Genomic DNA, 57,671 nt, shown 5'->3' on the forward strand with positions numbered 1-57,671 from the left:
TCTTAGCTGAAATTGGTACGGACGTTGGAAACCAATTCCCGACTGCCGCACATTTATGTTCATGGGCAGCCTTGGTCCCTGGACACAATGAGAGCACAGGTAAAAGGAAATCTAGTAGATCCAAAATGGAAATAAGTATTTAAGATCAGCATTAACTGAAGCAGCTCAATCAGTCAGGGGTTCAAAAAACTATCTTGGTGCATTGTATCGACGAACAGCTGGACGAAAAGGCAACAAAAGAGCAGCTATTATAGTTGCACATGCGATATTTCTCCACTGGTTGCCATCTGGCTCTATATGCCACTCGAAAAATTGCATGATCGTGTTGTTTCTTTTCATGTTCCTTTCCCCCCAGTTCATTAATCTAAAGATATATGCGTATTTACCCGGTTTGATAGAAAAAAAACCAGTGAAAACAAATATATTTAGGAGTTAGGAGGCAGTCCCCTGTTGCATTAAAGTGGAGGTGGACTGACCCACTGGCCTTTCAAAGTAAAAAACCTTATTGAACTATAAAAGTCAATTCCTTTGGGTGGTTTTGAATTAAATTAACACATAAGGAGACCTCCTGTAAGTTCACTTGAACCTATAGGAGGTCTTTTTGGTTGTTCTAAAAGCAAATGAAAAAAAGGATGTTTAATTCAATAGAGGGCGGGAATATAAAGAGTGTAATGGAATTCTAGTAAAATTAAGGAGGAATTTTTCTATGGCTAAGAATACCAAGAACAATCGCAGCGAAAACCGGTTTATCTGTTATACCTTTAAGATATGACCTACAGCATTCATTTATTAGAAGCGATGCTAATGAATAAGCACCGCTTTCCTTGTTTAAGCACTGAATTAAAGATCTAATAGTGTGAAGAAATGCTTGCTAACATTTTGCTAACGCAATCAAGTAAAAACCGTAAAACCCCGTTATAGATGTGACCTTACTGATCAAGTGAAAACCTTGATATACCACTCCTTTGGTACAGAGCGTTAAAGATATTACACACTCTCACCTATGGGCGGATTGATGTAATCTCCCCCTACAAAGAAATAAATATAAAAGCCGTAACCAATCCTCGACAAAAAATTTTCTTGAAATGATGACAGGGTTCGTTTTTCAAAAGGGTTTATGGCGGTTTTAATCAAATGTTTAATTAGTTCCGATTTGTGCTAATCAATCGTTTGATTAAAAACGTGTTTTTTCCTGTGATGTAGGGCTTAAATGGGTTTTGAGTGGTAAAAAGTTTGTCGAATTTAAGAATGTATTTGTGTGAAGAACTCGGAATAGCAGCATCGAAGAATCTTTCGATCTAGTGCCAGGCACCATTGTTTCTAAATTGGCTTCTCTGGCTGAAAGTTAAGCATGCAAAGAGACCACTTGGGTGGTATACCAAGTGGTCTCTTGTGCTTCTTTCTTTCAACTGAGGCGCTGGACGAACCAGAAGATGCCCATGGCCATGATAAGGGTGGAGCTGGTTGTGACGAAAGCGGGAAAACGTTTGTACTTTCTGGCCATGACAAGCAATGGAAAGACGAGTGCGATGATGGCGATCTGGCCGATTTCGACACCAAGGTTGAAAAAGAGCAGGGATGACGCGACGGTGCTGCTAGAGAGCTGCATTTCCTGTAAGATTCCGGCAAATCCGAAGCCATGGATGAGGCCGAACAGGAGGGTGATGATCCAGCGCTTTTTTAATTGCCACTTTGAAAGGTTTTCGATGGCGACAAAAACGATGCTGAGGGCAATCGCTGCCTCTACCAATTGGCTAGGAAGTGAAACGATGCCGAGTGTTGCAAGGCCAAGTGTGATGCTATGACCAAGCGTAAAAGCGGTGACAACCTCAACGACCCGGCCGAGTGAAATGGCCGCTGGGAGGATCAGACACAACACGAATAAAATATGGTCATAGCCTGTAAGGATATGCTCAATTCCAAGGATGACAAAGTTCGAAGCCTGACGAAGCCAGTTCCGATCGCCGATGACTAATTCGCGTTCGGCAATTGTAAACGTGAATTCTTGGGTTTCTTTTTCGCCTTCGATGGTGGCAAAGTTAATGTGTGAACGGTTGATATCGTCAACAAATAACTCATATGCGATGCGTGTTGATTCACCGCCGCATGGGTACTCCATTTGGAAGTGTGCGAGGGGATAGTTGTCGCTCGTCATGCTGACGTTTGTCCCGGTCACTCGCGGTTCGCAAATAAGTTCGTCACGGTAAACATTCATGCCTGCAGTTATGTAATTCGTAAGGGTTTCTTCATTTTGAGATAGTACTTCTTCCATTTTCTGTATCGAATCTGCGGATTCAAAGGCAGCAATAAACCCGAATGCCTCAGCAAGCTCAGAAAAATCAAGGGCAAGATCTATTTCAACTCCATCGGATCCGTCCTGAACGTCCATATAGCCATAGCTGTTGGCGTGGGCACTTGCCTTATTTGGAAGGAAGCTTGTCAATAAGAGTACGAATAAAAGGATGAAAGAATTCAGAGTAAGTAGTTGTTTCATATAATGTGGGGCTCCTTCCTTTTTTGAAAAAATATTCCTTTGGAAAACAGGGGAATGGAGATGGTATCGTGGTGATCCATCTCCATCCTTGTTTTCTATTACTTCGCTGTTTTAATCTCTTTTATCTGCTTCTCACCGCTTGGCGTTTTATTGATGTCGAAAGCATCATACAATTCGCCAGTGGCAGTACGGGCTTCATAGGAAAGCTTGTTTCCGTCAACCGTAACTAGCTGATAATGCTGTGTATCCTTGCTTGCTTTTTTCACTTCGGCACCATTATCATCCCAGTTTTTCGTTGTAGTGTCGTACATCTTAGGACCGGAAACAGAGACAACGAAGACGGTGTCGGCTTTTTCGCTCATTGCATTTGTTCCTTCAGAAACATTGGTGACCATGCCGCGAGCGTAGCTGTGGTCATGTCCTTGAAGAACGAGATCCACACTGTGCTTTTCGATGACAGGAAGCAGCTTGTCACGAACCTCTTGGTTATTGCGACCAGGAGAAGTTGAGAAAACTGGATGGTGGAATGTCAAAACGGTCCACTTGTTCGGGTTATCGGTCAGAACTTCTTCTAACCAAGCTACTTGCTTGTCTAGGTTTACACCACGAAGGTTCGTATCAAGGGTAATAATACGCATGCCTTGATAATCGGTGTAGTAGACATTTTCCTTGAATTCGGCAGGTCCGTTTTCAGGAAAAGCAAATTGTGGTTGCCAGTATTGGGAAAGTCCACTTGGTGCTCCTTTGACGATTTTGGAGTATTCGTGGTTGCCTGGAGAGGCAATGCTAGGAACCATACCATTGATCCAGCCGCCAGCTTCAAACCATTCACCCCATTGTTCGTCTGCATCCCCATGGTTGATCAAGTCGCCGGCGTGGATGATGAAGTCAGCATCAGGCATATCGGAATAGGCATTACGGATGACACGGGACCAGTGTTCTTTAATGTCATTTTGCGCGTCCCCAACGTAAAGGAAGGAGAAGGGCTCTGCCTGGTTGGAAGCTGTTTCGAATTCAAACCACTCGCTCCAGTTAACGCCATCTCCGACCCGGTACAAGTACTTTGTTTCCGGATTGAGATCTTCAAAGTTAACGGTGTGGTATTTTGAAGTGTATTCCTGATTTCCTTTTACTTCACTTGAGCTTTCGGCATTAACGGTGACCGCTTGCTGTTTGAAGGATGGGCCATCACCTGCAACAGCAATCTGGGCTTGAGGTGTGACTACGCTAGTATCGGTGCGCCAGGTAACAGCTTGTGTAGTGGCAGTGTCACCTTTCCAGTTCAGGATTACCCGGTCTGGTACAGGGGTAGGCTTGTACGTCTCCGAAGCCGGGTACTTTGTTGCAGTCAGGTCGGCAAGGACAACATTCATGGTCGGAACCGCGGCAACCAGCAAGGCTGATAGCAAAATCGTTCTGCTCTTCGTGGTGCTGAACATCTTCTTAACATTCATTCAATCCATCTCCCTTTGTACGAATATGTATTACAATTCAATCATAGGATAGCGTTATTTAGCGGATGTATGAATAGAGTAAAGAAAAGGTAAATCAGGATAAAATGGGAAAAAAGTCTAAAAATGGGCGAGGTAGGGAGGAGATTGACACTTCCTCTTATTATTTAGGAGTGTAGATTTTCACTATCGAGGATGAAATACTAGGCAACAGTACCCAAGTCAAGATTTGTGACCGTTTAATTTTTAACATATTTGTAAATTTTTTGTTAAATTTGTAAACATGAAAAGCCAATTCTAAAGGGTAGTATATCAGCAATGAACTCTAAACAAAGTTGATTAATTCCAAAATAGCATTTTCGAGTAACTTATTTTAAGGGATACCTGAAGAATAGGTAGCAATAAACTAACTCATAACATTTATATACTAGAGATTGCTAACATATTGCTAACGCAATCAAATGAAAAACGGTAAATTCTCTTTAAAGATGTTACACTTCAAATTTACCAAAATCTTGATATATCGCACTTTTTGCACACATCGTATAAGATAATACACACTCTCACCTTAGGGGCGGCATGATGTAGGCTTTAAGCCTACTACATGCACTCAAAATGAGAAATAGTTACGGCTATTTCTCACCCATTTTATGAAGTAGTCATGTAAATAATTTATATCAATAGCAAAAACCACTTCCTATAAATTTATAAACTGTTTCGTTTTGAGGTGCATAACGATAAATTGACATAAGAAATGGCATAAGAATCGACGTATGCCATTTCCCTTTAATATAAGGATTTTGAACACCTCTTATAGAAAAGTGGAACCAATAATGACATAATAAATTTAAAGGACAAAGATTGTTGTACACCCAAAATCAAGTGTCAAATGGTGTGTCACTTGGGATGTCAATTCTTACGATGTTTCCAATGATAAACCTATAAAAAATACATTTGCTTCTTTAACTTACGGAGCAGGTTTCTTGAATAGGGAATAGAAAAGAATATGAAATTATGAGAACGAATGGCAGGTAACATCAAGTGCCTCAAACTATATATTTTTAATTACTGGTACTTAGTGATACACATAATTCATTAAATTCGTTTTAAAATTAGGATTATGCTATTATTTACTTAGCTTGCTAAATATTTATTGAAAGTGAGGTTTTATTGTGATTGATAATGAAATACGTGAACACATTGATAAAATATCTTCTCAGATGCGAAGACAATACTCGGAAATGTTACGAGAACTAGATCTTCATGTCGGTCAAGATAATTTATTATGCAAATTATGGAGAGAAGATGGTATTACGCAGATGCAATTGACTGAACAATTGAATTGTGAGCCTCCTACCGTAACGAATATGGTCAAAACACTTGAGAAAAAGTGCTTTGTTTATCGCAAGAAAGATTCAGTCGATGGTCGAGTGAGTCGTGTTTATTTAACTGAGAAAGGGTCAGCTGTACGTGAGCCTATTGAGCAAATGTGGTGCAATCAACAAGAGAAAATATTAAAAGGAATAACAGCAGAGAATCGTGTACTCTTGAATGAAATCTTACAGCAAATGGAGAAAAATCTTCGATAATTCTTCATTTAATCATTTACTTAGCAACCTAAGTAAATACAGAATTAGTTTTCTGCACAATCATAGTTAAATACTTAGCAAGCTAACAAATTTTGAATTTTAATAGAAATTAAAGGAGAAATATGAAATATGTCGATTAACAATAAGGATATTAAACTTTCCATTTTGGATATTGGTACAAAGTTGCAAGGAAATGATGCAAGTCAAACATTGAAAGATTCCACAGAAAGAGTCCAACTTGCAGATGAATTGGGTTACTCACGCTATTGGTTTGCAGAACATCATAATGCAGCAAACCAAGTAAGCACATCTCCAGAATTAATGATAGCTCATGCGGCTGCACATACAAAGCGTATTCGAGTAGGTGCAGGTGGTATTATGATGCCGAATCACAGCCCGTTGAAAGTCGTAGAAAATTTTTCTCTATTAAAGGCACTGCATCCGGAGAGAATTGATTTGGGAATTGGCAGAGCTACTGGAACAGACCATTTAACTGCTTATGCGTTAAGACGCTCTAAAGAAGCCGTTACCTCTTATGATTTTCCAGAACAATTTTATGAGATGTTATCGTTTTTCCAAAGGAATTTCCCTGCTGATCATCCTTATAGAGGGATTATTCCCATTCCAAATGGTGGAAATCATTCGTTAATACCGGATATGTATATGTTAGGTTCGAGTACGGGAGGAGTAGAATTTGCGATAAATGAGGGGCTTGGATTCGTTTTTGCTTCTCACCTTGCACCACATTTAGCGATTCCAGTATTAAAGAGATATCATAATAAATTTAAACCTTCGGCACATAATTCAGAACCAAAAGGAATTTTCTCTACTATTTTGATAACGGCGGAAACAGATGAAGAGGCAGAGTATCTGGCAGGACCAGTTGAATTATATTGGGCTAAACTACATACCGGCGATATTCATTCACCATTTCCGACATTGGAAGAAGCGAGTAAGCACGTATACTCAGTAAATGAAAAAGCAGCAAGAGCACAAAATAAAGATCGATTTATTATTGGCGGTATTCAGACGGTTGCAGAGAAACTAAGACATATAGGAAAAGAAGCAATGGTAGATGAAGTAATGATTATGGAATTTTACTCTGATAAAAAGGCTAGTCACAATGCTTATCGTATGCTAGCGAAAGAATTTAATTTAAAAGGATAATAACAATATTAAGGGAGTTAGACAGGATGGATAACAAAGCAAAAATGCAATTAGTGATGCAAATGGGTTCAGGTTATGGTTTAGATCAAGGTGCTTGGCATATGCCTAATGCAGTTACAGATGCTTATACAAATATAGATGTGCAGGTTGAGTTAGCAAAAATAGCGGAGCGTGGAAAAATACAAATGATTTTCTTCGCTGATACACCAGCTTTAACGAGCGATATCAGTAATCAACCACCTCAGTCTCCGATGGATCCCATTGTTTTATTGACAGCACTGGCTAGAGAGACCGAACGAATTGGTTTGCTTACGACGATATCTACGACTTTCAACCATCCATATAATGTTGCTCGTCAGCTTAAAGCATTGGATGTTGTCAGTAATGGTCGGATCGGGGTAAACTTTGTTACGACTTCCAACCCTGTGGCAGCCATGAATTTTGGAGACAAAGTACCTAGTCGCCAAGAAAGATACGAACAAGCTCATGAATTTATTCAAATTGTTCAGGGGTTATGGGGAAGCTGGGAAGAAGATGCTCTGCTGCTTGATGTTGAAAATGGAAAGTTTGCTGATATGGACAAAATTCAACCGGTTAACTTGGCTGGAAATTATCTAAAGTCAAGAGGACCTTTACCAATTCCGCCTTCAAAGCAAGGTCAACCTGTTATTTTTACAGCTGGCGGATCCGAAGAAACACTTAAAATTCTTGGACGCTATGCCAATGGTCTGTATACAAATCCATATGATATGAAGACTGCAAGTGTTTACAGAGAAATTTTCCGGGAAGGTGCCAAAAAATTCGGACGTGACCCAAATGAAATAAAAGTGTTTCCGGGTATTATCCCTTCCATTGCACCTACTAAAGAAGAAGCGTTAGCACGCCGAAGACAACTTGACCGTAATGGTGATTTGAGAGGAAGGGTACAATATTTAGGGTCGATGATTGGTGTTCCTTTATCATACGAACAGATTGATCAACCGGTTCCTGAGCAAATGCTTAAACATGCTTTTGCGAACCCACATGATCCACGTTCCCCCCAAGCATTAGAACTTGTTAAGACAGGCATGACCATCCGGGATGTATTGGCACATGGCGTAATTAACTATCATCCTGTTATAGTTGGTACCGCTGAAGAAGTTGCTGATTTTATGGAAGAGTGGTTCGTTAATGGTGCGTGTGATGGTTTTGCCATTCAACCAGACGTAAGTTTTGATGGAATTCGTGATTTCGTTGACCAAGTTATTCCTATTTTACAAGAAAGAGGATTGTTCCATGAAGATTACGAAGGTACTACTTTACGAGAACATATGGGGATACCTTACCAATATGGAGCTATGGAATAAACTTGATTAACATACATGTGAATTTTTAAAAGTAAACAAGGTGCCAGGCACTTTTATTTTTAAGCTGCTCATCCTTAAATATAGCTTGTTTTAGTTGATATCCAGCGACTTCCATAAGGTTATTAAAGTGGGTTGCTGGGACAATTTTATCGTTAATTAATCGTGTGCTTGTTTCTCCACTCTTAAACTTTTTAATTCAAGGTTTAAGTAAGCAAAAGCTTCATTAAGCACTGTCCTTCATCACTGACGACAACTCATGTGAATAAGTAATAGGCATTCACCTTGCCTAAATGAATATCATATTGGTAAAGCTTTCAAGGGGGAATCGGAGTGGGGTACTATGTTAGTGTAGAATCAGGCGTAAAATTATATGTAGAAGATATAAATTCCGAGGGCAGTAAGACGATAGTGTTTTTGCATGGTTGGCCGCTAAGCCATAAACAGTTTGAATATCAATTTGATGTTCTTCCCTTTATGGGTTACCGCTGTATCGGAATTGACTGGAGAGGATTTGGAAAGTCGGATAAGCCAATAAGTGGATATAATTTTGACCGATTGGCGGATGATATACGTACAGTAGTTGATGTACTTCAATTAGACAATTTCACACTTGTAGGTCACTCTACAGGTGGAGCAATCGCGATTCGATATATGTCCCGGCATAATGGTTACGGAGTATCCAACCTTGTCCTAGTAGACGCTGCAGCTCCTATAGGCTTTACTACAGAAACTGCGACTAGATTTCTTACTCAAGCGTTAAATGACCGGCCTAAGATGATGCAAGAAGTGATAGACAACTTTTTCTTTCAATATATAACAAACTCATTCTCTGAGTGGTTTTTTCAATTGGGCTTGCAAGCAGCTGGTTGGTCAACGGCAGCGATCATCAATACACTAAGAGATGAGAAGCTTTATGGAGATTTGCCAAACATACATGTCCCTACCTTAATCATTCATGGTGTTCACGACAAAGTTATTCCATTTGCACAGGCTCATGAACTAAATCAAACAATAAAAAATTCACAGCTTGTTCCGTTTCATTACAGCGGTCATGGTCCTTTCTGGGAAGAACGTGACAAGTTTAACAAACTATTAAAGCAAATTATTGGTTGATAGTCCTCTTCATAAGGAAGCAAGTTTCGAAGACCAAGCTGCCATTTGGCGGCTTTTCTTTTTGAAGTGACGGGGTAGGAGAGTTTACTTAGTAGTGTTTAGTTGAGGTGGCAATGAGATACTGAAAAAATATTTAGAAAGGTTCTTTTTACGAACAAATTAGTTAAAATAGGCTTTTGCAGTACACAAAACGGATAAGCTCTTTTTTTTGAAATAATATACAGGATTAGATATACTTGAATAGTATGATGATTTTTAATAGATCTAGACTATTAAAATAAAAGTCTAAGATTCAACTAATCAGAAAGGTGGAAGTAAAAAGTGAATACACTAGTAGCTCAAGAAAGAAAAGATTTTAAAAGATCTACTTTGAAAACATTGAGAAATGATGGGGGAATCCCTGCAATTGTTTATGGAAGAGAGATTAATACTGAATCTATTTTTATTAAGTACAAAGAATTACGGAACGTGATAAGGAAAGTTGGTAGAAATGGTATAATATCACTAAACCTTGATGGAAAATCAAAAGATGTGATACTAAGAGATTACCAAAATAACCCTGTAACAAAGGATATACTTCATGTGGATTTTCTTCAAGTTGATAGTCACACTGAAATTGATACAAGTGTTAGTGTCATTTTAAAGGGAACGTCTAATGGAGAAAAAGTTGGAGGAGTTGCTAAACAGTTTCTTCACGAATTAAATATAACAGCAAAAGTTAATGATCTGCCTGATAGTATTGAAATTGATATCACAAACTTTGAAATCGGTCATACCGTTCAAATAGCAGATATTAAAAAAGAATATAGTAACTGTACGTTCAAGCATGAGGATGAAGAAGCTATCATGATGGTCGACTATGTGAAAGCTATAACAGAGGAAGAAGAGGATGCTAGTAAGGTGGAAGCATCGCAAGTTTAGTCTCTGAAATAGTAGAAATAGGAACCAACTTATGAAAATTAGCACTCCACGCTAAGCTTCATTAAACTGAGCATATTTCAGACTTTTAATACTGTTTGTCTTTTACCATTAAAAGTATAAATAAAACGAAAAACTATGTCAATACTTTTTTAAGCGAATTTTGATTTGTGTTATTAGAGGATTTTTAACGGAGGCTTCTTATGAGTTCAGCGAACTTTTGAGAGGCTTCTTTTTTCATTTCTTGCGTTAGATGAAGAACATATTTTTCGTTATTTGATCATCGGAATGGCCGAGTCGGTCCATAATTTGTTCGAGAACTACACCGGCCTCTGCAAGAAGCGATGTATGTGTATGTCGTAAAGAGTGTGGGGTTAATTCAAGATTTAAGTTTGCAAGAGCAATCAGTTCTTGCCATTCTCAGTTGTACCGTTTTGATTACGATAGGATATCCTGTTTATCGCTCTGTTTGCAAATTCAGTAGGGTCCTCTTGATTAGCTCCAATTCTAATGCTTTCCGAAAAATCATTCTTCCAGTTCGATGTATTCCCTCCCTTGTACTATCAGAATATCCTCTTTCCTTTATTGACCATTTGATAAGTACGTACTTTTATCATCCCTAGTTTCCAAAAAGAAACTTCTGAAATAAAAAAACGCTAGCAAAATTTCAGCTAGCGTGTATGAGTTGTTATATATTTTGTATCTTTGTTCTTTTTATGTTCTAAATGCAAGGTACTCCATTCATGCATCGCTTCTAAAACTGGTTCAATGGATTTTCCATATGCAGTAATGGAATATTCAACTTTGGGTGGTACTTGAGCATACACTTCCCGATTTACGATATCTTCTTCCTCTAACTCACGCAATTGTGTTGTCAGCATTTTCTGAGTAATGCCCGGTATGGCACGTTTAAGTTCGTTAAAACGCATAACTTTATTTTCGAATAGCAGAAGTAGAATAATTGGCTTCCATTTTCCCACAATGATCTCTAGTGCTTCATCTACTTGACAGTCTCTTGCTTGTTTTTCCAAATTGATACCTCCTTACAGTATCCTAAAAGATACTATAGCACTTTTAAGTGCGTACTTTTTAAAATGTATTGTTAGATTCATAATAACATCATAATAGATTTTTTGAAAGCGAGGTATTTTCTTGGAACAATATCGAATTAAAAAAGATTTAGGTATTGAATTTGGCTTATATTCACTCGGTGATCATCTACCGAATCCACATACAGGACAACGTATTTCTCAGCAACAACGTATTCAAGAATTAATAGAGGCAGCAAAACTTGCAGAAGAAGCAGGTATTGATCTCTTTGGTCTTGGCGAAAGTCATCAAGAACATTTCACAACACAAGCACACACGGTTGTATTAGGAGCTATTGCACAAGCAACGGACAAAGTTAAAATTTCCAGTGCATCTACCATTATTAGCACATGGGACCCTGTAAGGGCATATGAAGATTTTGCAACAATCGATTTAATTTCCAATGGACGTACTGAAATAATAGCTGGTCGTGCATCACGTGTTGGATTATTTAATTTACTTGGATTTAGCTTACGTGATTATGAAGAATTATTTGAAGAAAAGTTTGAGCTACTTAACAAAATAAATGAAGAAGAAATCATTAAATGGGAAGGGAAATTCCGTGCGCCACTTAAAGATGCTGAAATTTTACCACAGCCATTACACGGACGATTGCCAATTTGGCGAGCAGTAGGAGGACCACCTGCTAGTGCTATAAAAGCTGGTTATGCAGGGGTTCCGATGGTATTAGCAACACTTGGTGGACCTGCAGCAAACTTCAAACCATCTGTTGATGCATATCGAGAAGCAGCACAACGTAGTGGATTTGACGTAGATGAATTACCGATTGCGACAACAAGCTTATTCTATACAGCTGAAACAACACAACAAGCCATGAAAGAAGTCTATCCGCATATTAATAGTGGAATGGAAGCAATTAATGGGCGAGGCTATCCAAAGCAATTTTTTGCTCAAGTAGGCGATGTCCGTGATGCTATGATAATTGGTAGCCCGCAACAAATTATTGAAAAATTACTCTACCAACATGAATTGTATGGTCATCAACGCTTTTTAGCACAGCTTGATTTTGCTGGTGTGCCATTTGAAAATATTATGAAAAACATTGAACTAATTGGAACAGAAATTTTACCAGCGATTAAAAAATATACAAAGAAAGAGGCAAAGTAATATGAAAGTATTAGCAATTGCTAGCTCAATTGTGGGTTCAAAAACACGTACAGCGATGAATGCAGTGGTAGATGAATTTAAAAAGTCCTATGTAAACGTGGAAATCGAACTACTGGATTTAGCAGAGTTGAATATTCAATTTAGTGATGGGCGCAATTATTTAGAATACGAAGGCGATTCAGGACGTATTACAAAAGCAATGATGGAAGCAGATGCGATTGTAATCGGCACTCCGATTTTCCAAGCCTCGATTCCTGCTACACTAAAAAATTTATTTGATCTATTACCCGTAAATGCATTACGAGACAAGATTGTTAGCATGGTCATTACAGCAGGTTCACCGAAGCATTTTTTAATCGCTGAGCAACAATTAAAACCCATCCTTTCTTATATGAAGGCACAAATCGTACAAACGTATGTATTTATCGAAGAAAAAGATTTCCATCGTAGGGAGATTATCAATGACGATATTTTCTTCCGGATTGCACGATTAGTCGAAGATACAGTTGTGTTAACAGAGAGTTACGCAAAAATCCGTAAGGAAAAAGAAGAGAAATATGATTTCTAATTAATGATATGTTAAGAAACACAAACATTCAGCATAACAAGAATGGATTCAATTATTAGAACTGAAAGGAAGATAATTCATGAGCAAAAATAATCAAAGAAGTTTTGAATTTGGTGTCTATACTTTTGGAGAAATAATTCCAGATCCCATTACTGGAAAAATGATTTCTGCGGAAGAGCGTATTCAAAATATCATCGAGACAGCGAAGCTGGCTGATGAAGTAGGATTGGATATTTTTGGTTTGGGGGAACATCATCGTTTGGATTTTGCGGTTTCAGCTACACCTGTTGTATTAGCAGCGATTGCACAAGCAACGAAAAATATTCGACTAGCCAGTGCTACAACTGTATTAGGTACAGCAGATCCTGTAAGAGTATTTGAAGACTTTTCGACAGTAGATTTAATTTCAGGCGGGCGTGCCGAAATTATGGCTGGTAGAGGAGCATTTATCGAATCGTTCCCTCTTTTTGGCTATGACTTGGATGATTATCATGAACTTTTTGAAGAGAAATTACAATTGTTACAAGAACTAAATAATAATGAACGTGTTACATGGCAAGGGAAGTTTCGTTCACCATTAAATAATAGCGAGATTGCTCCTAGACCAAAACAAAGTAAGATTCCGATTTGGAGAGGAGTAGGAGGAACCCCTGCAAGTGCAGTTCGGGCTGGGCAGGCTGGGTTTGGAATGGCACTCGCTATTTTAGGAGGTAATCCACTTTATGTAAAACCTTTAGTAGAAGCCTATCGTCAAGCTGGGATTTCGGCAGGACACGCAGAAGAGAATCTAAAAATTGCAATCACAAGCCATGGCTATATTGGCAAGACTGCAGAACAGGCTGTGAATGAATTTCACCCATATTATTCTAATTATATTAGAACGATGATGGGAAGAAATATTCCTAAAGATCAAGTGGCAGCAGCTGTTTCTAAAAACAATGCACTTGCTGTTGGAGGTCCTGAAGAAATCGTTGAAAAAATACTTTATCAGCACGAATTATTTGGTCATGATCGCTTTATTATGCAGCTTGATATTTGTCAGCCGTTCTCCCAAGTTGCAAGTGCGATTGAATTATTAGCTACTAAAGTAATGCCTCTAGTAAAACGAGAAATAAATAACAAATAAATTAAAAAGTTACTATGCCAGAATAGGGCGCTTTAATGAAGTAATGAAAAAGCCCAATTTCTTATTAATTTACGGTGAAGTTGGGCTTTTTAGTATTGGTTTGAAATTTATAATAACAACCTAAGGGAGAGTATGAAATTTTTATGAAAAAAAAATATATTCTAATGATAATCGCTTTATTTATTGCATCATTGAACTTGCGTCCGGCAATTAACTCGATCGCACCATTGCTCGAAACGATTAGAACCAGCTTAGGAATGAACGCCTCCGTAGCGAGTTTGCTAACTTCGATTCCTGTTCTTTGCATGGGACTCTTCGCTCCTGCAGCCATAAAGTTCAGCGGGAAATGGGGTATTGAGCGGGTATTGGGTTGGTCGCTGCTTGTCATCGGAGTCGGTACCATTCTTAGGTTCTTCACGGATTCGGTCTCATTTTTGCTTATTACCGCTTTTATTGCTGGTATAGGGATTGCATTTGCAGGACCGCTTCTTCCCGGATTTATTAAGCGCCACTTTCCTAAGCATGTGCCCTCGATGATTGCGATATACACGGTTGCACTTACTCTGGGAGCAGCACTAAGCTCGAGCTTGATCGTGCCGATGCAGAATAGTATGAACTCTTGGCAGAGCGCGCTCGGGATATGGGCGGTCATCGCATTCGTCGCAGTGCTGTTATGGTGGTTGTTCGTTATGCGGCATATTAGACCGCAAGATCATCCCACTTCAACCGGCACGAAGACGAGAATGCCATGGACAAATAAGAAGGCGTGGCTACTTACACTGACGTTCGGCTTGATGGCCATGCTATTCTATTCATTCACAGCCTGGTTGCCAGATATTATTCAAGGGATGGGCTATAGTAAGTCCTACGCTGCAAGCGCGCTTACGATTTTCGTCGTTGTTCAGATTCCGGTAAGCCTTGTTCTGCCGATCTTGCTTCGTAAATTCCCTTCCCGTCGCCTTTGGCTAATGGTTGCAGCGATGTCGGAACTCGTCGGGCTTGTGATGCTTGCGTCCTCCATTGCACCGTTGATTGCCACGATCTTTATTGGTGTAGGCGCCGGCGCATTGTTTTCTCTCAATCTACTACTGCCTCTGGACGCTACCGACAATCCGCAGGAGGCGGCTGCTTGGTCGGCCATGACTCAATCTGCTGGCTATGTGATCGGGGCAACCGGCCCCCTCATTCTTGGCTGGATTCACGATGCGACGGATAGCTTCTCAACAGCTATAGCGGGGTTGATGGTAATTAACGTAGTGATGATGGTCGTGCAAATCGCCGCCACTACCATAAAAAGAAAACAACAATCGGGAGAAATCAATCACAATCAGAAAGTATCATAAGCCAACCTTATGGGACACAAATTTAGCAGTTTACGAAAAATCAGGTTTTTTCTACTACAAGAAATTAAAACAACATGTGTTTATAGATGGTCAGTTGATTAATAAACAACTATCAGAAAAGATTATGTAATAAAAGAACAGCCTATACGTATGGCAATCATAGATTTCTGGAATTATTCGTGTCTACTATCATGGGCTCAATACACAGGCACCATCCACTTTTTGGATGGTGCCTGGCACTTTTATTCGTTAAACCCTATGAGAAACCCTTCCATAACATGATAGTATCAACCATTCTTTCCGAACTTCGTTGTTTTTATAAGTAATAAAGTTTAGTTCAGACCGCGGGGACGGTTACTGTGCCTTAAACTTGCTTAATTAAATATCCATAGGCCATCCCAGTGGTTATGTTATCGCTGGTTTTTATGTAAAGTAGAATTGAAAAGCTAACATAGCGGATTTTTAAAGAAGCTTCTCATAAGTTGAGCATACTTATAGAAAGCTTCTTTTTCCATATCTTGTGTTACAATGATGATATATTTTGGTTCGATAACAATCATATTAAAGGATTAATGAGAGTGAGGAGTGGAAAAAAATGTACTCTTTTCTAGCATATTTTGTTTCCCTTTTTGTCATTTTGATATCAGTATTTACCACACTTTTTGTCAAGAATGAACTAGAACGATTATTTCGAGAAAAAGATGTGCTCCCTTTTCATATATGCAATGTCGTTATTATCTTAATGGTTTCTATGTTGGCACATACTGTAATGACGAAATATATCATTGGGAATGAATTCAATTGGATCTTACAATTCGTAATCCTTCTGTTCATTATCTTGCCAATTTATATTTTAGGGCACATTGCATTTGAAAAATATAAAACAATTTATCGCAAATACATACCCACGGAGAACAGAAAAGTTGTTGTCCTTAACGAAAAGTATTTAAAAAAGAAAAAGAAGTCTTCAAAATTCAAAGATTATAATTCCTTTTCCAAGGAATAGTTAACTGACCACGGGGACGGTTCTTGTGGTCTGCACTAGCACCATTAATAACCATAAGTACTGTCACCCTGAATTCTCGCCATTACCGAAACTTCCGAGTCCGTATGCAGCCAATCATAATACAAGACTTCGCCGTTTTCGAGCACATAGCACATTGGCTTACTCTCATGTCTGTTTTCAGGTAATTGATTGAGATAAAATTCCCTTAATTTGTTGGTCAAGATTCCATAAAAGAACGCAATGGGTTTTACAATTTGTTTGGTTGATTTTAGTTTACGAATCAACTGCTTAAATGACTGAATGGCTATGCTGAGAACATCCTCTATTTGTTGGTTGCATTCAAATCGAAAAGCAGCAATTTGTACCATATGCCAATATTCCTCAATGGTTTTCGCATCAGAGAAGAAGTATTTTACAAGCTGGACAAATGCTTGTGGAACTTTATCACTAACAAACGAGTGATCGAGTTCAATCGGCGCTTCGTTACGTTTACTACTCTTTTGATTATTTGTTTTTAAAAGATTATTAGTTTCTTTAGGGTGGTTCAATTTTTTCGCATTGGGTGGTTCACTTTTAGGAAAACGATTAAAACAATATAGGTTGCTAGACTGTGAGCCATTTTTTCGTTCTGTTTCATGGATCGTGAGGATTCCTAATTCTTTCGCTTTGATGATCATCCGTTTAAACGTAGAGCGGGAGATTCCGTTTCCTTTATAGTCTTCATTAATGGCCTTAAGGATTGTACCAATCTTTGCATTCGAAACTCCAGGGATTTTTGCAGAAAAACGAACCAGCCTCTTCAATGCGACTAATTCCCCTTTTGAGAAATCCCCCTTCTTCACTGTTAACCACATCTCCATATGTGTATTGAACTCCTTAAGACTCGTAAACTGAGAATATTGTTTAAACCCTTCAATCCTGCCCGATTTTAAATTCATAAAAATGCACCGCCCATTCTACCCTCTATATAGGTTTGAAGAGGGCAAAAGGACAGGGTGGTTTACGGTAAGTTGTTACAAATTTGTGAAAAAGAACTAGGTCTACTTTTATCAATAAAGGCGCCAGTAAATAATCCATATTTTAGATGGTGCCTGGTACTTTTATTGTGTAACCTTATTTGCCTGGTTTAAAAAGAGTTTTCTTCGACAATAAATTTTCCTAGAAAACAGGTAAATGTTTGGGTTAAATGGGTTTACTACACTTTTAACCAAACGATTAATTGAGATAACACCTTGTTTTTATTTGTAAAAATATGTATTTTGTTAGTTTCTATTGTCAGTTTTGAAGTTAATTCCTAGCGCTCACAACTTTTATACGACAATTAGTTCTCTTGAAAACAGCCCAAAGTTCGTTTGATAAAAGGGTTTCACCGCGATATAAACAAACGATTAATTGATTGATTTTGCGTTAACCAAACGATTGATCAAAGAAGCTATAAATGCTGTCAAACCTGGGTTTTACCCTCCTGAGAAGGAAGAATATTGTCGAGAAGAGGATATAGTAAAAAAGGTTAGCATCAAGTATGTAAACAATAAAAAAAGCGAAACTAAAAAAAGCAATTGATAAGAAAAATCAAGTGCTTTTTCTATTGCTAATTTATTGTCAAAACAAATGAGATTTGTTATTTGAATTGGTGTTTTGCGCCTCACAACCAAACCTATACTCACATATGACTAGTTTTTTTGGAAGCTGCACGGTCGTAAATTGTTACCGGGCTTTCTGTTTTATAATGTCTTGCCAATGTGGAGGCAGTTCATGTGTTTCAAGATGTTCAAATTTCTTTAATTTAATTTGATTAGGAATTATTGTTGGAGCAATTTCAAAAGTCAATCTGTCTTTTCCTTCAGAAATATGTGGTCCAACCACTGGTGTAGTTTCTAGTGTGAGTAAAAAATGAAAGGTACGGAACCCACCAATTCTTTCTACATTTACAATTTCAACCTGGTAAGGATAGACCAATGGTGAATAAGTTAGATATTTAGAGTAATAATCGCTTACGGCCTTATCTATTTCTGGACCTAATAAAAGCATTAATATATCATTGACCATCATTTCTTTCGTATCTTGAGGAGGTGTCGTACTTTCATGTTTCCACCCTGTCAGAAGCCAATCAAAAAGCTCAACTGATCTCTTGCCCCAGTATTATCAAAAGAGTTAAAGATTCCAGCATTTGTTGAGGAAAAAGTTCGAAGTGGAAAGCTAGGAACCAAAACAGGCAGTGGGTTATTTACATATGCAGACGAGGAAGAAGTTCAACAGAAAATCAAACGAAGAGATGAAAACTTTGTTAAATTAGCTAAAATAAAGAACAGTTAGAATGCCACAGGGACGGTTCTTGTGGCCTGAAATAGCTTCATTAAAAACCACAAGAACCGTCCCATTGGCTTCTAATCATCATAATCTTTTTTTAAGAGTAATTCTTTCGGGACCTCAGTACCTCGTGAACCTCGAATGTCTGTTTCTTTCATTTCTGTTGGAAAGAAAACGATGAGATTACCGTGATTTAAAGAAACTAGTTTTTTAGGTAAGCTTTCTATTTCAGGATGCCACGCAACGGTTCCTCTTCTTGCACTTAATAAAATCACTAGGTCGTTTGATTTAGCATCGTTTAATTCATTTTCATATAAAGATTGCCAACTGCCAATTGACTTAAACTCCACCTTGATACCAGGGCGAATTCGTTCAGATACTTTTTCATATTCATTAAGATCATCACGAATGACGAGACCTTTAATGGTTGTTTGGAGTTGAGATGCGATGTCTTTAATAATGGAAATGGAATCTTCAAAACCCGGTTTGAATACAACATTATTCGGAATGATAAGAATCACCCGTTCCATAGTATTCAACGGTTGTTTGATATTCGTTATGAGCAAGCGTTGGTACGTATGTTCAAGAATATTATCAATAATTTTTCCAAATACCTTATCGCTGCCTTCACTTCCACCATTCCACCCTGCGATGATTGTGGTAATTCGTTCTTCCGTAACAGCCCGTTCGATTCCCCAGCCAATGTTTAGATCCACTCGAGTCAACGGCTTAATAGGAACATCCGCTCCAGATGCATACATAATAGCGCGTCCGAGCATTTTTTCCGCATGTGCTACTTCATTGCTCGCCTGTTTTAAATCCTTTTGAACGACAGTCAATGGATACAAAGGCTGTTCTGTCTTTTTTGCCATTTTTATCACGAATCCTAAATCCAGCAGGGATTCCATCGTTTTTGGATTTGCAATTGGGATTAATATACGTTCAGGCGTTTTTTCGTCTACACCATTTTTATCCTGTGAAGTGGCTAGTTTTCTGCCATATTTTTCGCAGAAGTATGGTCCAATAATACAAGTAGCTAAAATGATAATAATTACGGCATTTATTATTTGCTGGTCTAATAATCCAAAGTTGTATCCAACAAGCGTTATTGCTAATGTTGCTGCAGCGTGTGTGGTGGAAAGTCCAAACATTACCTTGTTTTCTGTCTTGGAATAACCATATACTCTCGTCGTTATCCAACTGGCAAGCAGTTTACTGCCAATCGCTACAATGGAGATGAATATAATTACGAGTAATGCATCAGGACTGGATACAAGAACGCGAAGATCCATCAACATACCCACAGATAACAAGAAAAATGGAATAAACAATGCATTTGCCGTAAATAGGATTCTATTCATTAATGGACCATGATCATAAATGTATCGGTTTAATGCTAGACCCGCCAAGAATGCCCCAATAATTGGTTCTAAACCCACAAATAATGATATTGCCCCAGCGACGAATAAAATTGCCAGAACAAAGTTAAATTCTGTAGTTCCTTCATTGTTGGAGCGTTTAAAGAACCACTTTGTCAGATAAGGGGTGAAAATTAGAACGACTACAGCAAAGAGTGTTGTCGAAATAATCAAGTACATCCAAAATCCAAGTGTTAAATCACCTTCAGCTGCCCCTATTATTACAGCAAGAACAAGCAACGCCAAGCTATCTGTTATTAAAGTACCACCAACTGCTGTTGTAACGGCTTTGTTTTTCGCAATGCCAAGCCGGCTTATGGCAGGGTAGCCTAAAAGTGTGTGTGTAGAGAAAATGGTACCAAATAAAATAGCTGATAGTATACCGAGGTCAAGCCATAATCCTACTAATATTCCAAGAATTAATGGGATTGAAAACGAGAGTAAGCCAAATGTAACACTGCGATTTCGATACTTTTTGAAACCATCGAGGTCCAGCTCAAGTCCTGCTATAAACATGATAAACAATAACCCGACTGTTCCAAGCAATTCGATTGTTGAATCACGTGCTAATAGTTCCAGCCCATTTGGTCCGACAATAATTCCCGCTAAAATAGGACCTATAATAGCAGGTACTCTTAGTTTCCCCATTAATATAGGGAACAGCAAAAAAATTAACACAGCTAGACCAAATATGAGAACTGGTTCGTTCAGTGGTAAATGCATAATAATTCCTCACTTTCGTTAAGCGGTATAGATGATTCGCGGTTATCTAAGAAAGGATTTTATTATTTCAAAACAGACAAAGTTGAAAGGAATGTGGGGTTTCCACTGGGATAGATTATTATGGGTTATTTGACTTTAGAGGATTAGCTATAAGTTTTTATTGTGAGATAAATGGACAAATTTTAAATTCGATGAACAATATCATTTTTATTATGACGTAACTAATAATATGAGAAAATTAGTTAAGGTGTTAGAAAAATGTAACATTTTGCTTACGCAATCAAGTGAAAAGCGGTAAAATCAAGTTAAAGATGTTCCAACTAAAATCTGGAAAAACCATTATATACCACACTTTCCGCACTCCAGGATAAAGATATTACACACTCTCATCTTACGGGCGGCATGATGTAATCCGCCCTCCAACCCTTGATATTTTAGGGTTAGAATAACATGAAAGACTATTTAATTGAGGCTTCTCATAAGTTGAGCAAACTTTTGAAAAGTCTCTTTTTTCATGCCTTTCGTTACATGAAGAAATACATTTCTAATCGTATTATTTATATCAAAAATACAAGAGTTTTCTTCGACAATAAATTTTTCTAGAAAACAGGTAAAAGCTCGAGTTAGAAGGGTTTACTGCATTTTTAAACAAACGATTAATTGGGATAACAACTTGTCTGTATTTGTTAGAATATGTATTTTGCTAATTTTTATTGTCAGTTTTGAAGATAATTCCTAACACCCACAATTTTTTTACGACAATTAATTCTCTTGAAAACAGACAAAAGTTCATTTGATAAAAGGGTTTACTCGCTATTTAATCAAACGATTAGTTGGATGAATCGGTTTTAACTAAACGATTAATTAGAAATGCTTTAAATGTTGTCAAACCTGTGTTTAATCCTCCTTAGTATAAAGAATATTGTCGAGAAGAGGATCTAGTAAAAATGGTGGAAAGCTTTTGCTTCTTTATCCAAAAACAACAATACATCAATAAATTAATAACTTCTAGTGAATTTACAAAATATTTACAATTTTAGTAATTTTATACTAGGACATTTGTTGGTATTGCTATCATTTATTAATGAAAGGGTAGCAGGGGGTTAATGCAAATATTTAGTACACGATAAAAATATGTAATAACATTATTGACTAATAATCCAGATTTTGTTAGTATAATCTTACAAAACTTATCGGAATACATATAATACCTACCAGAAAACTGGAGGCTCTTAATCAATCATTAGGGAGTCTTTTTTTATCATTTAGAAAAAGCCGATCAGATCACTGAAGGCACTTCATTCATAATGGAGTGCCTTCTTTTTTTCTAAAGGAGGGAGGTTGGAAGATGGGTTGATGAAAAATATAACATATTGATAAATTGATAGATTGGGTGATTCCTAGATTATAACAAAAGAGATTATTTAGGTTTAGAACGGCTGAAAACCAATTCAAGGTAACAGAAAAGGTGTGAACGGATGAAATGAAAAAAAAATCTAACAAGCTGCTGCTATTAGTTGTTTCACAGATTATATTTCTCATACTTCTTATAGGATTAATGGAAGTACTTATTCGGGCTGGTATTCTAAACAGTTTTTATTTCCCTGCACCTTCAAATATATTGATGGATATTTTTCAACTATTCACAGATGAATCGATTTGGGTCCATGTTTATACTACTTTAATCGAGTTTATCGCAGGGTATGCACTTGCAATATTATTGGGAATTTCCATCGGAATGTTTTTAGTATTAGTGCCTTGGGCAGAAGAATCTTTCAACCCTTTATCTCAGCTTTGATGGCTATTCCCACAGTGACCATTGTTCCTCTTTTAGCCCTTTGGTTAGGGATTGGTTTGGAGCATAAAATTACAATTGTATTTTTATTTTGTTTCTTCACCATCTTAGTCAATACCATTACGGGTATTAAGCAAACAGAAGAGAAGCATTTGAAAGTCGCAAGAGTCTATCGTGCCACGGTATGGCAAACAATTTGGAAAGTAACACTTCCATCAGCGGCACCCACCATTTTTGCTAGTTTAAAGATCTCAGCTGCAACCGGTTTAGTAGGTGCGTTATTTGCTGAAATGTTAGCTTCTGAAGAAGGGTTAGGAAATCTTCTCTGAGAGCAACGACTCTTCTTAATACGTCACAAGTATTTGCGATTGTTGTCATTGTGACCGTCATTTCTGTCTTAATCATTGCTACGATCAATCTGATTGAAAGAAAAATCTTTCTGAAATGGAAAGGGAAAATGAAATTTAGAGGATAAACGGAGAAACATTTTTATGGTTCATCCATGTTTCATACTATTATTTTTAACCATCGTATTAGCCGAGTGTTCAGAGAAAGAAGGAACGACCAAAAAAAGGTTTATTCCAAAGAAATAGGGGGAATTAGAACGGCCCAATTTAAAGTGCAGCAAGTTTCTAAAGTCTATGAAGGCATTTCGCCGGTTGTCACCTTAAAAAATATCAATCTTCAATTTGAGGATTGCGAATTTATCTGCATTCTTGGACCTAGCGGATGCGGAAAAAGTACATTGCTTGAGTTATTAGCGGGCCTGCAAAAACCAACAAGCGGACATATTTTCATAGACAGTGAGGAAGTGATAGGACCAAATGAAAAACTCGGTGTTGTCTTTCAGGATGCCTCACTCTACCCTTGGCGTACTATTTTCCAGAATGTCGGCATCGGATTAGAATTTGCAGGGTACAAGAGGGCAGCTACTAAACTGAATGTTGAAAAATATTTAAAATTAGTTGGACTTGACCAGTTCGCCGAAAATTACCCTCACCAATTATCTGGAGGAATGCGGCAACGGGCCGGGATTGCACGTGCACTAGTAAGCTCACCGGAAGTACTTTTAATGGATGAACCTTTTGGGGCTGTTGATCATTCAACACGCCTAAAGTTACAAGATGATTTATTGGAAATTTGGGAAAAAGAAAAGAAAACCGTTATTTTCGTTACACATGACGTGAGTGAAGCCGTATATTTAGCCGACCGGGTTGTATTATTATCAGCACGGCCAGGTGAAGTACTGGAAATATTTAAAATAACTGTACCCCGCCCGCGTAGAAGGAATGATCTCCTCCTTTTAAATGCTCAAAATAAAATTTACTCGGCCATCTACCAAGTAAGTTCTGAGGAAAACCTGGAATATAACATTTAAGGAGGTGAAACGATGACTAATTTCGTAGAAACAGCATGGTTAGCGGACTAATAAGATAATCAGTTCTAAAATAAACTGAATATAACATAAATTTGAACTATATATTACCAATAAAGGAGTGGTTTACTATGAACTCAAAAGGACTATCAATTAAAACGGTTGTCGCAATCGGTATTGGAGCAGCAGTGTTTATCATTTTAAGCCGGTTTGGTTCGATTCCAACAGGCATACCTAACACAAATGTAGAAACCTCTTATGCATTCCTTGCTCTTATGTCATTACTTTACGGACCTGTCGCTGGATTGCTGATTGGATTAATTGGTCATACGATTAAGGACGCTGTTTTTTATGGAGCACCCTGGTTTAGCTGGATTATCTCTTCAGGAGTTGTTGGATTGCTAATAGGCTTAGCTGCATCACGGATCAACCTACAGGATGGGGAATTTGGTGGAAAAGCTATTATTTCTTTTAATATCATTCAAGTGATTGCAAACGCAGTTGCATGGTTTTTAATCGCTCCTACTTTAGATATCGTCATTTATGCAGAGCCAGCTAATAAAGTATTCATTCAAGGCCTTGTTGCGGGTGCTGCGAATATCGTAACAGTTGGGGTTTTAGGAACGCTGCTTGCAATAGCATATGCCAAAACGAGAACGAAAAAAGGCAGCTTGACTCGTGATTTGTAAGAAGATAAATGTCGGTGATTTCCCATCATCGGCATTTTTTAATAGCAAATAAACAGAAGGATGTTGATTATGAGCAAACCAGTGATTGAATTTACGAATTTTAGTTTCCATTACCAGGCTCAGTCCTCTCCAACCCTCCGTGAAATGAATTTGACGATTTATGAAGGAGAAAAGATTCTAATTATAGGACCATCGGGGTCTGGAAAAAGCACCATTGGACATTGTTTAAATGGATTGGTCCCCTTTTTTTATGCTGGTGAGATTTCAGGGAGTTTAAAGATATTTGGTAAAGAAACGAAAGAGGAAAGTATTTTTAACCTTTCTTCTCTGGTTGGAACGGTATTACAGGATCCTGATGCTCAATTCATCGGTTTAACCGCAGCAGAGGATATTGCCTTTAAACTTGAGAATCAGTTTGTTCCACAGGAAGAGCTATTAGATGCGGTTAATCGAGTTGCTGAATTGGTAGATTTGAAGGAACATTTGGATTCATCTCCGCAGGATCTTTCAGGAGGACAAAAGCAGCGGGTTGCCATTGCTGGAAGCATCATTGATGATGTAAGGATTCTTCTCTTTGATGAGCCTTTGGCAAATTTGGACCCAGCAACAGGAAAAACGGCAATGGAACTGATTGACCGTATTCATAAGGATGCCGGAAAGACAACAATTATTATTGAGCATCGATTAGAAGATGTGCTCCATCGCGAGGTAGATCGTATTGTGGTCATCGATGAGGGGCGGATAGTAGCGGATTTGACACCTGATGAATTAGTAAGCTCCAATCTGCTTATCGATACGGGCATACGTGAACCACTCTATCTGACAGCTTTGAGATATGCTGGATGCACGATCACTCCAGAGCTGAAGCCAAAAAGTATAGACACATTAAACATAGAAGTCAGTAAAATGAATCTTCATAGCTGGTATGACAACGTGACATACACCGAGGAAAAACAAAAAAATGATGTTCTTCTAGAGCTTAAGAATGTTCATTTCGGTTATTTAAAAGCACAAGAAATTATTAAGGATATTTCCTTCAAGGTTAACAAAGGGGAATTAATCTCTTTAATTGGTAAAAATGGAGCTGGAAAATCAACCCTGGCCAAGTTAATCTGCGGTTTTTGTCTTCCAACAAGAGGAGAAATCTTATTTAAAGGTGAAAATCTTAAAGATCAATCCATCAAAGAGCGAGCAGATCATTTTGGTTTCGTCCTGCAGAACCCCAATCAAATGATCTCTCAAACGTTAGTATTTGATGAAGTAGCATTAGGACTGAAATTCCGGGGAGTATCACCAAAAGAGATAGAAGATCAAGTGTTTCATGCTTTAAAAATTTGCGGCCTTTACGAATTAAGAAAATGGCCAATCTCTGCATTAAGTTTCGGGCAGAAAAAGAGGGTGACGATTGCATCCGTATTAGTGCTAGGGCCGAAATTAATATTACTGGACGAGCCAACAGCTGGTCAGGATTATAAACACTATAACGATATTATGGAGTTTCTGTGGAACATAAATCAGCAAGGAATCACAATTATCATGATAACCCACGATATGCATTTAATGCTCGAATATACGAACAGAGCCATTGTACTGTCTGACGGACAAAAGGTAGTAGAGGACGAACCTGCCAATATTCTTACAGATGAAGAGGTAATCCGTCTGGCTAATTTAAAGGAAACATCCCTTTATCAACTGGCATATAAGGCAGATTTTTCTGACCAAAGAGACTTTGTCAAACGCTTCATTCATTTTGATCGGAGGATGCGGCAACGATGAAATATAAAATTCTTTCTTACATAGATCTAGAATCTCCGATCCATCGACTGACAGGAGCTGCTAAACTAATTTGTCTAATTCTTTGGTCATTAACCACCATGATAACGTATGATACTAGGATTCTAGTGGTCATGTTTACTTTAGGAATAATAATCTTTCATTTTTCAAAGGTTGAATTTCGTTCGATTTCACTCGTAATCTATCTATTCTTATTATTTTTGTTTATCAACAATATCGCTATTTTTATTTTTGAACCGATGCAGGGGGTGAAAATCTATCATACCAAGCATCCGATTCATCACATCATTGGTCACTATACTCTAACCGCTGAGCAACTATTCTATCAAGCAAATTTAACGCTAAAATATTTCACCATTATTCCATTAGCTTTGTTATTTATCGTTTCAACTCATCCTAGTGAATTTGCTGCGTCTCTTAATAAAATCGGGGTCAGTTATCGAATTTCATATGCCGTATCTCTGGCGTTACGATATATTCCAGATATTCAGCGGGATTATCAGAACATCATACTCGCACAACAGGCGCGTGGGATTGATTTATCAAAAAAGCAGAAATTGACCAAAAAAATACGCTATGCATCATCCATCTTAATGCCGCTGATTTTTTCAAGTCTAAATCGAATTGAAACGATTAGTGCTGCCATGGAGCTTCGCGGCTTTGGCAGTCAAAAGAGACGATCATGGTTTCATGAGAGACCTTTTACAAAATCAGATTATTTGGCTATTATGCTCAGTGTCCTTTTGTTTGTTATTTCCATGCTGATTACTTTTTGGGATGGGAGTCGCTTTTATAATCCTTTTACTTATCCTGCAAAAGGAAATTTTTAAATCAAAGTTGACTTATCGGAAATATTGGTAAGGGGGGCTGATGTTTTACTCATAGCTCAACTATTCAGTTTAAGGTATTTTCTCCCTTTTTGTGGATAGATTCCCTCGGTTTGAAACCACTCCCAAAGCAAGGTTCCGCTCTTTCGGCCAATACAGCCACTCATAATAAGTTCAGGAACGATTAAATGGGTGGGCAAGCCTTTTACATAATAGGTTATATTGGTGTTAAATTCTTTTAATACAGTAATCTGGTCAATGATACTTGTAACCTCAAAAAGGCTATCCCATCTTTTCGTACATTGCTTGAAACTCTGGTTAGCTATTTCGATTTGTTGCTCGGGGCTAAAATCTTTCTGATGGAGTTGTGGAAAGTCTCTCAAAAAAATAGTATTCAACATCTGTTCACATACTTTCAGGTCGGAAATTGCCTCTTTAGAATACTTATCAACGACTGTAAACCATGTTGTACCAACACGCTTATCAAGCCACTGGGTAAACATCCTTAATTGGGAAAGGAAGGTTTCTACTTGTTTTTGATCAGGGGTAATTCTCATAACATGAGGAAAGTGGGTGAAAATCAGTTCTTCCCAGAATGGTCGCTTGCATTTTTTCCATGAGGGTGGACAGTCATCTTCCAAAACGTTGGTCATGAAGTTTGATAAGATACGGAGAAACTCATTTCGGTCTTTGTCATAGGGTCGTAAAAGTTTATAGTCAATAAAATCCTTTCCATAAAATAAAAAGTGTCCTCGGTGCCTCATGTCAAATTCAGCACTTATTCTCATATTTTTTAATAGATCTTCACGTTCTTTTGGATTTTCAAAATGCTTCATTAGTACTTTCATCTGAGGTTCTTTCCCGTCACAAATATCCTTCGTATTGTTGCTGTTTTTCATACAATCAACCTGCTTTCATAGTGAATTGTTTTTTTGAAAAGAAAAGAGAGGGTTAAAGGAAGATTTTACTGAGACTACTCATAGTATATCGTTTTCAGAAACGTTTAAATGGTTGATTTATGTTACTTTTGTGAATAGATGCTAACATTTTGCTAACTCAAGCCAATGAAAAACGATGATAAACCAATAATCCCTAATCATCTAACTTTTAATTTAGGAAAAAGAACCGTCCCCATGGTCAAAAATTATTGCACCCAGCTAACAACTCATTAGATAGTTTTATTCAATTGAGGGAATATTACTACCTGAAAGAATTAATTAGGAGTCCGAAATCACATTAAGGAATGATACAAATTCTACAAGGCTTTACCGAAGAGATTTTGCAGGTACATTTATAAAAATACTGACTGATAGGAGGAAGGGATTAAATGATTGAAGATAAAAAGGTGTCCGAACATGACGATATCCCTTTAACAGCTTCGGAAATCGGTTTTCTTTGGGTGCAATATTTAAACGATACATTAGCAACTTGTGTAATGAGATATTTTAAAAATATTTGTGAAGATAAAGAGATCCTTCCGCTTATCGAAAATTCCCTAAGCATAGCACAAAGTGACATTACGATTATTAAGGAGATTTTTTCAAAAGAAAATCATCCTATTCCAGTTGGTTTTACTGAAGAAGATGTAAATCTGAATGCACCTAGATTGTTTTCTGACGCATTTATCCTCATGTATATACAAAAATTAGAGGTAATCGCAATGGCAAGTATCAGTATGGCGATTGGTGTTTCGGCACGTTCAGATGTAAGTGACTTTTTTAGAAATTTACTTATTTCTGTTTCTGAATTACACGATAAGGCAAGGAAGGTTATGTTATCAAAGGGAGTATATATTAGACCACCGCAAATACCAATGCCAGATAAGGTTGATTTTGTAGAAAAACAAAGTTTCTTATTTGATTTTTTAGGTCATAAACGCCCCCTAACGGCAATTGAAATTACACATCTTTTTATGGGTATCCAATCGAATACACTTGGAAAAGCAATGATGATGGCTTTTGCGCAAGTGTGTAAAAATGAAGATGTAAAACAATTCTTTTTGGAAGGGAAAGGAATTGCGAATAAGCATATAAAAAAATTCAGTTCAATAATGAATAACGAGGACATTACTGCATCTATGGGCTGGGAGGCCCTTGTTATGGATAGTACAGCGGCACCCTTTTCAGATAAATTGATGATGTTTCATACTACAAGTTTGATTGCCCTTGGGATAGGAAATTATGGTGCTGCAGCTGGTACTAGCCAAAGAATGGATTTAAGTGCTACCTTTGTACGCCTTGCCGCTGAAATTGCTTTATATGCAGAAGATGGCGCAAACATAATGATTAAACATGCATGGCTGGAAGAACCCCCCAAACTAATTGACCGTCAAGCACTCGTTAAACAACAAAAATAAAAGAAATGATTTTTTTTATATTAGTGGCTCCTCTTTTTGGGGAAGCCTTTTTTATTTGCAAATGACAATACGTGAATACTTGAACAAATGTAAAGGTTGAACGGTTGAAACTAGTGTGTAGAGTATATGAAATACAAAAGATTTTCGACAATAAATTTTTCTAAAATCAAGTAAAAAACTCATTTTAACAGGGTTTACTGTATTTCTAATCAAACGATTAGGTGGTATAAATACGTGTCTGTATTTATAAGGATATTTATTTTTAGAAGGACCACAGTGACGGTTCTGGTGGTTTGAACTAGCTTCATTAAAAACCATAAGAACCGTCACTGTGGCTTGAACCACAAACACGTGTAGACTTATTAAAATCAGATAAAGTGGATATCGTATTAGCGAACTTTACCGTAACACCGGAGCGTCAAGAACAAGTAGATTTTGCAAATCCTTACATGAAAGTAGCCATTGGGGTTGTTTCACCAGATTCAGCACCAATCAAATCGGTCGATCAATTAAAAGGGAAGAAATTAATTGTCCTAAAAGGTACAACGGCAGAAAGCTTTTTTATGAAGAACCACCCAGAAATTGAACTTGTAAAATATGATGCCAACACTGAAGCTTTTGAAGCTTTAAAGGATGGACGGGGAGATGCATTGGCGCAAGATAATGCATTATTATTTGCTGGGCTAATGAGAACCCTGATTTCTCCGTTACATTATCATCTTTAGGTGATTTAATTTAGCTTACATTGCACCAGCTGTGAAAAAAGGCAATTCAGAACTATTAAAATGGTTAAATACCGAGCTTGAAACATTAGGAAAAGAACAATTCTTCCACAAAGCATATGACGAAACATTGAAATCTGCTTTCGGTGATAACATTAGTGCAGATAATGTAGTTGTAGAAGGAAAAGCAGAATAGTTTCAGGAATGGCTGGTGAATGGGAACCTCTCCAAGCGCACTATACAAAAGAACGAGCATGGGAGTCTTTGGAGTTAAAGACTACTTCCTAATAACAGGAGGTGGTCTTTTTTGTTGTTCCATCTTGGGATAATGAGGTTTTTGTTATTTTATATCGAAAAATGTCGTTGATATTATCTGAATATAATGTATAATAAAATAATCAAAAAATTATAAAAAAGGTGTGGACAACAAATGAATATACTAGCAAGAATTAGTACAGTAGCAGGTAACACTTTTATCTACTGGGTTTTACTATTTACGGCTTTAGCCATGATGTTTCCAGGAGGTTTTACCTGGATTGCCCCTTATATCTCCATCCTGCTTGGAATAATCATGTTTGGGATGGGATTAACCTTATCTGTCGAAGATTTCAAGGCCGTATTCAAACAGCCTCTTGCTGTATTCGTAGGAGTTGCTGCTCAATACATTATAATGCCGGGTGTAGCCTATCTTCTGGCCGTAGGATTGAATCTCCCTCCTGAAGTGGCGGTTGGTGTTATATTGGTCGGTTGTTGTCCTGGGGGAACTGCATCAAATGTAATGTCGTACCTGGCAAGAGCAAATGTCGCCCTGTCCGTTGCTGTTTCATCGGTTGCGACTTTGGTGTCACCGATCCTTACTCCGGCGCTTATTTACTTATTAGCTAGCCAGTGGCTTCCTGTATCAGGAAAAGATATGCTTCTCTCGACAGTTCAAATCGTTCTTCTTCCTATTATTCTTGGTATCATCTTCAAATGGATTTTGAAGGACAAAGCAGAAGAAGGGGCAAAAGTTCTGCCGCTTGTCTCAGTAATTGGAATTGTTGGTGTCATTTCAGCAGTGGTAGCAAACAATAAAGAAAATATCCTGGAATCAGGTTTAGCCATCCTGGGTATGGTCATTCTCCATAATTTTGTTGGATTGGTATTAGGTTTCTTTATTTCAAAATGGTTCAAATTCCCGTATGCTGATCAAAAAGCAATCTCAATCGAGGTTGGGATGCAAAACTCAGGTCTTGCTGCAGCATTGGCGACTGCCCACTTCTCTCCACTTACGGCTGTTCCGAGTGCGATATTCTCAGTGTGGCATAATATTTCTGGACCATTGATTGCCACCTACTGGGCGAAAAAGGCTGCAAAACAAGAACAGGAAATGAAACAGGCTAAAAAAGTATCTTAAAATGTTGACTAATAATTTTTATCAATAGCAAAAACCACTTCCTAAAAATGAGGGAGTGGTTTTTGTTGTTGAAAATTTGCTAACAAGATTATTGATAGATAGGAAATTCAAGAAGACATCTAAGACGAACATCAAGGATGTTGAACTTCGGCAGAAGGATATAGTGGTATAATTTGAGTATCTTTTATTAATATTGCAGCAAGGGATACCCCACTTCATGATAAATAAAACTTTTGGATATATTCGGTTAGCAGCAAAAATCAAAACATTAGGGGATCGAGAATGAACCTTAAGCCCTTAATGGAGAAGAGATAAAGGAGGGGACAATGGAAACCACGATTACAAAAATTGATAAGGAAAAGGCTTGGAAATTGAGGCATAAAGTCATGTGGCCAGATAAGGCCTTTGACTACATAAAATTAGAAGATGATCATTTAGGGATTCATTTTGGTCTTTTTAAAGAAAACATGCTGATTTCTGTCATCTCACTTTTTATAAATAAGGAAGAATGCCAATTTCGAAAATTCGCAACACTCCAACGTGAACAAGGTAAGGGATACGGAAGTATGTTGTTAGACTATGTAATAAAGGAAGCTATGGACTGTGGTGTGAAGAGAATTTGGTGTAATGCCAGAAAAAGTAAGGTGGATTTTTATAAAAAATTTGGGTTACAAGAAACTAACTACAGTTTTATGAAAGGAGGCAAAACCTACGTTATAATGGAAAAAGATTTGTAGTACAATATAAAGGAAAACCAGGCACCATCCACTTTTTGGATGGTGCACTTTTATTCTGTAGAGGTTTGTCCACACGTCATGAAATCATTTGATTTCCATAGTCCCTACTCTAGCTTCAATCAATAGTAAAGTGTAAGTATGCCGAAGTGAATGTGGAGTCATGTTCTTTTCACTTCCTGCTTTAATGGTGTTCTACATATAAAAATTGTTCATATAATAGAAGAAATTTACTGCATAATTTTATAAAATCAATTTTTCCATAAAACCTGAGTGAGGGGTTTTAAAATTTTGGACCCTTTAGTGGAGGGACAAATATGTTTTTTCATGAGGTTCAAGCTGGCGATTCCTTATTTACGATTAGCAGCAGGTATGGAATTTCTATTGATGAGATTCGCCATGTGAATGGTTTAGTGGAGTCCAATATTGTCCCCGGCCAGGCATTGCTCATTCCTTTATATACGTATATTGTTCAACCCGGGGATACATTTACAGGGATTGCCAGAAAATCTTACTTATCTTTAGAACAACTAACAGCTGCCAATCCTGCTGTTAATCCGGCTGCACTACAACCAGGAATGAGGCTCACGATACCTAATATATCAAATTATCATGCATCAGCACTGGGCTACTATGTTGTTCGAAGTCCGGAACTGGACCGTGCTTTAATCAGTGATTTTGCACCTTATAGCACATCCATATCCATTTTTGAATATCACTTTGCTAGTAATGGAGATATCGCAAACAACTTAAACGATTTGACTGCTATTCAAACAACTTGGAATTATCGGGTTAGACCTCTTGTGACTGTCACGAACTTAACACCTGAAGGTTTTAGTCCCGAACTTGTTCATCAAGTATTAAACAATCCATCTGCAAGAACGAACCTTGTTAATAATATTTCCTATTTAGTGACCAATAGGGGATATGGAGGAGTAAATATTGACTTTGAGCGTGTTATGGCTGAAGATAGAGATCTTTTTACAGGCTTTTTACGTGAATTACGAGATCGTTTGCAGCCATTAGGACGCACGCTAACAATTGCGCTTCCCGCAAAAACAAGTCAAGAAATACCTTGGCTTAAGGGGTACGATTACGGAGGAATAGGTTCAGTTGTGGACTATATGTTTATCATGGCTTATGACTGGCACCATGCAGGAAGTGCACCAGGACCTACAGCTCCCATTACTGAGGTAAGAAAAACCGTTGAATTTGCCATAAAATATGTTCCTCGTCGAAAAATTATTATAGGTATGCCTTTATACGGATATGATTGGACCATACCGTACAATCCAGGTAGAGTGGCCCCAGCAATTTCAAATCAGAATGCTGTTGAAACAGCCATGAGGTACCAATCACCGATACAGTATTCAACTGAATTTGAGTCACCTTTTTTTCGCTATACAGATCAAAAGGGATTAACACATGAAGTTTGGTTTGAAGATGTAAGAAGCATGGGTGCTAAAATGTTACTTATTCGTGAATATGGATTACAAGGCTTAGGTGCGTGGCAATTAACACTGGGATTCACACAAGGTCCTTGGCTTTTAACAAAGTTTTTTACAATACTAAAGGTGTAAAAATATTGAATCAGGAAAGCCTTGGATCATCTCAATCCAAGGCTTTTAAACTTGCAAGTAGGGGAAATTTACGGAAATTTCCTCGACAATAATTTTTTTTAGAAAACAGATAATAGCCTGATTTAAAAGGGTTTACAGCACTTTTAAACAAACGATTAGTTAGTATACAATTTGTTTCTATTTCCCGGAATATGTATTTTACTAGTTTCTATTGTCAGTTTTGAGGAAAATTCCTAACAACCGCAATTTTTATACGACAATTATTTCTCTTGAAAACAGCCCAAAGTTCATTTGTTTAAAGAAATTTACCTACTTTTTAACCAAACGTTTAATTAGTTGAATCGGCTTTAACTAAACGATTGATTAGAAAAGCTTTAAATGCTATCAAACCTAGGTCTAATCCTCCTGGGTGGGAAGAATATTGTCGAGAAGAGGTTCTAATAAAAAAGATGTTGTATCAAAAATAAGGTGCCAAGTACCTTCCACTTTTTGGAGGATGCTTGGCACCTTTATTCATACCTTTGATCAGTGTACGGTATTACAATCGTAATGGTAGTACCCATCCCAAGTGTACTCTCCGCTGAAATAGTTCCCTTGTATTTATTTAGGATATCCTTTGCGATAGAAAGCCCAAGACCTGTTCCGCCTTTTTCCCTGCTGCGAGCCTTGTCTACTCGATAAAAACGATCAAAAATAAAGGGTAGATCTTCTTGGCTGATGCCATATCCGTTGTCTTGAATTTCTATTTTGTATTTATTTTCATGATTACTGGACCTTATAGCGATTATTTTTTGATCTCCACTGTACTTTATGGCATTATCAAGTACGATGATTAGAACTTGTTTGAACTGTTCTTGCGGAATCGCAAGTAAACGATCAGCTTTCGTTATATCCTCTTTTGCTATTTTTAATTGCTCGTATATGAGTTCGTAGTCGTGAATAACCTCATTCAGGATTTCTGTAGCATCACAAGCGATGATACTTTCATGTTCATCTTGTTTGTCCATACGAGTGAGCATTAATAATCGATTCGTTAATTTAATCAATCGATTGGTTTCCTTAATGCTTGTTTGCAGGGAATTTTCTAATACCTTTTCATCTTTTTTACCCCATCTTTGCAATAAAGAAAGATGGCCATGAATAACAGCAAGTGGTGTTCTGAGCTCATGGGAAGCATCTTCTACAAAGCGTTTCTGTTGTTCCATCGAAGCCTCAATTCGATCCATCATTGAATTAAAGATAGAACTTAGTTGGGAGAATTCATCATTGGTTTCCATAACGGGTATTCGCTCTTGGAAATGCTGGTCTTCAATTTTTCTCATCGTGCGGGTCATGACAGCAAGAGGTGCTAAAAACTTTCTTGCCAAAAGCTGTCCACCCATAATACTTAATACTAGTGATAGAATGGTTCCTGCTAACAAGACCCAAAAAACTCGTTCCATAAATTCTTCAAAGGATTCAACACTCTGGCCAATCTCAAGTGTACCCTTAAAAGTCCCTACGATTAATCGCTCTTTTAACATAAGAAAGTCTTCATCATTTTCCTTGACTCGGTGGAAACCATATTTCAAATCTCTACTTTGAAGGTCAGGAAAGTCTTCAGAAATACTAAAGAGCTCTTGTCCTTGTTGATCCAAAATACGTATCATTTCATTCTGTCCAATAATATTTTCAAAGAAATCTTCAGATAGGGCAGTTTTTATACCGCTGTGTTTGGATTGCTCCTCGATTAATGTACTAATCTCTTTCGAACGTTGATTTAATTGCTCTTCTTCCTGATTAGAGGTAAGAGCATGGATGAGAATAAGTTGCATAACGTTACACAACATAAAAATGATAAAAATGGAAATGGTGGAATAAATGGTCATTCTCCATTTAATCGAAATCCTCTTCATTCTTTTTTTCATCCGCTTTAACCCCTAATCCCGTATGATATATCCCGTACCTCTGACCGTTTGAATATAGGATTCCTCTTCTTTTCGATCTACTTTCGCTCGTAAATAACTAATATAAACATCTACAATATTGGTTTCGATTATATTATCAAACCCCCATATTTTTTCTAATAGGAAGTCCCGTGTTAACACGATATTTTTGTTTTTTAGCAAAAGATACAATAAATCAAATTCCTTTTTGGTTAGTTCTATTTCTTCATTTCCTCGTTTTACGGTTCTTGATTCCATATTGACCTCTAAGTCTTTACAGACGATTGTGTGGTGATTCATGGGAATTTCCGATCTTCTAAAAAGAGCCCTCATCCTGGCTAATAATTCTTCAATCTGAAAGGGTTTTGTAATATAATCATCTGCCCCGCTATCCAGGCCAGATATTTTATCTAAGACACTGTCTCTAGCCGTAATCATGATAATGGGAGTACTACCCACCAAACGAATTCTTCTGCAGACTTCGATTCCATTTAAACCAGGCAGCATTAAGTCTAACAAAATGAGGTCAACCTGTTCATGTAACGCCTGGTCTAAACCATCTCTTCCATTAAAAGCAGTTCGTACTTCATAGCCTTCATGCTCTAATTCTAATTGGATAAATTGAGATAAATCCTTTTCATCTTCAATAATCAATACTTTTTTCATACTAGACCGCTCTCCAATAAAAAAGGTGTCACTTCCGGACTTTCCTTCTTTTTTTAATATAAAATACCGAAAATAGAACAATCAGTACAGCCAATATGAGATATACTACCGTTGAGTAAATGTCCATATACCCGACAATGTCACTCCATGAGGCTCCCACTACAGCACCTACACTTACCAATAGCGTGTTCCAAATTAAAGTACCAATTGTTGTAAACAATAAAAAAATTCCCATATGCATACGGGACATGCCTGCGGGTATTGAAATTAAACTTCTAATCAAAGGAACAAGTCTGCCGAAGAAAATAGCCCAGACTCCGAATCTTTGAAACCAAGCATTTGCCTTATGGATATCCTTTGAGGTAATTCGTAAAATATGCCCCCATTTATCAACAATTTTCTCCAATCGATCCACGTTTAATAATAAGCCAATACCATAAAGAATAATTGCCCCGGCTACTGAACCAATTGTTGAGACGATAATGACCCCGACAACACTTAAATTTGTTGTCGTAGTCATAAATCCTCCAAAGGTTAAAATAACCTCTGAGGGTATAGGAGGGAAAATATTTTCTAATGCGATCAAAAGAAAAATCCCTATATATCCATACGTATTCATAATTTCTGTTATCCAATTTTCCATTGATAGACTCCTTTGTCACAGTATTACCTTCATAATCGAATGAACATTCCTGTAACGTTCAATCCGATAAAGACATTCTTTTAGACCGTCTCTCTTTATATCTTTGGAAAAACCCAATAGCCATTGTGAGCCAAAAGCCACTAGCAAAATATCCTCCGATAATGTCGCTCGGATAGTGAACACCAAGATAAATTCGACTTGTACCAATCATAAAAATAAATCCGCTGCTAATCAAAATCAGAATCGTACGACCTAAATGGGAAGGTATATGACGCCATAACAAGAAAGCAATGATTCCGTAGACGGCAAAGGCATTCATTGCATGCCCACTTGGAAAGCTGTATCCACCAGCCTCAATCAATCGATGTAGATCTGGACGAGTTCGATGGAAAAAGTGTTTTAAAATCTGATTAATAATGGGTGTTCCGATCATAACAGAACCAAATAAGATAAGCTCCGTCCGATGCTTTAAGACAAAATAAAGAAATAAAGCAGCGCATAGAGATATAACAAACACAGATGGAAATGACCCTATAAATGTAAAAAATTTCATGACGAGGGTTAAAGTCGGTGACTCCAGACCTTGTATAGATGAAATCAATACTTGATCAAATTGACTTAGTTTCTGTCCGTTCACTAATATTGCGATGCTGCTAAAACCAATTAGTGACAGCAAACATATCATGAAGCCACTAAATAAATGCGTTAATAATTTCATCCTACTAACTCCTAACCAAGTGTCATGACCCTGAGACACTAATCGTTTTGAATAACCTTATTTATAGTAATGTGAAGCTTTTACTATAAGTACTCATACAAACTCTTTCATTCAATCCCAATTTATCATCATTTTAACCAGCATTCTTTCAAAATTAATGAATGTTCCCACAAAAAAAGTGTCGCGAAATGCTGACACTTTTTCTGACACTTTTTTATGGAAAACTTATCTTCTTTCGTTAAATTGCTTATTTAGCTTTTTCTACTTGGTTTTCAGGGGTGTCACTCTCTTCATCATCATCGGCTTCAACCTTTACAATCTTACCTGTTTTGGCATCCACTTTCACATCTTGTTGAGTACCATCTGTTGAAACCACTTCAATTCCATAAACGATTGTTCCGTCTTCATCTTCTAATTCTACTTGTTTTACAGTTCCAGGTACTTTTTCTAATGCTGCTTTAGTAGCTTCTTCTTCTGATATTTTTGCTTGTTTAGCTAATTCAGCTTGGTTTTCTCCTTCGTCTTTCTCTTCACCATCTTCTTCGTCATCGGCTTCAACTTTTACAACCTTACCTGTTTGGGCATCCACTTTCACATCTTGTTGAGAACCATCTGTTGAAACCACTTCAATCCCATAAACAATGGTTCCGTCTTCATCCTCTAATTCAACTTCCTTTACAGTCCCAGCCACTTTTTCTAGTGCTGCTTTGGTAGCTTCTTCTTCTGTTATTTTCACCTGTTTAACTAATTCAGCTTGACTTTGATCATCGTTTTCTTCTGCTGCCTCAGTAGTAGGCTTGTCTTGTGGAACGGCAGCCTGTGCAATACTAAAGCCTCCTCCTGCTAAAATTGCTGCTGCTATTGCTGGAATAAGTATTTTATTCTTCTTAATTTTCATGATTTTGTTCCTCCTTGTGATTTTTACTACAAGGATTATCTTACGCCTGAAAGATAAAAAGGAGGTGAAGGGCTATTAAAAAAACGATTAGACTTTCATTAAAATTTTTTAATCTTCATCTTTTATTTAATTTAATTAAGAAATATTTTTCATAGAAAAAATGGAAAGGGAGCACCATAAAAATCTAAGGAAAAGCGAAATTAGGAATCTTTTTGTAGATAAAAACCTATCGGTCATTTAATTGGAGGCATTTTTATGTCACATTTGATTACATTATTTGAACAGCACAGTTATCTGATCTTATTCATAGGGATATTTCTGGAACTCCTCGCTCTACCAATTTCTGGTGAATTTTTAATGAGTTATGCAGGATACTTTGTATATCAGGGTAAAATGAATTACATTTTTGCACTTTTGACGGTCTTTGCTTCCGGAAGTGCAGGAATTACTGTAACGTATTGGATTGGAAAAGCAGGGGGGTATAAACTTATTGAAAAATACGGGAAATATATCCACCTTGGACCTGAAAGGTATAATAAAACATCAGCTTGGTTTGAACGTTCGGGCAGTAAATTGTTGGTCATTGCTTATTTCATTCCAGGGGTAAGACATTTTACTGGTTATATTTCAGGAATTTCAAAAATGCCTTTTCGAAAATTTTTTATACCTGCTTATTTAGGTGCTTTTTTTTGGGGAGTTTGTTTTATTACACTAGGAAAAGTGTTGGGGCCTAAATGGGAGATTTTGCATCAAGCTACTAGTAAATATTTTATTATTTTTATTATTGTCCTGGCAGTTTTGTTGGTTGGCTTTTTTGCCTATCGGTTTTATAAAATTCAAATTAAGAACTTTTTCATTCATTTGTTAAATAGATTAAATAAACGTTTAAAAATAATAAGAGTTACCGAAGTATCTCTTATTATCCTTACATTGGTTTTTATTGGTTTATTTATCTTAATGTTGGGACTAGCTCAAGAATATTTATATAATGAATTTACTCAGTTCAATGAAGTCGTTGAATATATGGTTCATTCAGTAATATTTATGAGCTGGATGAAAGGATTTCTAGTAATTACACCTCCATTTGCACTTGGAAGCATTGTTGTGCTAACCATAATTGTTATTTGGATTAAGGGACGGAATAGGGGGCTGGAATTTCTTCTGCTTGCAGTTTCAATATTGGGAGCTAAGCCCTTTCATACTACGGTTATGAAGACATTTTATTACCTTCAATCAATAGGGTTCGTCGGAAAATTTCATTCCTCAAATTTTCCGGATATAAATGCCACTATTTTAACCATCACTTATGGAACCTGTTTATTTTTACTTGTCCGTCATTCAAAATGGAATTTTGTTTCCATAATTGTACCTTTAATTGGAATAGTTTTATTAGTTGGTGTAGCAATTGTTAATATTGCAACGGCTAGTATACTTCCAAGCGATATTGTAGGTGGGTATGTATTTGGAAGTGTCTGGATGTTTTTTAACTTCTTATTATTTGAAATGTTACGCCTTATCGTGGAAAAGATTGATTGTTATCAAAAATAAGGTGCCAGATACCATCCACTTTTTGGAGGGTGCCTGGCACCTTATTTGGTCTACAGAAGGTATAATTATTTTCGTTTTTTTCCTATCAAAAGCGCCACTTGGGCCATCGTAAAAGGAAGAGAAGATTTTCTTCTGTAAGCTAAATATTTAGACTCCCATGAATCTGCATATTTTTCTTTAAATTTCCGTAATCCTTGAAAATGATAAAAAAAATGACCGTGCAAATATATGTGGGAAGCAATCTTTTCACCCAAAAATGAAAACTTGGAGATCCCTACATTAGAAAGGGGCGCCATTCCTAAATTAAAGTTCTTATATCCTTCTTCTTTTGCCCATTCAAATAACGAGAGAAAGATAAAATCCATTGTTCCCGATGGCGAACTCCGTTTAAATCGCATCAAATCTACTGAAATCTTTTCGTTATTATCATAAACCGGCATCAGACTTGTAAAGGCGATGATCTGTGTACCGTTATCTTTCAAAATTGCCATTTCAGACTTATTCAAGTAATCTTCATCAAAAAAGCCTAAGGAAAATCCTTTTTCTTTTCTACCCTGAAGCCAATCAACTGATACTGCTATTAGTTCATTAAACAACTCAGGAGAAAAAGGCGGCTTTATTATTTCAAAATGATAATTCTCTCGTTCAAACTTATTTTTAACAGCTCTTGCCCCTTTCATTTTTTTTCCTGAAAGAGAGAAGTGCACTAAATCAACAAATGCCTCTTCGCCAAGCTTAAAAAAGTCAAAACCGCTCTCATGGAGATAAGGAAGCATGTGATGACTAACTTCATAAAAAGCAGGCGTATATCCATGAAGATCTGAAGTATGCTGAAACTCTTCTATTGCAAGTGGAAAATCAGCTTTCTCTCCGATAGGGTCCCCAAGAATCACGAGCTTGTCAGCATATTTTTGAAAGGAAAATAGAACACTGTTCTTGTTATTCCAGAAAATAAATTTATCATGCAGGAAAATTAAATGGGTTAGAACATTTCCATTATATTTTTTTATGTGTTCCAGTATTTTTTCTTCCTGGCTATTGGATGTTTCCATAAACCTGTTCTGTGGCTTTCTAATGACATTTCCAATTTTTAGTACGAATAAGGCGATGATTAGTCCAATAAAAGCACTGTAAAACAAATCATGATAATCAGTAATAACATAAGGGATTAGCTTTGTCGGTATATTGACTTTTGCGGCAGGTAAATTTAAGTAACCGATGATCACATACATAGAAGTAATAAGTATGACCATTAGAACATCAAAAATGGTTTTGCTCCAAGTTAAAACATAACTCTCCCGATAAAATCGGGACTTGGACCCCCGAAGGAGTATGGCGACAATCAGCACTACAATTGCTTCCTCATAGTCAAACCCTTTGAAAAGGGAAAATATCGCAGCAAAGGATAATACGGCTATGGTTAGATGATAGGCTCGCTTTACTTTATATTCAATTCCTCTTGATAAACCAAGGAGGATAAACCCAGCAGCAACGGAAAGTTGGTGGGATATGCTTATAATAGGGAAGGTTACAATATCTTCGACAAATTTCAACCTTCCCACGATTCCTGGCACAGCTGCCGACAGTAGTAAGATCAACCCAGAAACAAAAACTAATATGGTTAAAAGCACATGGCTTGCATTCTGCACGAGTGCATTTGGGAGATTGTCCCATGAATCATTCCATTTTTCCCAAAAATCTTTTACAAAAAGTACAAATCCAAATATAAATGGAATAATTAAATAGCCAATCCGATATACAATCAGAAGTACCAGTATCTTTTCATTTTCGATCCCTAAATATTGTGTTCCCCAGATGAAAACCAGGTCAAATGATCCAAGACCACCAGGGATTAAACTGACAATTCCAGCACATGAAGCAATAATAAAAATAGGGAAGATTTCATTAAAGTGAAAAGGTATGTTTAACACGTTAGCTAATAGCCAAATAGCCAGAAAGATAGCTGACCATTCCATGAAAGAAGTAAACAAAAGTTGGAGCCTTGTTCGTGAGTCAATGGTGGGTTCCGAACTTTTTTTGTTTTTTATGAAAGATAGGATCATTAGGACTGGAAGATATAGCCCTACTCCGATCACGGCCAAATATAACCATTTTGTTTTTAATAAAAGTGGAATATCCCTGTAACCGGCAAGAATGAACCAGGCAAGCAATGAAATACCTGTAAGATAAAATAATGATACTGTAGCAATTGTTTTCAACAGTCTGCCCTTGTCCATTTCATGTGTTTGATAGAAGTAAGTTCTTAGCAACACTCCGATTAAACCGGCAAAACCAATTAAATTTGAAAAAGAGTTTACAATAAGCGACTGTTTGATTACCCTTTTTGTCGGTACAGTGATACCTAATATTTTTACAATTGCTGAATCATAAAAGAACATTGGAGTAATTGCTGCAATCATAATCAATAGAACGACGGTCAATTTTGGAAAATGAATTTGACTTACTACATCTTGGAGCAATGCTGTATCAATGTTCCCTGTGAATTTTTTGATTTCGATTACGGCGAGAATTAATAAAATAAGTGGAAAAGTAATTTTTAGGAATTGAAATACTTTTGATTTTATGAATTTTTGCATATTCATCCCCTTAATCGTCTTCACTTTTTTTATGGATTGTGTTAAATGCTAAAGATCGAATAATAGATATGGATTAAATTAATGAATTAATCATTAACAGCATTAGCTTGTTCATTTTATTTTAATGTATTCTTAACTAACTACGGAAGAAAATAATATATTACTTCATCCTTTTTTAAAACCAGCCTTCAAAAAGGATGGAACGGTTACTGCTGCAAATGCTTCTGATATTTACAGAATTATAGTGGAAATCTAGGAACCAAAACAGGCAGCGGGTAATTTACATAGCTGTATTGAATATGGACCGTGCCATCATTGTTACAAGTGGCCTTCTAAAAAAAATTGAATGTAAGTGTTGGGTACGTTCATCACGGATCAAAAACAGCTTTCAGAAATTGGTCATAATTTTGCCCAAGATGGTCTTTATTCAATCTTTGTTAAATCGACTGATAAGGCAGGCAATGGACCTGTCACGGTAAACCGGACATTCACAATTGACAAAACCAAACCGGAGATTGAAATTACGGGTGTCGATCAAGACGCTCATTACAATGAGGATAAGCGGATTAATGTCGCTATTCGTGATGTAAACTTAAGTCTTAATAAAATAACGGTAACAAGAGATGGTGCCCGCTACAATGCCGGCGGTTTCACAGTCAGCCATAACAGTGCAGCCTTGAGTCATAATTTTAGCGGCGAAGGCGACTATCATGTCCTTGTAGAAGCGACCGATAAAGCTGGAAATAGCTTCTCGCAGCAAGTGAGCTTCAAAATTGATAAGACGAAGCCAGTCATCACACCTAAATTTAAAGGGCAAACGAGAGTCATTAAAGAGGGTGAATATATAAATGAAATTTTCACACCGGAATTTGCCTTAGATCAGAAGGATGATTCAATCGTCTCCGTTACATTAAACGGTTCGAATGTCGGCAGAACGGCTCCAACTGCTTCGAAGGAAATGGCATATCACTTTAATGTTCTGGCTCGGGATAAAGCAGGAAATGAAACAACGTTGGAAATCAAGTTTACCTTAGATACGACAAAGCCAACTTTATCGATTTCCGGCGTACTTGATGGTTTCTTTAATAAAAACCTGGCACCAGTTGTTACCTATTCAGATATTCATCTGGATACAAGCAGAACATCTGTAACGTTAAATGGCGCTCCGTACAAAAGCGGGACACAACTTGAGTTTGAAAAAGATTATGTTCTAAAAGCAACAGTAACAGATTTAGCGAACAATATAAGCGCGAGAACAATCGTCTTTACGATTGATAAAACATCACCAGCCATCAAGTTTAAAGACCCTATTTCGAATAAGTATTTTAATAAAGATTTAATACCTGAACTGATGATTGAAGATTTTAGCGAATATGACATCATTGCTCTAACCTTGGACGGCTAGGAATATAATCACGGCGATCCGATTACTTCCGAAGGTAAACATGTTTTATTCTTCGAGGTAAAGGATAAAGCAGGTAATATAAAGCAATTAAGTGTCGAGTTTATTATTGATAAAACGGCTCCAAAGGTAATTTACGATGGAATTAAGCGCAATGAGAAATACTTCGAGGCTGTTAAAGCAGCGATTCGTCTTGATAATCCAAGCGATACGATCAAATCAATAATGGTGAATGGCAAGCTGTTTAACTTTGATAAAACAGCAGATGAAAATGGAGCTGCCGTCTTTACATCTACTTTCTCGGAAATCAATTCATATAAAGTTGAAGTTACAGCGGTTGATGAAGCAGGAAATGAAATGACTACAGTTATTCCGTTTGAGATTGTGGAGAAGACAGCTTTAGTAAAGTTTTATGAAAATAAACCATTATTTGCAGGCTCGTTAATTGGGTTATTCGGACTAATGGGAATTGGGATTGCCGTTTTGGTTAGGAGAAAGAAACCAGGAGCAGTTGAAAAATAAAATCGGCGGAGGGCTGTGAATGATTAGAATATCATTCACAGCCTTTTTTTGCTTGTAGGGAAGTTGAGTTGGTCATTTTTTGTTGTTCAAATTCTAATCGAGATTTTGTTTTAAGGGCGTTTCAAGAACACCATTATAACGAATACTAATTTATTAAAATACACTTGTACATATCCGTTTTTTTATTCTTTTCTAAAAATTAGTCAAAACGTATTCTTTGTTATGTTTGGTTAGGGTTTCCTTGGTGTTTTTGGTCATTTCACGAACATTAAACGTCAAACTAAAAATAATATTCGTTTTTAGGGTTGCGAAATATACGTTTATTCTTTATAATCTTAAAAGTGTAAGAGATAGATTAAACCGGAACCTTGTATGGTATTAATCAACATTCAATAATTCTTTTGATTTGGAAAGTGAGGCCAGATATGACGCAGCGAAGAACCCCTTATCTCATCTTGGCTCCAGGATTGATTCTCTTGATTTTATTCTTGGTGTTACCCCTAATTTCCGCTATTTTTCCAACGTTCTTTAATGGAGGGTTCACCTTGTCAAATTATACTTCGTTCTTCTTGGATGAGTATAATTTTGGTATTTTTTGGCGGACGATTAAGGTTTCATTGATTGCAACGTTGATTTGTGTAGTGCTGGGAGTTCCAACTGCCTACTACATTTCCCAAAGTCCGAAAAAATGGCGCGGTTTGTTGATGTCGATTACATTGTTTCCGTTGTTAACAAATTCAGTTGTGCGGAGTTTTGCGTGGATTACGATATTGGGACAAGACGGGATACTAAACAATGCTTTAATGAATATTGGTTTACTTTCTAAACCACTTACTTTACTTTATACAGAATTCGCGATCATCATTGGCTCTGTGTATCTCTTCTTACCTTTAATGGTTATTACTTTAGTGGGTATTTTAGAGAACATTGATTCTGAAATTATGGAAGCAGCAGAAACATTAGGAGCCAATCGCTTGCTTGCTTTTGTGAAGGTTATCTTGCCACTAAGTGTACCGGGGATTATTGTTGGCAGTATTTTAGTTTTCACAGGAAGCATGACAGCCTATACAACTCCGCAATTATTAGGCGGGAACCGAAACATCATGTTAGCTACCTTCTTATATCAAAGTGCAACTGCACTAGGGAACTGGCAAGGTGCAAGTGTCATTGCCTTGATTATGATTGTGGCCACTTTAATCGTGATGAAGTTATTCAACTGGGTTGCCGGACGCATGGATAAAAGAGGTGAGGCAAATGCGTAAAAATGTCAGTTTAAAAATTTTTGCAGGTCTAGTTTTTGCATTTCTAATCGTTCCTTTGCTCATTATTATAGTGACCTCTTTTGGAACCAATTCAACCATTCAATTCCCCATTCAGGGTTTTACCCTTGAATGGTACACTAAGGTATTTAACAATGAATCCTTTATGGACAGCTTCTTTCTTAGTCTACAAGTTGCATTTCTTGCGACGCTCTTGGCGTTGATTATTGGTGTTCCAGCTGCTTATTCTTTGGCACGTCATACGGTGTTCGGACGAAATTGGATTAAGAGCTTTTTCCTTTCTCCAACGATTGTTCCTGGTTTAGTAGTTGGATATTCTATGTACCAATTTATTGTCATCAAGTTTCAATTTCCTATCATCCAAGGGTTGTTATTAGGTCATTTCTTGATTTGCCTGCCTTACGTCATTAGAGTTGTTGGCTCAACGATTGAACAGTTAGATTTTTCAATAGAAGAAGTTTCGTGGACGTTAGGCTGTACAAAAATACAAACTTTCATCAAAGTGGTATTACCGAACATTACTTCGGGAATTTTTGCTTCCTTCATGTTGGCTTTTATTAATTCCTTCAACAATATACCTGTATCTCAGTTTTTATCAGGACCAGGTGTAACCATGCTGCCAACAAGCTTAATGAATTATATTGAATACAACTATGATCCATCCGTTTCTGCTTTATCGGTTGTTTTAATGCTTGGTACAGTTGTTCTGATGTTTGTTATTGAGAAGACACTAGGATTAGCAAGTATTTCATAGGAACATCCAAGAAGTTAACAGCGAAGGGGGTAACACAGCATTATGTCTTATGTTGAATTAAAAGATATTCGAGTGAGTTATGATAACAAAAACAATATCTTAAAAGATTTAAATTTATCCATTGAAAAGGGAGAATTGGTTTCCTTATTAGGGCCATCAGGCTGTGGGAAAACAACCACTTTACGTGTCATTGCCGGCTTAATTGAGCCGAATGATGGTGAGTTTCTTGTTGACAATCAAAACTTAACAAAGGTGCCTGTTCATAAACGCGAATTTGGCATGGTGTTCCAAAGCTATGCTTTGTTTCCCCATCTTACGATTAAGGAAAACGTCGCTTTCGGCTTAAAATTACGCAAGGAAAAAAAGAATAACATAGACAAAAAGGTAAAAGATATTCTTGAGATTACAGGTTTAGAAGCACTCAGTGACCGCTATCCCAAACAGCTTTCAGGCGGACAAAGACAACGTGTAGCTTTAGCACGCGCTTTAGTGATCGAACCGAAATTATTATTATTAGATGAACCTTTAAGTAATTTAGATGCGAAATTGCGCTTATCCATGCGTATAGAAATTAAACGAATTCAAAGCAAATTAGGCATTACATCGGTGTTCGTAACACATGATCAAGAGGAATGTTTCTCGATTTCAGACAAGGTGGCTGTTATGAATAAAGGTGTAATCGAACAGTTTGATACACCTGAAGAAATTTATAAAAACCCAAAAACGGAGTTCGTTGCCCGTTTTATCGGGTTTGAGAACTTCTTTACTTTAACACCAACAGAGGACTGGAAGTATAAGGCTGTTGATGGAACAGTTTTTCAAAGTAATCGCGATTGGGAACCAGGAAAACAAACAGGAACCATTCGACCAGATGATATCGAAATGGCAGCAAGTACAACGCAACATACAGATAATACGGTATCAGGGGTTATAAAAGTTCGTACCTTCCTAGGTAAATCCTATCAATATGAAGTGGAAACTTCTATTGGCACCTTAATCGCAAATAAAGCCGATGATGTGGTTTATCAAGTTGGTGACGCTGTAACATTATCGATTCCAGCGCACAAGCTAATCATCGTTTAACATCTAAGAAAAGGGGAGTACAAAATGAAGAAGACATTAGGTTTAGTAAGTTTAACTTTCGTAACAGCAAGTATCCTTGCTGCATGCGGCGGCGGTAATGGCGGAGGTGACAAATCTGCAAATAAAGAACCACAAACATTGGTCATCTCAACGTTTGGTTTGGAAGAAGATAAAATGCAAGCAGATGTCTTCAAACCATTTGAAGAAAAATACAATGTCGACATTGTGTTAGAAACGGGAACAAGCTCTGAGCGTTTAACAAAATTGAAAAGCAATCCTAACTCAACAGTTGATGTGATTGAATTGTCCCAATCAAATGCGGCTGACGGTGTAACAGCTGGTCTATTTGAAAAAATCGACAGCAAAAATGTTCCGAACATGGACAACTTAATCGATAGTGCAAAAGATTTAGCTGCAGATGGTTCTGGCCCAGCGTACACGCTGAACAGTATTGGTATTGTCTATAATAAAAAGGCAGCAGGTAAAGAAATTAAGGAATGGGATGATCTATGGGATTCCTCTTTAAAAGGGAAAATCTCCATTCCGGACATTACTACCACATTTGGTCCAGCAATGGTATATGTAGCAAGCGGCCATAAAAAGGTAGACATTACAACTGATAATGGAAAGGCAGCGTTTGAAGGAATCACTGATTTAGCTCCGAACGTTGTAAAAACGTATAGCAAATCTTCTGATCTAGCCAACATGTTCCAATCGGGAGAAATTGCAGCAGCTGTTGTCGGCGACTTTGCTGTTCCAATTATTACAGAATCTAATCCAGATGTAGCCTATGTTGTTCCAGAGTCTGGAACATACGCAAACTTTAATACGATTAACGTCAACAAAAACTCGAAAAATAAAGACCTGGCATATAAATATATCGATTGGAGACTAAGTCAGGAAGTTCAAGAAAAAACGGCAGTGTCTCTAAATGAAGCACCAACCAATAAAAATGTAGTCCTTGACGAGGAAACATCTAAAAATAAAACGTACGGTGATGTGGCAGAGCGGACAAATAAAGTGGATTCATTATTCGTAAATAAAAACCTTGAGTCTTGGATTAATCAATGGAATCGAATTTTGAACAAATAAGTTAGGGTATTGAAAAAGGGCTAAGATTATTCTTGGCCTTTTTCTTATAATTAGCGCTTTTCTAAAAGTTTGTTGGTTTAAGTAGATGACTTTAGGGTTTATTAGAATAAGATGGCCCCTCTGGTTACCGTGAACCTAAAAAAACATGCTAGGGGGAATCAGAAGAACCTTTTGGTTACCGTTGAATCTGAAAAAACACGCTAGAGGGAATTAGAAGAACCTTTTGGTTACCGTTGAACCTGAAAAAACATGCTAGAGGGAATCAAAAGAACCTTTTGGTTACCGTTGAACCTGAAAAAACATGCTAGAGGGAATCAAAAGAACCTTTTGGTTACCGTTGAACCTGAAAAATCACGCTAGAGGGAATCAAAAGATCCCTCTGATTACCGTTGAACGGAAAAACATGGGAGTGGGAATCAAAATAGTACATAATCCGCATTTTGAGCCCGAATTTCCAAAACCGCAAAGTTTACGAAAACAGCCTTTAATTAATATTATGAGAAGGGGGAAAATCAAATGAAAGTCGATTTGGCGATTATAAATGCACAGGTTTTTAACACTTTTACCAAAAAGTTTGAAAAGAAAAATGTGTTTATTGTTGAAGATAAATTTTATTATCTAAGTGCTGATGAAATGAAAGAATTTCAGGCTGTCAAAGTGGTTGACGCAAAAAATCAATATATGATTCCCGGATTAATCGATATTCACATGCATATAGAAAGTTCAATGACATCTCCTTCTATTTTTTCAGAAGCGGTGCTGACCCATGGAGTCACAACAGTTGTCGCTGATGCCCACGAAATTGCAAATGTGTTTGGTATGGAAGGGCTAGAAGCGTTCTTTTCCCAGCCATCTGTGATGGATATTTTCTATGCCATCCCTTCCTCTGTTCCTTCGACAACTCCTGAACTAGAAACAACGGGCGGATATATCGGTGTAGAAGAAGTGAAGCAGCTCTTGAAGCATCCGAAAGTAATTGCGCTGGGAGAAGCGATGAACTTTAACGGCATTGTCAATGAACCAGACTCTTTGATTAGACAGATTTTACGCGCTGTTCAAACGGAAAGGCCATTTATGCCTTTAGAAGGTCATGTTCCGCGTGTTTCTGGATTGGAATTATCCAAATTTTTATATGCGGGTATAACAGCTGATCATACCCATCAATCGCCCGAATCGATTTATGAGAAAATCACCAATGGTATGTTTTTAGAGTTTCAAAAGAAATCCATTACGCCTGAGAACATACGCGTTGTTGTTGAAAATCAATTTTATGACTATATGGCTTTTATTACCGATGATGTGATGGCAGATGACTTGTTAGAAGGACATTTGGATGCAAATGTACGCCTAGCGATTTTCTGTGGGATGCCAGCAGAACAGGCCATTTATTGTGCTTCCTATACGCCTGCAAGAAGAATGGGATTCCAGGACCGCGGTGCGATTGTCCCTGGATTTAAAGCTGATTTTATTTTGCTGAATGATGTGGGGAGCTTTGAAATTGGGTCTGTATTTAAAGATGGAAAGTTGGTATATAACCATGGGGATGGAATTAATTATCCAGCCGTGAAACCAGATTTTCCAGAACATTTCTATAAATCTTTACATTGCCGGGCATTAACAACAGAGGATTTACGATTCAAAGTAAAGGCACCTGAAAAGGCCGTAGTCAATGTGATTCAAATTTCAGAAGTGGGTACATTTACAGAACATGTCCAACGTGAGGTTAAGGTCATAGATGGATATTTAGATTGGGAGAATAGCGGGTTAGCCTTAATGGTTGTGATGGAGCGATATGGAAAAACAGGAAGTATCGCCTACGGATTTGTTGATAAAGCTTTAAATGAAAAAGGTGCTGTCGCGACTACTTGGGCGCATGATCATCATAATTTGATGGTAATGGGAACGAGCTCAGAGGATATCGTAATCGCGCAAAAACAATTATTGGACATGCAAGGCGGCTATGTCGTGGTCCAAGAAGGGAAGGTACAGGGTGTTTGCCCGCTTCCAGTTGGCGGTATTATCAGTGATGCGCCGATACAAGAACTAGGAGCACAATTGAAGGAAGTTCGACAAGCCATGATTAGGTTAGGCTACAAAAACAGCAATGAAATTATGTCCTTTTCAACTTTATCCTTGCCGGTTTCACCTGTTATCAAAATTACAGACAAAGGGATGATGAATGTGCGTTCTCAGATGATGATTCCGCTCGTTGAAGGTGAACAATTTTGAAAATAGTGATTAAAAATGCCTGGATATTAACCATGAATGAGCGGATGGAGCAGTTCCCAAAGGGATATATGATAACAGATGGGGAGAAAATTTTAGAAACTGGTGCGATGGATTCATTGCCAGATGACATCACCTTTGACGAATGCATCGATGCCAAGGGGGCTATTTTGCTGCCTGGTATGGTGAATACACATACTCATATTGGCATGATTCCGTTTCGTTCATTAGGGGATGACTATCCCGACCGTTTACGCCGCTTCTTATTTCCGTTAGAAAATGAATGTATGAATGAAAGGCTGGCGTATACGAGCGCAAAATACGCCATTGCTGAAATGCAGCTTGCGGGTGTGACGACATTCTTTGATATGTATTATTTTGAACAACAATTAGCAGAAGCGGCAGAAGAAATGCAAAGCCGCGGTATATTAGCTGAAACCGTTATCGATTCTGTAACGGTTGATGTACCCAAGCCAATGGGGGGCTTACAGTATGCTCAAACTTTTATGCCGAAATGGCAGGGAAAAAGAAGAATTCAAGCATCTGTAGCACCACATGCCCCATACTCAAACACCATTGAAGTACTCCAGCAAGCAGATGCCTTGTCTCAAACGTACGATGTTCCATGGATGATGCATGTTAGTGAGATGGACTTTGAAATGAAAAAATTTCGTGATGAATACAATCAAACTCCGATTGAATTTTTAGAGGAGATTGGTGTATTAAGTCCAAGACTAGTCGCTGCACACTGTATTCATTTATCCGACCATGATATTGAGTTATTGAAGAAGTATGATGTAAAAGTGGCCCATTGTATCGGGGCTAATACGAAATCTGCTAAAGGTGTAGCCCGTGTCCGGGATTTATTATCTGCTGGTATAGCGGTGGGGCTGGGAACAGATGGGCCAAGCAGCGGCAATACCTTGGATTTATTTAGCCAAATGCGTTTGTTTGCCAATTTTCATAAAACGTATTTACAGGACCGCAGTGCCTTTCCAGCAGAAGAAATTGTCAAGTTAGCCACATGCGGTGGAGCGGCCGTTTTAGGGTTGGAGAAACAAATTGGCTCTATTGAGGCTGGAAAACAAGCTGATTTCATCCTAGTTGAAACGGATTCAGTCAATATGTATCCTATCTTTGATCCGTATTCTGCTTTGGTGTACTCCGCTAATGCTAGCAATGTTAGGGACGTATTTATCGCTGGAAAGCAAGTGGTGGCAGGGAAAAAGCTAGTGGATTTTGATGAAGTGCAACTACGTTCAGAGCTTGCTGAAGCTATGGAGCAATGTCAATTTAAAACAAAGGCGTTAAATGCAATGAAGGAATAACATTTTTTTACATTAAGGCTGCTTCCAATTAACAAAAGGTGGTCATTTCAGTTGTAAGGAATTGGTATCCAAAAATATTTATTTTTTAATCTAATTAGTTTTATAGGTAGATTAATTATGGTAGAATACTCATTATTCATAGTAAATCCATAGGAATTAAATAATCTGGAAGAAAATTTAAATAATTATTACTTCGAAGGGGTGGCAAACAAATGGGTTCTCATGTTTTGGATTTAAGAATGTTGCAAAACAATTTTAGTACTGCTGAAATGCGTTCTATATGGAATGATGAAAATCGATTGCAAAAGATTCTTGATGTTGAAGCAGCATTAGCATTAGCAGAAAGTGAACTTGGAGTGATTCCAGAAAAGGCTGGAAAAGTTATTAAAAGCGCTGCTAAAATAGAAAACTTTGATATCGAGACAATCGCGAATGAGGCTGCAAAGTTAAAACATTCTTTAATGGCGACGGTCAACCATTTACAATCGCTTTCAGGGGAGTATGGTGAATATGTTCATTATGGAGTAACCACACAGGATGTGACCGATACCGGAACCATTCTGCAGCTTAAAGAAGCGAATGAAATTATCAGGCGGGATGCGAAGAAAGTTGCTGAACTCTTAATTGGACTTGCTTCAAAATATAAGGACACACCGATGCCTGGTAGAACACATGGGATGCAAGGATTGCCGACAACCTTTGGCTTTAAGCTTGCTGTAGTTTTAAGTGAGTTTGAACGCCATTTGGAAAGATTAAAGGCTGCTGAAACGCGTGTCTTAACTGGAGTCCTTGCAGGCGGCGTTGGCACCTATGCTGCATTAGGGAGTGTTGGTCCAAAAGTTGAAGCAAGAGCTTTGGATATTTTAGAACTCAGTGCTCCAACAATCAGCTGGCATTCTTCTCGGGATCGTATTTCCGAATATGGTTCTGTGCTGGGATTAATTAGCGGTTCGCTCGGTAAATTAGGAAATGAATTCTATAATTTAATGCGCACAGAGATCAATGAAGTCGAAGAACCATTTGCACCGGGGAATGTTGGTTCGACAACGATGCCGCATAAACGAAATCCTGCTATTTTTGAAGGGATTGCAAGTTTAACCAAACCAATTCTGCATAGCGTTGCTTTGCTGCACGAGTCATTAGTGATGGAGCATGAAAGAGACGCAATGAGCTGGCGAAGTGAATGGATTGCTTTACCTGAAATTTGTTTATATTTATCCTCCCAGCTAAAAAGCATGATTACGGTTTTACAGGGTCTTGTGGTTAAGCCCGAAAATATGATGAAAAACTTGGAACTGCAGGGAGGACTTATTCTTTCCGAACGTGTTATGTTCGCGTTATCTGAAAAGGTAGGAAAACAAACAGCACATCATCTCGTTTATGAAATAGCAATGAAGGCTACTGAACAAAATATTCCTTTTAAAACGCTTCTTATTCAGAATGAGAAGGTGAGTGCAGTCCTTTCTGAAGAGCAAATTAATCAACTTTTGGACCCTAGCCAGTATACGGGACTAGCGAGCCAAAAGGTAGATGAGGTCATCGCTTCTATTAAAAATGGAGGAAATTTAAGTGAGTAATTTGACCTTTCATCAAGCGACGAATGAGGATATCCCAGCACTGCTCGATTTATCCTTACGAGGCTATGCTTCTATTCGTGAATTAGGAATTCATTTTGCTGCCGCAACTGCTGATGAAGAACTCGTAAAGAAAAATATCAATGAAAATATTTGCTTTTATATGAAGGATGGGGATGAGATGGTGGCCACTGCTTCGATTCGTATGCCGTGGAGCAGCCATCATGGTCCGTATGAAATCCCGCATATTTGGTGGGTAGCCGTGGCTCCTGAGTATAAAAGAAGAGGGTACGCAACCAAAATATTAGATTTTATCGAATATGATTTTTTACGGGACCAGCTTCATAGTCCATCCGTATCTCTTGGAACGGCGAAGGAACATCCCTGGCTTGCAGAAATGTATCTAAAAAGGGGATACAAAGAGGTTGGCGAGACTGATTTAGGAAAAGGTCATATCACCGTTTATTTAGAAAAATTGCTATTAACTAAAACATATAAGAAAAGGTAGGGAATATCATGAAGAGAAAATTTGCATTAATCATTAGTATGGCACTGTTATTATTTCTAGCTGCATGTGGAGGAACAAACGAATCAAAAGAAAAAGGTGGAGAAACTCCAGAGAAAAAGGTAATTCGTGCAGGTTCAACGGCTCAAAGCTATCCAAATGGATATGAAGAAAATGGTAAATTGGTTGGCTTTGATGTGGAAGTATTAGAAAAGGTTGCAGCAAACTTAGGCTATGAAGTGGAATGGGTTAAATCTGACTTTGCAGGCTTAATGGGTCAATTGGAAACTGGCAAAATTGATACAGTTGCGAACTTTGTAGCAGTAACCCCAGAAAGAAAAGAAAAATACAATTTCTCAGAAACGTATGCCTATGCAGGGGCTACGATTGTTACACATAAAGATAATGATTACGACAGCTTAGAAGATTTAAAGGGCAAAACAGTTTCTGGTGTACTTGGCTCTAACAATGTTAAAAACTTAGAAAATTATGATCCTGAAATTATCCCAAAAACGTATGAAACACGCGATGGAGCAATGAACGATGCCATCAACAAACGTGTTGATGGATATGTTAACTCAAAATCTTCTTTAATTGCTGAAATTGAAAAAGGTGATCTGCCATTGAAATTTGTAGGTGATCCATTTGTATATGAAGATATTGCTCTCCCATTCATGAAAAATGAACAAGGTGAGAAATTAAGTAAAGAGTTTAACGCTGAAATTAAAAAATTACGTGAAGATGGAACTTTAACAGAATTATCTAAGAAGTATTTTGCTAACGAAGACATCAGCGTAAAGAAATAATCCTGGAGGTAAAAAATGGAATTAAGTCTAGACTTCGGCTATTTGGTCGAAATTACCCCAGAGCTTTTGACATTCATACCTCTGACCTTATTTCTTGCAGTAATATCGATGATTTTTTCCATTATCGGCGGGTTGATTTTAGCCTTAATTGTTAGATCTAATATTCCTGTATTAAAACAGTTAGCGACGATATATATATCATTTTTCCGTGCCATTCCAACATTGGTACAGTTATTTTTAATCTATTACGGTTTACCGCAGATTTTTCCAGCCTTCACGGCGATGACTGCCATTACAGCGGCCATTTTAGGCCTCAGCTTAAAACAGTCGGCGTTTTTGGCGGAGATTTTCCGTGCAGCTCTGAATTCAGTCGATAAAGGACAAGTGGAAGCATGTCTTTCCGTTGGGATGACAAAAGCCCAAGCCTATCGCAGAATTGTTTTTCCGCAAGCAATGCGTAATGCGATTCCTGCTTCAAGCAACGTTTTTATCGGATTAATTAAAGAGACTTCCCTAGCGTTTACATTAGGGGTAGTTGAATTATTCGCACAAGGAAAAATATTAGCCGCATCGTCTCTTAAATTCTTTGAAACGTATTTAGCATTGGCCTTACTATATTGGATCATGATTATTGTCTTTACATTCATCCAACAGGCGCTTGAAAAACGAATGGAAAAACCGTATATATCGTAAAGGAGTTTTACCATGATAACTGTTACAAATCTGAAAAAGAGGTTCGGTGAAAATATCGTTTTAAATGGCATCGACTTACATGTTAATCGAGGCGATGTATTAGCGATTATCGGCCCATCTGGATCGGGGAAATCGACATTACTGCGCTGCCTTAATCTATTAGAAATGCCCGATGAAGGCATCATTGAAATCGGCGAAACAAAAGTTGATGTAACGAAAATGAGCAGAAAGGAAACCCATTTGCTCAGGCAGGAAACGGCAATGGTTTTCCAGAACTATAATCTTTTTAAAAATAAAACAGCTTTGCAAAATGTCACGGAGTCATTGATTGTTGCAAAGAAAATGGACAAGCAGGAAGCCGAACGAATAGGAAAAGAGCTTTTAGTCAAGGTTGGTCTTAAGGATAAGATTCATCAATATCCTGCTACTTTATCAGGCGGACAACAGCAGCGTGTCGGAATTGCTCGGGCGCTTGCTGTCAACCCGCATGCGATATTATTTGATGAACCAACATCTGCGCTGGACCCTGAGTGGGTCTCGGAAGTGCTTCAAGTAATAAAGAATATTGCCGAACAAAATACAACCATGATTATCGTGACACACGAGATGAAATTTGCCGAAGAAGTGGCCAATCGGGTGATTTTTATGGCAGATGGGAATATTGTCGAAGAAAATGAACCAAAAGAAATTTTCCATAACCCTAAAAATCAAAGAACGAAACAGTTCTTAAAAACATTGGAAAGAGATGAATAACAATTATGAACATGTCTCATGAATTATTACGTGATTTAATTGAAAAACGAAGATATTTGCATGAGAATCCGGAATTGGCTTTTGAAGAATTCAACACAACGGAACATATTAAAAAATGGTTAGAAGAGACCGATATTTCCATCCTGCCTTTAGATTTAGAAACAGGTATTGTCGCTGAGGTCAAAGGGGTAAATCCGGGACCGACCATTGCGATTCGCGCAGATATTGATGCCTTGCCAATAATCGAAAAAACGGACGTGCCGTTTAAATCTAAATATGAAGGCAAAATGCATGCATGTGGGCACGATTTCCATACAACCTCCATTTTAGGGTCAGCGATTCTTTTAAATAGCCAGAAGGAAAAGCTGCACGGAACAGTCAGATTTATTTTTCAAGCAGCAGAAGAAGTTGCTCAAGGTGCAAAGAAATTTGTTGAAAAAGGTGCATTAGAGGGCGTCTCTGCCATTTTCGGTATGCACAATAAACCCGATTTGCCTGTGGGAACCATTGGTGTGAAATCCGGGGGTCTGATGGCTAGTGTAGATAAGTTTGAAATCAAATTTATTGGTGTCGGCGGTCACGCAGGAATACCCCATAATTC

51 protein-coding genes and 2 pseudogenes (1 of these 53 running past the window's edge) are annotated in these 57,671 nt (G+C 37.6%); 39 read left to right on the forward strand and 14 right to left on the reverse strand.

Annotation, left to right across the window (positions count from 1 at the left end; all coding sequences use genetic code 11):
• A pseudogene (locus J2Y03_RS29150) lies at positions 1-268 on the forward strand (transposase); the annotation flags it as partial.
• 1,137 nt (positions 269-1,405) lie between these two features.
• On the opposite strand, the gene J2Y03_RS26345 reads toward J2Y03_RS29150, so the two are convergent.
• Both J2Y03_RS26345 and J2Y03_RS26350 read right to left on the reverse strand, forming a co-directional pair.
• Positions 1,406-2,494, reverse strand: coding sequence for a HupE/UreJ family protein (locus J2Y03_RS26345; protein ID WP_310199982.1), 1,089 nt, complete (start codon positions 2,492-2,494; stop codon positions 1,406-1,408).
• Positions 2,495-2,592: 98 nt separating this feature from the next.
• A complete protein-coding gene (locus J2Y03_RS26350; RefSeq protein ID WP_310199984.1) occupies positions 2,593-3,948 on the reverse strand; it encodes a purple acid phosphatase family protein in 1,356 nt (451 codons plus the stop codon).
• Between the two features lie 1,238 nt (positions 3,949-5,186).
• Here J2Y03_RS26350 and J2Y03_RS26355 point away from each other — a divergent pair.
• The 5 genes from J2Y03_RS26355 to J2Y03_RS26375 all read left to right on the forward strand — a co-directional run bounded on the left by J2Y03_RS26355 (position 5,187) and on the right by J2Y03_RS26375 (position 10,081).
• Positions 5,187-5,534 (forward strand): MarR family winged helix-turn-helix transcriptional regulator, encoded by a 348-nt coding sequence (locus tag J2Y03_RS26355; protein WP_310199986.1) that lies wholly within the window; start codon positions 5,187-5,189, stop codon positions 5,532-5,534.
• Positions 5,535-5,663: 129 nt separating this feature from the next.
• Complete coding sequence (locus tag J2Y03_RS26360) at positions 5,664-6,701, forward strand: LLM class flavin-dependent oxidoreductase (RefSeq protein WP_310199988.1); 1,038 nt, start codon at positions 5,664-5,666, stop codon at positions 6,699-6,701.
• A gap of 26 nt (positions 6,702-6,727) precedes the next feature.
• Positions 6,728-8,047, forward strand: a complete 1,320-nt coding sequence (locus J2Y03_RS26365) for an NtaA/DmoA family FMN-dependent monooxygenase (RefSeq protein ID WP_310199990.1) — start codon at positions 6,728-6,730, stop codon at positions 8,045-8,047.
• A gap of 330 nt (positions 8,048-8,377) precedes the next feature.
• A complete protein-coding gene (locus J2Y03_RS26370) occupies positions 8,378-9,160 on the forward strand; it encodes an alpha/beta fold hydrolase (RefSeq protein WP_310199992.1) in 783 nt (260 codons plus the stop codon).
• Between the two features lie 321 nt (positions 9,161-9,481).
• Positions 9,482-10,081, forward strand: a complete 600-nt coding sequence (locus tag J2Y03_RS26375; RefSeq protein ID WP_310199994.1) for a 50S ribosomal protein L25 — start codon at positions 9,482-9,484, stop codon at positions 10,079-10,081.
• A gap of 184 nt (positions 10,082-10,265) precedes the next feature.
• On the opposite strand, the pseudogene J2Y03_RS29155 reads toward J2Y03_RS26375, so the two are convergent.
• Both J2Y03_RS29155 and J2Y03_RS26385 read right to left on the reverse strand, forming a co-directional pair.
• Positions 10,266-10,532 (reverse strand): annotated as a pseudogene (locus J2Y03_RS29155) (tyrosine-type recombinase/integrase); the annotation flags it as partial.
• A gap of 217 nt (positions 10,533-10,749) precedes the next feature.
• Entirely contained in the window at positions 10,750-11,109 is a 360-nt protein-coding gene (locus tag J2Y03_RS26385) for a winged helix-turn-helix transcriptional regulator (protein ID WP_132096780.1), read from the reverse strand.
• 121 nt (positions 11,110-11,230) lie between these two features.
• Between J2Y03_RS26385 and J2Y03_RS26390 the strand changes: the two genes are divergently transcribed.
• The 5 genes from J2Y03_RS26390 (at position 11,231) to J2Y03_RS26410 (ending at position 16,338) form a co-directional block, all read left to right on the forward strand.
• The gene (locus J2Y03_RS26390; RefSeq protein WP_310199996.1) at positions 11,231-12,295 is read left to right on the forward strand and encodes an LLM class flavin-dependent oxidoreductase; all 1,065 of its coding nucleotides are present in this window, start codon (positions 11,231-11,233) and stop codon (positions 12,293-12,295) included.
• A 1-nt stretch (position 12,296) separates the two neighbouring features.
• Positions 12,297-12,863, forward strand: a complete 567-nt coding sequence (locus J2Y03_RS26395; RefSeq protein ID WP_310199998.1) for an NADPH-dependent FMN reductase — start codon at positions 12,297-12,299, stop codon at positions 12,861-12,863.
• A 79-nt stretch (positions 12,864-12,942) separates the two neighbouring features.
• The gene (locus tag J2Y03_RS26400) at positions 12,943-13,989 is read left to right on the forward strand and encodes an LLM class flavin-dependent oxidoreductase (RefSeq protein WP_310200000.1); all 1,047 of its coding nucleotides are present in this window, start codon (positions 12,943-12,945) and stop codon (positions 13,987-13,989) included.
• Positions 13,990-14,132: 143 nt separating this feature from the next.
• Complete coding sequence (locus J2Y03_RS26405; protein ID WP_310200002.1) at positions 14,133-15,332, forward strand: MFS transporter; 1,200 nt, start codon at positions 14,133-14,135, stop codon at positions 15,330-15,332.
• Positions 15,333-15,927: 595 nt separating this feature from the next.
• Positions 15,928-16,338 (forward strand): hypothetical protein, encoded by a 411-nt coding sequence (locus J2Y03_RS26410; RefSeq protein ID WP_310200004.1) that lies wholly within the window; start codon positions 15,928-15,930, stop codon positions 16,336-16,338.
• Between the two features lie 44 nt (positions 16,339-16,382).
• Here J2Y03_RS26410 and J2Y03_RS26415 read toward each other — a convergent pair whose 3' ends face one another.
• Positions 16,383-17,276: a hypothetical protein gene (locus tag J2Y03_RS26415; RefSeq protein ID WP_310200006.1), complete on the reverse strand. Its 894-nt coding sequence runs from the start codon at positions 17,274-17,276 to the stop codon at positions 16,383-16,385.
• A 454-nt stretch (positions 17,277-17,730) separates the two neighbouring features.
• Between J2Y03_RS26415 and J2Y03_RS26420 the strand changes: the two genes are divergently transcribed.
• Positions 17,731-17,901: a hypothetical protein gene (locus J2Y03_RS26420; RefSeq protein ID WP_310200008.1), complete on the forward strand. Its 171-nt coding sequence runs from the start codon at positions 17,731-17,733 to the stop codon at positions 17,899-17,901.
• 144 nt (positions 17,902-18,045) lie between these two features.
• Here J2Y03_RS26420 and J2Y03_RS26425 read toward each other — a convergent pair whose 3' ends face one another.
• Positions 18,046-18,387, reverse strand: coding sequence for a DUF3888 domain-containing protein (locus J2Y03_RS26425; RefSeq protein WP_310200009.1), 342 nt, complete (start codon positions 18,385-18,387; stop codon positions 18,046-18,048).
• Between the two features lie 338 nt (positions 18,388-18,725).
• Complete coding sequence (locus J2Y03_RS26430; protein ID WP_310200011.1) at positions 18,726-20,789, reverse strand: cation:proton antiporter; 2,064 nt, start codon at positions 20,787-20,789, stop codon at positions 18,726-18,728.
• 1,483 nt (positions 20,790-22,272) lie between these two features.
• Between J2Y03_RS26430 and J2Y03_RS26435 the strand changes: the two genes are divergently transcribed.
• The 6 genes from J2Y03_RS26435 to J2Y03_RS26460 all read left to right on the forward strand — a co-directional run bounded on the left by J2Y03_RS26435 (position 22,273) and on the right by J2Y03_RS26460 (position 27,272).
• Positions 22,273-22,587 (forward strand): hypothetical protein, encoded by a 315-nt coding sequence (locus J2Y03_RS26435; protein WP_310200013.1) that lies wholly within the window; start codon positions 22,273-22,275, stop codon positions 22,585-22,587.
• Complete coding sequence (locus J2Y03_RS26440; protein ID WP_310200015.1) at positions 22,587-22,913, forward strand: ABC transporter permease; 327 nt, start codon at positions 22,587-22,589, stop codon at positions 22,911-22,913. Before J2Y03_RS26435 ends, J2Y03_RS26440 begins: the two co-directional genes overlap by 1 nt.
• A 173-nt stretch (positions 22,914-23,086) precedes the next feature.
• Positions 23,087-23,962 (forward strand): ABC transporter ATP-binding protein, encoded by an 876-nt coding sequence (locus J2Y03_RS26445; RefSeq protein WP_310200017.1) that lies wholly within the window; start codon positions 23,087-23,089, stop codon positions 23,960-23,962.
• A 128-nt stretch (positions 23,963-24,090) separates the two neighbouring features.
• Positions 24,091-24,648 carry an ECF-type riboflavin transporter substrate-binding protein gene (locus tag J2Y03_RS26450; RefSeq protein WP_310200019.1) on the forward strand — a complete coding sequence of 186 codons (558 nt, stop codon included), beginning with the start codon at positions 24,091-24,093 and terminating at the stop codon, positions 24,646-24,648.
• A 69-nt stretch (positions 24,649-24,717) separates the two neighbouring features.
• Entirely contained in the window at positions 24,718-26,424 is a 1,707-nt protein-coding gene (locus J2Y03_RS26455; RefSeq protein ID WP_310200021.1) for an ABC transporter ATP-binding protein, read from the forward strand.
• Positions 26,421-27,272, forward strand: coding sequence for an energy-coupling factor transporter transmembrane component T family protein (locus J2Y03_RS26460; protein WP_310200023.1), 852 nt, complete (start codon positions 26,421-26,423; stop codon positions 27,270-27,272). The genes J2Y03_RS26455 and J2Y03_RS26460 overlap by 4 nt, the downstream gene beginning before the upstream one ends.
• A gap of 56 nt (positions 27,273-27,328) precedes the next feature.
• Here J2Y03_RS26460 and J2Y03_RS26465 read toward each other — a convergent pair whose 3' ends face one another.
• Positions 27,329-28,168 carry a hypothetical protein gene (locus tag J2Y03_RS26465; protein WP_310200025.1) on the reverse strand — a complete coding sequence of 280 codons (840 nt, stop codon included), beginning with the start codon at positions 28,166-28,168 and terminating at the stop codon, positions 27,329-27,331.
• Positions 28,169-28,596: 428 nt separating this feature from the next.
• On the opposite strand from J2Y03_RS26465, the gene J2Y03_RS26470 reads away from it, so the two are divergent.
• The 6 genes from J2Y03_RS26470 (at position 28,597) to J2Y03_RS26495 (ending at position 34,057) form a co-directional block, all read left to right on the forward strand.
• Positions 28,597-29,625: a DUF3231 family protein gene (locus J2Y03_RS26470; RefSeq protein ID WP_310200027.1), complete on the forward strand. Its 1,029-nt coding sequence runs from the start codon at positions 28,597-28,599 to the stop codon at positions 29,623-29,625.
• A gap of 377 nt (positions 29,626-30,002) precedes the next feature.
• Entirely contained in the window at positions 30,003-30,350 is a 348-nt protein-coding gene (locus J2Y03_RS26475) for a transporter substrate-binding domain-containing protein (protein WP_310200029.1), read from the forward strand.
• Between the two features lie 31 nt (positions 30,351-30,381).
• Positions 30,382-30,543, forward strand: a complete 162-nt coding sequence (locus J2Y03_RS26480; protein ID WP_310200031.1) for an amino acid ABC transporter substrate-binding protein — start codon at positions 30,382-30,384, stop codon at positions 30,541-30,543.
• 234 nt (positions 30,544-30,777) lie between these two features.
• On the forward strand, positions 30,778-31,743 hold the full coding sequence (locus tag J2Y03_RS26485) for a bile acid:sodium symporter family protein (protein WP_310200033.1): 966 nt from the start codon (positions 30,778-30,780) through the stop codon (positions 31,741-31,743).
• A 326-nt stretch (positions 31,744-32,069) separates the two neighbouring features.
• On the forward strand, positions 32,070-32,480 hold the full coding sequence (locus J2Y03_RS26490; protein ID WP_310200035.1) for a GNAT family N-acetyltransferase: 411 nt from the start codon (positions 32,070-32,072) through the stop codon (positions 32,478-32,480).
• A 314-nt stretch (positions 32,481-32,794) separates the two neighbouring features.
• Positions 32,795-34,057, forward strand: a complete 1,263-nt coding sequence (locus tag J2Y03_RS26495; RefSeq protein ID WP_310200037.1) for a glycoside hydrolase family 18 protein — start codon at positions 32,795-32,797, stop codon at positions 34,055-34,057.
• Positions 34,058-34,566: 509 nt separating this feature from the next.
• Here J2Y03_RS26495 and J2Y03_RS26500 read toward each other — a convergent pair.
• From J2Y03_RS26500 to J2Y03_RS26520, 5 genes are all read right to left on the reverse strand, one after another.
• On the reverse strand, positions 34,567-35,964 hold the full coding sequence (locus J2Y03_RS26500; RefSeq protein ID WP_310200039.1) for a sensor histidine kinase: 1,398 nt from the start codon (positions 35,962-35,964) through the stop codon (positions 34,567-34,569).
• A 12-nt stretch (positions 35,965-35,976) separates the two neighbouring features.
• Entirely contained in the window at positions 35,977-36,648 is a 672-nt protein-coding gene (locus J2Y03_RS26505) for a response regulator transcription factor (protein WP_132096671.1), read from the reverse strand.
• 28 nt (positions 36,649-36,676) lie between these two features.
• Positions 36,677-37,291 carry a DedA family protein gene (locus J2Y03_RS26510; RefSeq protein ID WP_310200043.1) on the reverse strand — a complete coding sequence of 205 codons (615 nt, stop codon included), beginning with the start codon at positions 37,289-37,291 and terminating at the stop codon, positions 36,677-36,679.
• A 58-nt stretch (positions 37,292-37,349) separates the two neighbouring features.
• Positions 37,350-38,009, reverse strand: coding sequence for a phosphatase PAP2 family protein (locus tag J2Y03_RS26515; RefSeq protein ID WP_310200045.1), 660 nt, complete (start codon positions 38,007-38,009; stop codon positions 37,350-37,352).
• 247 nt (positions 38,010-38,256) lie between these two features.
• A complete protein-coding gene (locus J2Y03_RS26520) occupies positions 38,257-38,907 on the reverse strand; it encodes a PepSY domain-containing protein (protein WP_310200047.1) in 651 nt (216 codons plus the stop codon).
• 255 nt (positions 38,908-39,162) lie between these two features.
• On the opposite strand from J2Y03_RS26520, the gene J2Y03_RS26525 reads away from it, so the two are divergent.
• Positions 39,163-40,455 (forward strand): VTT domain-containing protein, encoded by a 1,293-nt coding sequence (locus J2Y03_RS26525; RefSeq protein ID WP_310200049.1) that lies wholly within the window; start codon positions 39,163-39,165, stop codon positions 40,453-40,455.
• A 65-nt stretch (positions 40,456-40,520) separates the two neighbouring features.
• On the opposite strand, the gene mprF is transcribed toward J2Y03_RS26525, so the two are convergent.
• A complete protein-coding gene (mprF, locus tag J2Y03_RS26530; RefSeq protein ID WP_310200052.1) occupies positions 40,521-43,052 on the reverse strand; it encodes a bifunctional lysylphosphatidylglycerol flippase/synthetase MprF in 2,532 nt (843 codons plus the stop codon).
• A 352-nt stretch (positions 43,053-43,404) separates the two neighbouring features.
• Here mprF and J2Y03_RS26535 point away from each other — a divergent pair, with 352 nt between their 5' ends.
• The 14 genes from J2Y03_RS26535 to J2Y03_RS26600 form a co-directional block, all read left to right on the forward strand.
• A complete protein-coding gene (locus J2Y03_RS26535; RefSeq protein WP_310200054.1) occupies positions 43,405-44,457 on the forward strand; it encodes an Ig-like domain repeat protein in 1,053 nt (350 codons plus the stop codon).
• A 222-nt stretch (positions 44,458-44,679) separates the two neighbouring features.
• Positions 44,680-44,976 (forward strand): Ig-like domain-containing protein, encoded by a 297-nt coding sequence (locus J2Y03_RS26540; RefSeq protein WP_310200056.1) that lies wholly within the window; start codon positions 44,680-44,682, stop codon positions 44,974-44,976.
• A gap of 425 nt (positions 44,977-45,401) precedes the next feature.
• On the forward strand, positions 45,402-46,238 hold the full coding sequence (locus tag J2Y03_RS26545; protein WP_310200058.1) for an ABC transporter permease: 837 nt from the start codon (positions 45,402-45,404) through the stop codon (positions 46,236-46,238).
• Positions 46,231-47,010 carry an ABC transporter permease gene (locus J2Y03_RS26550; RefSeq protein ID WP_310200060.1) on the forward strand — a complete coding sequence of 260 codons (780 nt, stop codon included), beginning with the start codon at positions 46,231-46,233 and terminating at the stop codon, positions 47,008-47,010. Before J2Y03_RS26545 ends, J2Y03_RS26550 begins: the two co-directional genes overlap by 8 nt.
• A gap of 42 nt (positions 47,011-47,052) precedes the next feature.
• On the forward strand, positions 47,053-48,093 hold the full coding sequence (locus tag J2Y03_RS26555; protein WP_310200062.1) for an ABC transporter ATP-binding protein: 1,041 nt from the start codon (positions 47,053-47,055) through the stop codon (positions 48,091-48,093).
• Between the two features lie 24 nt (positions 48,094-48,117).
• Positions 48,118-49,185 (forward strand): ABC transporter substrate-binding protein, encoded by a 1,068-nt coding sequence (locus tag J2Y03_RS26560; protein ID WP_310200064.1) that lies wholly within the window; start codon positions 48,118-48,120, stop codon positions 49,183-49,185.
• Positions 49,186-49,701: 516 nt separating this feature from the next.
• Positions 49,702-51,414 (forward strand): adenine deaminase C-terminal domain-containing protein, encoded by a 1,713-nt coding sequence (locus J2Y03_RS26565; RefSeq protein WP_310200066.1) that lies wholly within the window; start codon positions 49,702-49,704, stop codon positions 51,412-51,414.
• A 5-nt stretch (positions 51,415-51,419) separates the two neighbouring features.
• Positions 51,420-52,739, forward strand: coding sequence for an amidohydrolase (locus tag J2Y03_RS26570; protein ID WP_310200095.1), 1,320 nt, complete (start codon positions 51,420-51,422; stop codon positions 52,737-52,739).
• A 212-nt stretch (positions 52,740-52,951) separates the two neighbouring features.
• The gene (gene purB, locus J2Y03_RS26575) at positions 52,952-54,316 is read left to right on the forward strand and encodes an adenylosuccinate lyase (RefSeq protein WP_310200068.1); all 1,365 of its coding nucleotides are present in this window, start codon (positions 52,952-52,954) and stop codon (positions 54,314-54,316) included.
• Positions 54,309-54,821 carry a GNAT family N-acetyltransferase gene (locus J2Y03_RS26580; RefSeq protein WP_396954272.1) on the forward strand — a complete coding sequence of 171 codons (513 nt, stop codon included), beginning with the start codon at positions 54,309-54,311 and terminating at the stop codon, positions 54,819-54,821. Before purB ends, J2Y03_RS26580 begins: the two co-directional genes overlap by 8 nt.
• A gap of 5 nt (positions 54,822-54,826) precedes the next feature.
• Positions 54,827-55,624 carry an amino acid ABC transporter substrate-binding protein gene (locus J2Y03_RS26585; RefSeq protein WP_310200098.1) on the forward strand — a complete coding sequence of 266 codons (798 nt, stop codon included), beginning with the start codon at positions 54,827-54,829 and terminating at the stop codon, positions 55,622-55,624.
• A gap of 15 nt (positions 55,625-55,639) precedes the next feature.
• Positions 55,640-56,317, forward strand: coding sequence for an amino acid ABC transporter permease (locus J2Y03_RS26590; RefSeq protein ID WP_310200070.1), 678 nt, complete (start codon positions 55,640-55,642; stop codon positions 56,315-56,317).
• A 12-nt stretch (positions 56,318-56,329) separates the two neighbouring features.
• Positions 56,330-57,070: an amino acid ABC transporter ATP-binding protein gene (locus J2Y03_RS26595; protein WP_310200072.1), complete on the forward strand. Its 741-nt coding sequence runs from the start codon at positions 56,330-56,332 to the stop codon at positions 57,068-57,070.
• An 11-nt stretch (positions 57,071-57,081) separates the two neighbouring features.
• On the forward strand, positions 57,082-57,671 hold the 5' portion of the coding sequence (locus tag J2Y03_RS26600; protein ID WP_310200074.1) for an amidohydrolase. The gene runs 541 nt beyond the window's last position; the window shows 590 of its 1,131 coding nt (coding positions 1-590); the start codon lies at positions 57,082-57,084; its stop codon lies beyond the right edge, outside the window.

It is taken from the genome of Neobacillus niacini (assembly GCF_031457145.1).
Classification (GTDB): domain Bacteria; phylum Bacillota; class Bacilli; order Bacillales; family Cytobacillaceae; genus Neobacillus; species Neobacillus niacini_J.

Bases quoted from the DNA above. Each gene is read 5' to 3' on its own strand.
- J2Y03_RS26560 (WP_310200064.1), top strand. From the start codon at position 48,118: ATGAAGAAGACATTAGGTTTAGTAAGTTTAACTTTCGTAACAGCAAGT.
- J2Y03_RS26495 (WP_310200037.1), top strand. From the start codon at position 32,795: ATGTTTTTTCATGAGGTTCAAGCTGGCGATTCCTTATTTACGATTAGC.
- J2Y03_RS26355 (WP_310199986.1), top strand. From the start codon at position 5,187: ATGTTACGAGAACTAGATCTTCATGTCGGTCAAGATAATTTATTATGC.
- J2Y03_RS26545 (WP_310200058.1), top strand. From the start codon at position 45,402: ATGACGCAGCGAAGAACCCCTTATCTCATCTTGGCTCCAGGATTGATT.
- J2Y03_RS26465 (WP_310200025.1), bottom strand. From the start codon at position 28,168: ATGAAAAACAGCAACAATACGAAGGATATTTGTGACGGGAAAGAACCT.
- J2Y03_RS26345 (WP_310199982.1), bottom strand. From the start codon at position 2,494: ATGAAACAACTACTTACTCTGAATTCTTTCATCCTTTTATTCGTACTC.
- J2Y03_RS26485 (WP_310200033.1), top strand. From the start codon at position 30,778: ATGAATATACTAGCAAGAATTAGTACAGTAGCAGGTAACACTTTTATC.
- J2Y03_RS26445 (WP_310200017.1), top strand. From the start codon at position 23,087: ATGTTTCATACTATTATTTTTAACCATCGTATTAGCCGAGTGTTCAGA.
- J2Y03_RS26360 (WP_310199988.1), top strand. From the start codon at position 5,664: ATGTCGATTAACAATAAGGATATTAAACTTTCCATTTTGGATATTGGT.
- J2Y03_RS26520 (WP_310200047.1), bottom strand. From the start codon at position 38,907: ATGAAAATTAAGAAGAATAAAATACTTATTCCAGCAATAGCAGCAGCA.
- J2Y03_RS26455 (WP_310200021.1), top strand. From the start codon at position 24,718: ATGAGCAAACCAGTGATTGAATTTACGAATTTTAGTTTCCATTACCAG.
- J2Y03_RS26505 (WP_132096671.1), bottom strand. From the start codon at position 36,648: ATGAAAAAAGTATTGATTATTGAAGATGAAAAGGATTTATCTCAATTT.
- J2Y03_RS26405 (WP_310200002.1), top strand. From the start codon at position 14,133: ATGAAAAAAAAATATATTCTAATGATAATCGCTTTATTTATTGCATCA.
- J2Y03_RS26590 (WP_310200070.1), top strand. From the start codon at position 55,640: ATGGAATTAAGTCTAGACTTCGGCTATTTGGTCGAAATTACCCCAGAG.
- J2Y03_RS26595 (WP_310200072.1), top strand. From the start codon at position 56,330: ATGATAACTGTTACAAATCTGAAAAAGAGGTTCGGTGAAAATATCGTT.
- J2Y03_RS26500 (WP_310200039.1), bottom strand. From the start codon at position 35,964: ATGAAAAAAAGAATGAAGAGGATTTCGATTAAATGGAGAATGACCATT.
- J2Y03_RS26365 (WP_310199990.1), top strand. From the start codon at position 6,728: ATGGATAACAAAGCAAAAATGCAATTAGTGATGCAAATGGGTTCAGGT.
- J2Y03_RS26515 (WP_310200045.1), bottom strand. From the start codon at position 38,009: ATGAAATTATTAACGCATTTATTTAGTGGCTTCATGATATGTTTGCTG.
- J2Y03_RS26510 (WP_310200043.1), bottom strand. From the start codon at position 37,291: ATGGAAAATTGGATAACAGAAATTATGAATACGTATGGATATATAGGG.
- J2Y03_RS26350 (WP_310199984.1), bottom strand. From the start codon at position 3,948: ATGAATGTTAAGAAGATGTTCAGCACCACGAAGAGCAGAACGATTTTG.
- J2Y03_RS26410 (WP_310200004.1), top strand. From the start codon at position 15,928: ATGTACTCTTTTCTAGCATATTTTGTTTCCCTTTTTGTCATTTTGATA.
- J2Y03_RS26435 (WP_310200013.1), top strand. From the start codon at position 22,273: ATGAAAAAAAAATCTAACAAGCTGCTGCTATTAGTTGTTTCACAGATT.
- J2Y03_RS26395 (WP_310199998.1), top strand. From the start codon at position 12,297: ATGAAAGTATTAGCAATTGCTAGCTCAATTGTGGGTTCAAAAACACGT.
- J2Y03_RS26450 (WP_310200019.1), top strand. From the start codon at position 24,091: ATGAACTCAAAAGGACTATCAATTAAAACGGTTGTCGCAATCGGTATT.
- J2Y03_RS26555 (WP_310200062.1), top strand. From the start codon at position 47,053: ATGTCTTATGTTGAATTAAAAGATATTCGAGTGAGTTATGATAACAAA.
- J2Y03_RS26525 (WP_310200049.1), top strand. From the start codon at position 39,163: ATGTCACATTTGATTACATTATTTGAACAGCACAGTTATCTGATCTTA.
- J2Y03_RS26550 (WP_310200060.1), top strand. From the start codon at position 46,231: ATGCGTAAAAATGTCAGTTTAAAAATTTTTGCAGGTCTAGTTTTTGCA.
- mprF (WP_310200052.1), bottom strand. From the start codon at position 43,052: ATGCAAAAATTCATAAAATCAAAAGTATTTCAATTCCTAAAAATTACT.
- purB (WP_310200068.1), top strand. From the start codon at position 52,952: ATGGGTTCTCATGTTTTGGATTTAAGAATGTTGCAAAACAATTTTAGT.
- J2Y03_RS26540 (WP_310200056.1), top strand. From the start codon at position 44,680: ATGGTGAATGGCAAGCTGTTTAACTTTGATAAAACAGCAGATGAAAAT.
- J2Y03_RS26565 (WP_310200066.1), top strand. From the start codon at position 49,702: ATGAAAGTCGATTTGGCGATTATAAATGCACAGGTTTTTAACACTTTT.
- J2Y03_RS26460 (WP_310200023.1), top strand. From the start codon at position 26,421: ATGAAATATAAAATTCTTTCTTACATAGATCTAGAATCTCCGATCCAT.
- J2Y03_RS26470 (WP_310200027.1), top strand. From the start codon at position 28,597: ATGATTGAAGATAAAAAGGTGTCCGAACATGACGATATCCCTTTAACA.
- J2Y03_RS26400 (WP_310200000.1), top strand. From the start codon at position 12,943: ATGAGCAAAAATAATCAAAGAAGTTTTGAATTTGGTGTCTATACTTTT.
- J2Y03_RS26490 (WP_310200035.1), top strand. From the start codon at position 32,070: ATGGAAACCACGATTACAAAAATTGATAAGGAAAAGGCTTGGAAATTG.
- J2Y03_RS26415 (WP_310200006.1), bottom strand. From the start codon at position 17,276: ATGAATTTAAAATCGGGCAGGATTGAAGGGTTTAAACAATATTCTCAG.
- J2Y03_RS26425 (WP_310200009.1), bottom strand. From the start codon at position 18,387: ATGGTCAATGATATATTAATGCTTTTATTAGGTCCAGAAATAGATAAG.
- J2Y03_RS26440 (WP_310200015.1), top strand. From the start codon at position 22,587: ATGGCTATTCCCACAGTGACCATTGTTCCTCTTTTAGCCCTTTGGTTA.
- J2Y03_RS26430 (WP_310200011.1), bottom strand. From the start codon at position 20,789: ATGCATTTACCACTGAACGAACCAGTTCTCATATTTGGTCTAGCTGTG.